Source organism: Cryobacterium sp. TMT1-2-1, assembly GCF_004403955.1.
GTDB lineage: Bacteria > Actinomycetota > Actinomycetes > Actinomycetales > Microbacteriaceae > Cryobacterium > Cryobacterium psychrotolerans.
On record NZ_SOHC01000066.1, the window covers coordinates 1 to 57,671 of the forward strand.

Genomic DNA, 57,671 nt, shown 5'->3' on the forward strand with positions numbered 1-57,671 from the left:
GCCACTCGCTACGACAAACTCGCCCTCACCTACCGCGGAGGAGTCGTCCTCCGCGCCATCACCATCTGGTTACACGAATTAGGAGACACGCCCTAGTCGTCGCACCGACCGCCTTACCGCCCGGTCGATGGCTTCCCGCGCGGAGATCAGCCAGAAGATCATCCAAATCGTTCTGGGTCCATGCGGAAAACCGGTCGAGATTCCGGGCCGTACCCCACCGCGCCAGCATTCTCATCAGGTATGCCCGGTCCATCATTGACGCGAAGGGTGCTGGCTTTGCGGATACGATGATCCCGCTTTCCAGGACGACTGGGTGTGTGGGGCGCCCCTGAACCATCAGCAAATGCCGAGTGGTCACACCGTACTCGCCGGGAATCTTCGCGATATGTAGGACTTTGGAGCCCTGAGACATCCGTGCAAGTTCGCTGAAATCCCAAATAGGATCGGCGAATCTCGATCCCAGTGGCAGGGCCTCGTGCACGTAGTCCACCGACGAGAAAAAATGGCCGTCTTGATTCGCGAGGTCGTTCGCCAGGCTTCTATTCATCGATTCCTCGCTGATCATTGCGTATTCCGAGTTCTACTGGAACGGCTCCCGTTCGACTGGCCGCGTCTCGTACGGCGCTTGCTGGAAACATCGGCAGTATGCGTCGGGTGGATCGGTGTATCGGTTCCCAGACCTGACGCCAAATCGTCGCGTCCGCTGCGTTTTCCGGATCGCTGATTTCGTCGAGGAGGATGAGGGCGGGCAGGTGCTCCTGGGTGATGATGGCGTTGGGACAGGTGAAGCATTGACCACTTTGAGATGAGGGACACGTGTGTCCTGGCGGGGCGTATGGCGAATCGACCGGGTTGCGGCAGGCCGCGAGTGCTCCGTCAAGCTCTCCCCCGAATAGTGACAGTGCTGTGCCGGGATCAAGTATCTCGACGGGGTGTCCGGCACGGATCATTGCTTCAGCGTCGGGCGTGATCACGGTGGGTCCAACGGCGGCGTTGAAATAATCGCTGATCGCTTCGACGACTAGCTTCCCTGCCTCCGCGCGCAGAACGGCGCTATTGGTGTAGTGATCGAACAGCGTGCGGGTGGTGTGCCTTCGCCCGTCGCGCAGATATCGAGTGGGATTCGCTATCTGTTCTCTGCGGAGGACCACCTTGCGTAGTCGCGCGTATTTATGGGGCCGCAATACTGCCGAACCAAGAACGTGCTCTCCGTACCACTTCCCCAGGTTGCCGCTAGCGCTATTCCATGGCAGTTGTTTGACACCGCTGCCTGCTGCGACAATCCACAGGCTTCGCTCGGCTGTGAGCGTCCGAGCGTGGGCAGTGAGAGTCAGGATTGCGGTAAGCGTCCGGTGGGCGGCCCGGTCGAGATTGCGGTCGTATATTTCTTCGTATCGAAGGCCTGAACGATTCTTGGTCAGCGTTACCGCGTAGGACTGCACGGCCTGAATCTCGACGAGTCGGGCGAGCTCTCCGCCATTCTTGCGTGGTTTTCTTGCACGATGCCCGTCGATGGGCGTGCCGATGATGTGGTCGATTGTAATGGATCGGATGACTTCTGGGGGCTCGCCGGTTGCCAGCGACAGGAGCACATGCAGGGCAACCATGACGTCGGGTCTCGGAAGGTAGTCGGGGTCGGTGATGCGGTCGTGGAGAGCCTGGTGGACGAGCCTGTGTGCAGCACTTCGAATGCGCCGCACTTCGTTGTCGGAGTGGTCCGGGTCTCCTTCACGTCGAATGTGAGACAGCCGGGTCTGCCGTCTGACGCGGTCCGCAACCGCTGCATCGAGTGTTCCAGGGTTATCGTCCTCGATTCGACGGAGGAGCGAGAACAGGTAAACGGCGTGGCGATACCGAGTGTCCGTCTGCTCGACGGATTGCCTCGCGAAAAGATCCATCTCCCATGCATTGAGGTGGCGGACTCGCAGGGCGCCAAGGCGAAAGCTCGACAACGTGCCCAAGTCAAACGGTTGCTCGCCCAGGTGACGGCCGAAACCACGAACCGCCTGACACAACTCATTCGTCGCACTTGGGACTTCTCGAGAGATCTCCTTCCAGGCGATTGCCAGCTGAGCCATCAGCGCAGGCGCCACGAAATCGTTCGGATCGATGGTGTGGCGAAATGTCTGGCCGTAGCTCTTCAGTTCAACCGTGATCGGCGCGTTAACGTGGGTCATTGTCGTCCGATTCGGGTGCGTTGAGTGGGGCGCGGCCTCCGGGGCGGCCGATGCTTCGTGCCACGGCTTCTCGCAGCGCTTCGGGGAGGGCGTCGTTGTAGCGTTCGGCTGCGTACAAATAGATGTTGATGGTGGTGCTGATGTCGGCGTGGCCGAGAAGCTGCTGGATCGTTATCTCGGGTGAGGCGAGCAGGTGCCAGGGGTTGTCGTGGGTTTCCCGTCCTTTACGCATGAGGCCGGCGAGCATTCGCACCGCGAAGGTGTGCCGCATGACGTGTGGCGTGACGTCTATGTGGCTGGGCGGCAGGTCCGGGTGATCCAAGTTCGCCAGACGTTGACCCGCCGCCAGAAAGACGTTGTTGATGGTGCGCATCGCCGGGGGAAGTCCGCCTTCGACGACGAATAGGGCGAGCGGGGTGATTGGGCCGTCTGGCTGTATGGAGACGGCGTTTTGGCGTTGCGTGTCGCTCAGACGTTCCGGTTGGCAGCGGAGGCCGTCGATGACGAGCAGGGGTCTGCCGCGGGAGTCCTCCGTCTGGTCGACGATGGGAAGTTCGCCGGCGCGTTTGCTTTTGCGGAGTCGGGCTTGGGCGTTCTCGATGATGGTGTTTCTGTCGGTGGCGCGGTAGAGGTCGACCGTGTCGACGAGTGCGTCGGTGATCCAGATTTCGCGTTCGACGCCGCCTTTGCCGGTGCGCTTGAAGGTGTGTACGCCGGTGGGGTGCATGGTCGTGGCGTCCGGGACTTCGCAGTCGAGTACGAGGCGCGCTTCGGCGCGTCTGAGTCCGGTGGAGACAAGGAACAGACCGGTGAGATAATCGCGCTCCGCATAGCGGGGTCGAAGCTCGGGGTCGGCTGGCTGGTCTCCGCGGAGGCCCGCTTCGAGGAAGAAACGCAGCTGGGCCTCGGTTAGAAATCGCTCTCGCCGGTACGTGTTGACGCGATCGGCGAGCGTGTTCCGTTCCCGCGTGCCCCACCTGGGGATGGGGTTGCTGGGGATCCAGCCCGCTTTGACGGCGTAGTCGAAGAAGTTCGCGATGTTGGAGAGTTCGCCGTTCCAGCTGCCGGGGCTGAGCTGGAGTTTGCGCTTCTCTTTGTAGGCGATGAGGTCTGACCGTTGGGTGGCGGTGAGGTCGACCCGGCCGCGGATCTCTCTGACGAAGAGCAGAAGCCTGCGGAGGGTGGGAGCGTGGGATTGTCGCAGACTGGTGCCGGCGTAGGCACGTTGCCTGGTCGCTTCGAGTAGATAGGCATTGACCCGGCTGACGAAGGTCAGATCCCCGTCGTCGTCGATGAGGTAAGGCGTTCCGTCTGGGATGTCCGCAGTGTTAAGGGCGCGCACGATTTCTGCCCAGCTGAGCTGGCGTCCGTCGGGTAATGGGACGGATTGAGTGTGGCTGTCACGGTTCACGACGGCGATTCAGATGGGACCTCCTTAGTGAGGCCCCACATTAGTGGAGCCCACCGACAGTCCAGCTGCCCACAGAAAAAGAATGAGGCCACCCGATGGGTGGCCTCATTCTGGAATTCAGCAGTGCGTGACAGCCGCCCCATCGGAAGACTCCTCTCGGAGCTCCCAAATGATACGAACAAGCCACGGTGTTCCTAAAGGACACCAGAAATGTCATGAGACACTTCTTCGCTTGCTCCTGTGGAGATGCGGGGAATTGAACCCCGGTCCACTGCTGTGGTCATATGCCTTCTACGGGTGTATCCAGTGAAGTCGTTTTACTCGGCCCCGGAATTTGCCACTGGCATCTATTCCGACGAGCCCAGCCCTCGTTTAAGTCCCTCTACACCCCGCGGCTCAATGTAGAAGCAATCTCTCTAAATGGCGTCAGGATCCGGGTAGAGAGCATTCCCGGTCTGGCGGACTTCGTTAGTGCTTTCGCTTAGGCAGCGAGAGCGAAGTCAGTGCGCTTTGAATTGGCACTTATTGTTTTGCAGAGATCGTTTACGAGATAACCCTGCATCCTCGACCCGCTTCTCACAATTGCGCAAACAATGTCGAAACCGATCATCCCCATGGTTCCCCTGTTCCGTCGGCTGGCCGTCGGCACGGGAGTGGGTGACTGTCACACGCTGTTGAGTTTCCAAATTCGAACCCGGAACCTTTCGGCCCGGATGCGACCTTCACTGTACAACACAAGTGTGTGCGGATCTATTTCCGCTCCCCCGCGGAGAAGTCAGTCGCCCAGGTTCCTGCGGGCGGAAATGGCCCGGTCGGACTCGCGCTTGTCCTGGCGTTCTCGCAGGGCCTGCCGCTTGTCGTATTCCTTCTTGCCCTTGGCGACGGCGATCTCGACCTTCGCCCGGCCATCCTTGAAGTAGATTTTGAGCGGGATGAGGGTGTAGCCGCCCTCTTTCGTCTTGTGGCTGATCTTGATGATCTCCTGCTTGTGCAGGAGGAGCTTGCGCTTGCGCCGGGGCGGGTGGTTCGTCCAACTGCCGCCGGTGTATTCGGGAATGTGCACGGCGTCGAGCCAGGCTTCACCCGACTCGATGAACGCGTAGCCGTCGACGAGCGAGGCCCGGCCCGCGCGCAGCGACTTCACCTCGGTGCCGCTGAGCACCATCCCGGCCTCGAAGGTGTCCTCGATGAGGTAGTCGTGGCGTGCCTTGCGGTTGGTCGCTACGACCTTCTCGCCACTTTCCCTGGGCACGGCTACTCCTCGAATTGTGATGCGTGTGTGCCGGGCAGGACGCCCGGCAGCCCATCAGTCTAGCGCGTGAGCGGGATCAGACCTTGAGGTAACGGGTGATGGCGAAGTTCGCCGAGAACGCGGCCAGTACCGCGCCGACCACAAGCAGGATCGGCAGCACCACCAGCGCATCGTCGATCCCGACGAGCGAGAAGCCCGTCAGCCGTGCGCCCAGGTAGCCCTGCACGAACCAATTCACAATCGCCACGATCGCGCCGCCGGCCAGCAGCGAACCGAGCAGGGCGGCGAAGACGCCCTCCAGGATGAACGGGGTTTGGATGAACCGGTTGGAGGCGCCGACCAGGCGCATGATTCCGAGTTCGCGCCGACGAGAGAAGGCGGAGAGACGGATGGTCGTGGCAATCAGGAGCGCCGCCGCCACCAGCATGAGCGCGGCGATCCCGATCGCCGTGTAGCTGGCCACGTTGAGCACGGAGAAGATCTGGTCCAGGTACTTGCGCTGGTCCGCAACGTTCTCGACACCGGCGACGCCGGAGAGGCTCTCCACCAGAACGTCGGACTGGGCCGGGTCCTTCAGGTTGACCCAGAAGGTCTGGTTGAGCTGGTCGGGCGTGACGTAGTCGGCCACCGGGTTGCCCGCGAACTGCTTCTTGAAGTTCTCGAAGGCCTGTTCGTGGGTCTCGAAATAGTACTTGTCGACGAACGGCGACAGGGTGGGCGACTCGAGCTGCGCCGTGACGGCGTCGATCTGCTCGTCCGTCGCCTCTCCCGCGGTGCAGGTCTCGCCGGGCGAGATGGCCGTGCACATGTAGATGCCGACCTGGGCCTTCTCGTACCAGAAGTTCTTCATCTGGCCGATTTGCATCTGCATGAGGATCGCGGCGCCCACGAAGGTGAGCGAGATGAAGGTCACGAGCACAACGGACACGACCATCGAGGCGTTCCGTCGCAGGCCGTGGGCGGCTTCGGAGAGCACCAGGGCGAGCCTCATCGGGTCGGCCCCACATTCTGCTCGCCGGTCGGATCGGGTTTCTCCCCCGGGGCTCGCAACCCGAGCTTCTCGGCGAGCGTGAGCTGCTCCGGAGCGTCGTGCTGGGTCACCGGCCGCACCGGTCTGGTCATCGCGCCGGTGTCGCCTGCCTCGGCGTCGCCTGCCTGGGCGTCGCCTGCCTCAGCGTCGCCTGCCTCAGCGTCGCCTGACCCGGGCTTCGGATCGACGTGCGGAACGGGCATCCCGGTGTCTCGCGCCGTCGCGGCGATGGTCGCCGGCTCGTGGGCCGCGGCAACGCGGGCGGGATCCGGGCGCGGTACCGCGGCGGGAGGGAAGGTCAGGGGCTGGGACGGGGTGGGCGCGTCGCCCGGGCGCGGCTGCTCCGCCAGGCGGATGGACTCGCGAGGGACCTCCGATGCGGGCACCGCGACGGGGACGGCGACCGCGCCGGCGGCGGGCACGGAAGCAGGGACGGGCGACGTCGCGGCGGTGACCGTCGGGATCGCGGCCGTCGCTCCGTAACCGCCCTGGCGCTCATCGCGCATGATTTCTCCGCCGGCGAGCTCGATCACGCGGCGCTGCATCTGGTCGACAATGCCGGCTTCGTGCGTGGCCATGACCACGGTCGTGCCGCCCGCGTTGATGCTGGCCAGGAGGGCCATGATGCCGGCGCTCGTGGTCGGGTCGAGGTTTCCGGTGGGCTCATCGGCCAGCAGGATCTGGGGCTTGTTCACGATGGCGCGCGCGATCGCGACGCGCTGCTGCTCACCGCCGGAGAGTTCGTGCGGCAGGCGCTGCGCCTTCTCGGCGAGTCCGACCATCTTCAGCGTGTCCGGCACGGCTTCCTGGATGAACCCGCGGGACTTGCCGATGACCTGGAGGCTGAACGCGACGTTCTCGTAGACGGTCTTGTTCGGCAGCAGGCGGAAGTCCTGGAAGACGACGCCGAGGTTGCGGCGGAAGTACGGCACCTTGCGGTTGGAGATCGACCGCAAGTCCTGGCCGAGCACGTGGATGCTGCCGCTGGTGGGCTTCTCTTCCTTGAGCATGAGCCGCAGACAGCTGGACTTACCCGAGCCGGACGCGCCGACGAGGAAGACGAACTCCCCGCGCAGAACCTCCAGGTCGATGGAGTTCAGGGCAGGGCGGGTGGTCCCTGGATACTTCTTGGTGATGTGGTCAAAGCGAATCATGTCCTTGTGAGCCTAAGCACGCATCCGGGATTATGCGACTGCGACATACCTAAGCGGCGACTGCGCTCCCCCACGGGCCCGCCTCAATCCTGCGGAGCCTGCTTGCGCCAGCGGATGCCGGCGGCGATGAAACCGTCGAGGTCGCCGTCGAAAACCTGGCTCGGGTTGTTGACCTCGTAGTTCGTGCGCAGGTCCTTGACCATCTGGTACGGCGCGAGCACGTAGCTGCGCATCTGGTCGCCCCAGCTCGCCGTGATGACTCCCGCGAATTCCTTCTTGGTGGCCGCTTCCTGCTCCCGCTGGATGAGGAGCAACCGCGACTGCAACACCCGCATGGCGGCGGCGCGGTTCTGGATCTGGCTTTTTTCGTTCTGGCAGCTCACGACGGTGCCGGTCGGGAGGTGGGTGATGCGCACCGCGGAGTCGGTCGTGTTCACCGATTGGCCGCCGGGACCGCTCGACCGGAAGACGTCGACGCGGATGTCGTTGTCGGGGATCTCCACCGACTCCGTCTGCTCGATCAGGGGCACGACCTCGACCGCGGCGAACGACGTCTGCCGCTTGCCGGCCGAGTTGAACGGGCTCATCCGCACCAGCCGGTGGGTGCCGGCTTCGACGCTGAGCGTTCCGAACGCGTAGGGCGCGTCCACCTCGAAGGTGGCCGACTTGATGCCGGCTTCCTCGGCGTAGCCCACGTCGAGCACCTTGACCGCGTAGTTGTGCTGCTCGGCCCAGCGCATGTACATCCGCAGCAGCATCTCGGCGAAGTCCGCCGCGTCGACCCCGCCTGCACCGGACCGGATCGTGACCACCGCGGGTCGTTCATCGAACTCGCCGTTCAGCAGCGTGTGCACCTCGAGTTCGCCGAGCACCTTCTGCAGGCCGGCGAGTTCCACGAGGGCCTCGTCGGCCGACTCTTGGTCGTCTTCGCCGTGGGCGAGCTCCACCAGGACTTCCAGGTCGTCGAGCCGCGACTCGATGCTCTCGATCCGCGCGAGTTCGGACTGGCGGTGGCTGAGGGCGCTGGTGACCTCCTGGGCGCGCACGGTGTCGTCCCACAGGTCCGGCTCACCGGCCCGGTCGCTGAGCTCGGCGATGTCGGTGCGCAGCCGATCAACGTCGACCACCGCCCGGATGTCGCCAAACGTGGCCCGCAGTGCGGCGATCTGCTCCGAAATGTCCAGGTCAATCATGTCGGAGCCCAGCCTACCGGGCCTGCCTCGAAGCGTGCTCGGCGCGTGAGCAGCGCTCGCTCAGGCTGGCGTAGCATCGGAGGCGATGAGCAACGCAGAGCGCCCCTTCAGCCTGCGCTCCGTCGCACTCGCGGCCTTCCTGCCGACCCTGCTCTTCTCCATCGGCGAGGGCGCGATCATCCCGCTGATCCCGATCGTGGCGAACAACCTCGGCGCCTCGCTCGCCGTGGCCGGTTTCATCGCCGCGATGGTCATGGTGGGCGAACTCGTCGGCGACATCCCGGCCGGCTGGGTGGTCTCCCGGATCGGCGAACGCAATTCGATGATCTGGGCGTCGATGCTGACGATCATCGCCGTGCTCATCTGCGTGGCCGCCCCCAATCCCCTCGTCCTCGGCGTGGGCATCTTCCTCGTCGGGATCGCCACCGCCGTCTTCGCGCTCGCCCGCCACGCGTTCATGACCAGCTACGTCCCGATCGCCTACCGCGCGCGGGCGCTCTCGACCCTGGGCGGGATCTTCCGCGCCGGGTGGTTCATCGGGCCGTTCATCTCGGCCGGCCTGATCCACCTCACCGGCAGCACGGTGGCGGTGTTCTGGGTCTTCATCGTCTGCTGCCTGGCGGCGGCCGGCATGCTGCTCCTGCTGCCCGACCCGGTCAGCACGTTCGGGCCTCCCGAGGCCGCGGTCGCGGCGGACGGCTCGGTGCACACCGCGGGCGAGGAGCTGGCCGCACAGGAGTCAACCGGCCTCTTCCGGACCATCTGGAACAACCGCGGGGTGCTCGCGCGGCTCGGCACCGGAGCCGGCCTGGTCGGCGGCATGCGGGCCAGCCGCACGGTCATCCTGCCGCTCTGGGCCGTCAGCATCGGGATCAGCGAACCCGACATCGCCCTCATCATCGGCATCGCCGGGGGCATCGACTTCGCCCTGTTCTACGTCAGCGGCCAGGTCATGGATCGGTTCGGACGCATCTGGACCGCCCTCCCGTCGATGATCGGGCTGGGGGTCGGCCACATCATGCTCGCGTTCACCCACGACTTGCCGAGCAACGTCGAGTGGTTCATCGGGGTCGCGATGTTCCTCTCGCTCGCGAACGGGATCGGGAGCGGCATCCTGATGACCCTGGGCGCCGACCTGGCACCGAAGGCCAGGCCGGCCCCGTTCCTGGGGGCCTGGCGGTTCACGGGCGACTTCGGCAGCGCCGCCGCCCCGCTGGCCGTGGCCGGCCTGACTGCCGTCGCCTCCCTGTCGCTGGCGAGCGCCGTGATGGGCGTGTTCGGGCTGTTCGGGGCCGTGCTGCTCGGCCGGTACATCCCGCGGTACCTTCCGCGCCGGGGCCGCCCGAGCGCCTGAGCGTGCGTGGTCGGGCGCCGCGGGGGTGTTGGATGGAGTCATGCCCCTTCACGGAGAATACGAGCCCACGCCGACGACATGGGTGCGCGACCAGGTCGAGCTGTACGAACGGTCCGGCGGCACCGAGGGGACGACCCTGCGCGGGATGCCCGTGATCGTGCTGACCACGCTCGGCGCGAAATCCGGCAAACTGCGCAAGGCAGCGCTCATGCGGGTCGAACACGAGGGCCGCTACGCCGCCGTCGCTTCCCTGGGCGGCAGCCCGAAGAACCCCGTCTGGCACGCCAACGTGCTCGCCCACCCCGTGGTGGAACTCCAGGATGGCGAGCACAAATGGGACATGCTCGCCCGTGAGGTGTCCGGCGCCGAGAAGGCCGAGTGGTGGGCCCGTGCCGTCGCGGCCTTCCCCGACTACGCCGGCTACCAGGAGAAGACCGAGCGGGACATCCCCGTCTTCGTGCTCGAGCCGGTCGCCCCCGAATCGAGCGCCGGAGCGTAGCGGTGGCTCGTCCGCAGCTGCCCAGCCCCCGGATCGACCCGATCACGCTGATCGACCTGACCGAGAACGATGGTGCTCTGCTGCGCCCCGGCGACAGCCGCGACGGCGAACGTTTTGACGGGATCGACCTGGCCGGCCGGGACCTCACCGGGATCACCTTTCGCGAGTGCGAGCTTCGGGCCGTCTCGCTCGATGCCGCGAAACTGCGCGGCGCCTCGCTGTCGGACTGCGTGGCCGCCGACCTGAACGCCGCCGTGTTCAGCGCCCCGCGTTCGACCTGGCGCGACGTTCGGATTGAGCGTTCCCGTTTGGGTTCCGTCGAGGTCTACGAGGCCACCATGCGCTCGGTGCAGATCGACGGTTCGAAGCTCGACTTCGTCAACCTGCGCAACGCCGTTCTCACCGATGTGTTGATCTCCAACTGCATCATCGAGGAACTCGACCTGGGCAGCGCCACCGTGCAACGCCTGGAACTGCGGGGCTGCCGCATCGGCACCCTCGACGTCGGCAACGCCAGGCTGAAAGACGTCGACCTGCGATCGAGCGATTTCGGCGCGATCCACGGCCTCGAAGGCCTCCGCGGTGCCGTGATCGACGACTCCCAGCTCAGCCTGCTGGCTCCCCTGCTCGCGGCGCATCTCGGCATCCGCGTCGAGTAGCCCGGTCGGCGTCCGCGCCCCGTGAGAAGTGCCTTAGGGGATCGCGCCCGCGGTGAGCTCCAGGTCGGACCTGGGCCGCTCGCGCTGGGTCGCGATTGCTGCGCCCGCCGCGACGCAGACGACGAGGATGGCGACCTGCTGCAGGGCTGTGAACGTCTCCCCCAGCACGAGGAAACCGAACACCGCGGCGATGACCGGGCCGAAGCTGGTGATGATCGCGTAGAGGCGCGGGGTAATCCTCCGCAGGATGAAGGTGTCGACCGTATACGGGAAGGCCGACGACAGGGCGCCGACCGCGAGCAGCAGCCCGAGGATCCGCCAGTCCAGGAGTGCCCAGTCGACGGTGATCAGGGCAAGGGGAACCAGCAGGGCCAGGCTGACGATGCTGGCCACCGAGATGCCCTCGAGGCCGGGGAAGGCGGTTGCCACGCGGCGGGTGAGCAGGATGTACGCCGCCCACGAGGCGGCGGCGGTCAGGCCGAACGCGATGCCGAGCGGGTCGAGGGTTCCGTCGGTCCAGGTGAGGAGGAAGACCCCGGCCGCCGCTGCCGCTGCAAAAACGAAGTCGAGGAGCCGCCGTGAGGCGGCCAGCGCGAGCCCGAACGGCCCGAGGAACTCGATGGTGGCCGCGATTCCGAGCCCGAGAATGTCGACGGCCTGGTAGAACGACAGGTTCATCACGGCGAGCACGACGCCGAGCATCAGGGCCGGCCACAGCCGGCGCCAGGTCAGGGTGGCGAGTTTGGGACGGTAGAAGGGCAGGACCGTGCAGGCCATGACGAGCTGCCGGGCCGCGACAACGACCGGCGAGCCCACGACCGGGATCAGGAGCCCGGCGAGGGACGACCCGAAATTGATGCTCACTTCGGTGACGAGCTGTGTGCCGGCACCGATCATCCGGTCGCGCTTCTCAGTCACAGTGCTCCTCGTCGGCACCGAGGGAGGCGCGCTACCGAGATTACCGGTTGGGAGCACCGGACCGGCGCAGCCGGCCCGGCCGAGGAGACGCGGCCTTAGGCGTCGAAGGGAATGAAGCTGTAGTCGCTGGTCAGGTGCTCGTGCTCGCACGCGCCGCAGTAGAGCACGCCGGTGCTCTGCATGGCGGTGACCCGGGGGGAACACTGCACCACCTTCGGGCCGCAGCACGGTGAGATCACCATGAATGAGCCGGCGAGGTCGGGGTCGTGTCCGCTCAGGCCACGCAGGTGGTGCGCGCCCTCGCAGGGCAGTTCAGAGTCAAAGTCGAGCAGGGAAACGGTATCGGAGTCAAGCAAGGAATCCATGGGGCACGGTTCAATCGCGGGAGAGGTTTGTTGGCGCGGAGGGGATCAAGACACCTCGGTGGCGACAGCACCGGATGGGACAACGGCGTCGGCCCCGGGCGATGAAGGCCCGGGAGAACCCGTCGGAATGTCCAGGCGGGCACCTGCCGGACACACGCGAGGAGCTTCCCCAGGAACAGGAAGCTCGTTCGCAAATTTGGATTCTGTGTAACATACACGGCGAACCTGAGGATTTGTACGACGTGACGAAACACGGGCCCCGCGGGGAAGGGAATCCCTAACCGAACACCGAACGGGCAACCGCGGTCACCTCCAGCGGGATGCCCGCCGGAAGGAGCAGGGCGAGCACCGGGGGCCGCCAGTATGCGCTGAGCGAGACCGTCGCGCTCTGCCCGTCGACCGACAGCGCACGGCTCACCCGCAAGCCGTCGAATTCGGCGTGCGGCGCCGATGCAAGGTAGTCCCGGACCGCATCTGCCACATCTGCCGACCGGAGCTCCGGCCTCACCCCCGCCGCGGTGATCCTGACCGCGTCCAGCGGGAAGGCCTCGGCGCCGGCCAGCGCGGCCCCGTCCGCGAGGGTGAAAAGCTTCTTACGCTCGAGGTAGAGGGATGTCGCGGCGGCGACGCCGAGGATCAGCACCAACGAGACGCAGCAGTAGAAGATGGTCAGGATGAGCGTCGACCCGTCCTCGGCCGGGAGGGTGGGGCGCCCGCCGCGACGGGTCATCCCGAGCCCCGGAATCGCGACACGGTCTGGGTGGCCGAGGACTGGACGAGGATACCGGCGGGCCTTCCGAGCGACAGGAGGTCAGGGACGAAGGGCAGGGCCACTACGACGCCGACGGTGACGACGACGCGGCCCTGCCGCGTCAGGCAGGTTCCCGGCGCCGGCGCACACCGGATCCGGACGGCGGCGGATTCGGTCGGGATGCCGTAGTCGGCGAGCCCGAACTCGACCGCGCGCTCTGCGCGGACGGTGGCCTGGGCCTCGTCGGGAGCCTGCACGTAGACGCGGGCGGCCTGCCGGGCTGCGCCCTCGACAGCCAGCGTCCCGGCCTGCACCGCCGACAGGGCCAGCACCAGGTAGACGAGGGGAACGAGCAGGATCAGTCCGGCCGTGATGAACTCCAGCGATGCGGACCCGGCCTCGGGATCAGCGCCGAACCGCGCACCGGGCACACGGCCGGGCCTCGGGCCGGGCCGCCCGGCGCGCCTAGCCGGGCGACTCGACGGCCGCACGGCCGACCACCTCCAGCCCGCGATCGGGCCCGATCAGCCCGAGCAGCGGAAGCGGGGCCACGACCCGCACCTCCGCGCTCCGATGCCCGGCGAACACGCCGTAGCCGGCCTCGACGTGGCGCGCGTACGACGGGCCGAGGGCGGTCGTGATCAGGTCCCTGGTGCGTTCGGCACCCTCGGCCGGACCGCTGTCGGCCAGTGCCGCGAACCGCGCTCCCTCGGCCGCCGCATCCTGAACCGTGTTCCGGATGTGCAGCGCGAGCGCGAGCTGCATCACCGACAGGGTCAGCACGGTGAGCAGCGAGACGACCATCACGAACTCGGCGACCGCGGAACCGGCCTCCGCCGCGATCGCCGGCCGGGCGCGCAACCAGGGTGCGGACACGACACGCGCCTGGTCAGAACCCGGCGACCCGGTTGATCGCCTGCTCGAAGACGCCGCTCAGCGCAGGGCCGGCGAGACCCCAGAGGAGCACGACCAGCCCGGCCGTCATCAGGGTGATCAGCACCCAGCCGGTTACGTTGCAGTGTTGGTTGTGCCTCACTTTGCGTTGTGCAACGTCAAGAGACAAAAAATAGTGCATTGTTAGACGTGCCTCACGTGAACGACAGCAGCCCGTCGCTCGCGAGAAGGATCTTCGCGGCTGGTGTCAGCCCCAATGCCAGATTGCGCCGCCATGAAGCTCTACTTCTTGGACGCTCAGCTCGCTAAGCGACATCTAACAGCTCTTGCGCCTGAGCTAGACGCGGGACGGGTGTTTGACACCCACCGGGCGCTCCGGGAAGGAACGCCTCTGTTTTTCAGCGGAGTCCGACCGGCCCCGATCTGGTTCGAGTACGGTGTTCATCTCGGAAACGGATGGGAAGGCTCCACGCTGCGCCAGTACGCGTATGTGACTCTCCGGCTCGCTAGGTTTCTTGAATTGCTAAGTATTGACCTCACTGCAGTTACAGAGAGTCATCTCGCGAACTATCGCGAGTCTCGAACCACCAACGGACCTCGGCCCATCTCCGCGGTTTCCTGGAAAGTTGAAGCCGTTGCAATCCGCGTGCTATTTACCTATCTCGTTGACGCCCAGGTCATAGACCGTCTTCCCTGGATATCTCACGGGAATCGAGACGTGCTTAGACAACCAGTTCGCACTCAGCCAAACGTCCGCCACCTCTCCGAACGCGAGTGGCATATCTTCTCTAGCGTCGGGCTTCAGGGGCGACTAGCTGACGGCGGAGCAGACATAACTTTTCGCGGACAACTTGCGATGCGGAATGCGATCGGGGCACAGGTTGCCCTCACCACTGGAATGAGATTAAACGAATTTCACAGCCTCCTCCTCTGCGAGATCGGCGCAGATGAGCAGGGCGATTTCGGATCCCATGTCACATTGCAAGCATGCGCGAAGGGGGGCAGGGAAAGGTCGGTCTACATTCCGCCTCGCGTCTTGGCGAGGCTAGGTCTTTACATCGCCACCGAACGCCAAGCGATGTTGGCCGGCTCATCAAGATTGAAAACCAGCTCACGTGCATCACTGTTTGTCGTCGACAGCCAATGTCCTCACGGAACGTGGTTGTCAGGCGAACTCGACGGCGTTCGCATTCGACGGACGGTGAAAGCAATGAAGCCGGCACTTCGTGTTCGCACCTTCAGAGACACGGGAGACGGCCTCGAGCCGATGTCGCTCTTCGTGAACTTCAGCGGCCGAATGCCGTCCAAAGATTCCTGGCATCGAGCATTCCGCGAGGCATCTGCACGGATGTCATTCGTGCTTGGACCGACTCGATCCACTCGTCCAATCACGCCTCATATGCTGCGGCATACCTTCGCAACAACAATGCTGAAAAACTTGGAACAAACGGACGGCACACGCAAAGTTTCACTTGACCCCATCGTGGAGGTGCAACGCATGTTGGGACATGCCAGTCTTGCAACGACGTCCATTTATCTCGGTGCTCAGAATGAACTTTCCGATGAAGTTGAGGCGGCCTTCGCGAGTTGGACCGAAGAGTCGCAAGACTACGGGAGCCTCATCGACCAGTTTCGATTAGAAAAGTTCTCCGGCGATGACTAGTCGCGGGAAGCACTCGAAGCGGTCGGTTTCAGGCCCGGTACGTGGTCGTGTGGCCACCCATTTCTTGGACCCGTGTGATTTTGAGTGCGCCACTCTCGCCGCGGAACTTGGCGACCTTTGGACTGCTCAGATGAAAGCCAGCGGAGTAACCATCAGCACAGCAGGCGGGTACAGGGCGGCCATCGTTCTCTTCTGCAGGTTTGCAGATACACGAGGCGCGCCGAAGAAGGCGTCCATCTACAGGCCCGACGGCGACCTTGTATTCACGCTCTACGAATGGCGGTCTTCGCGTTACACTGCAGCTCAAAGCAAGGCTTACTCGCAAATCGCTGCCCTGATTAGGCGAGCTGTTTCGACGGGCCGAACGACGAACGCATCACTCGCAGCTATGGTGTCCAGCCCCTTCTCGGCAGCGCGACCGGAGGACACTCCGCTCGACGAGTTCTCAAACGCCGAACGGATCCAGCAGATGAGGGCCGCTACACGCGACGCGGCGATCACGGAAATGCGCATCCAACACGGGCAAACGCTATTTCGCGAAAGAGCCTCGTTCCGATCACTGATCAGAACAGCCTTAGGGGGTGCTGGAGCCGAGGAAGTGAAGCGCCAGCTTCGTGCGGACGGAGACCTGATGCGTGTCATAGGTTCAGCGCTGTCCACGAAACAGCTTGGCACTGTTGGGCGGGACTTTGATGGCCCGGCAAGCCGCGTATTGCGAGCGATTGCATCTCTCGTCGCGCCGAGCGAAACAGAGATGATGAGCTTTCAACTCCTACTGATGTGGTCCACAGGTATCGCACCGGAACAAGTCCGCGAAGCAAAGGTGGGGGACCTCGTATTCTCCGACGGCGGATTGGATTGGACGACGTTCAAAGCGCGGTCTCACGTACTCATGCGGCTCAAGTTCACGGGACCCGCGTCCCAGGAAACTTGGGGAACTGCCGGCCTATTCAAACGGGCCATCGCCGTCACGGCTCTCGCGCGCAGCGTGGTCGATGACGATCAAACCCTTTGGATGGTCCACAAGCTCACGCGAGTCAAACTCGTCATTAACCAACAAAACTTTCAGAAGATAAAGCTCGCAGATTGGGCGTTAGCCCACGATGTTCAGCTGTCATTGCCGATCGACCTTCGAAGAATTCGCAAAGCCGTAAAAGGGGTACGTGCCGGAATTAGTGGATCGTCCAAGGCGGCCGCGGGCACGGATCATACGGAGACAACTTTCAATCGTTACTACCTACCTGTCACTACCGTGATTTCATCCTCGGCGCGCACGATTGCGCACGCTCAGGAGCGAGTCTTCGAACAGGCCCTTGCCTCGATCCCCACGCTTATTGCACGCCCTGCGGAGTCGGTGTCGTGCGATGAGTCGACAGAGATCCGTGCGCGTCAACTGGCAGCGCTTGTTGCCGATGAAACTCGGACGCAACGTGCACTAGGCATTAGCGCTTGCGCGGATCCGACCAACGGTCCCAACGCGGCCGCGGGACAACTCTGCATGGAACGCCCTTTCGCCTGTTTGACTTGCGCCAACGCCGTGATCTTCACGGATCATCTGCCGCAGTTGCTTCTCATGTCGGATCACATCGAAGCACGAAGACAGGAACTGTATCCGCCTCGCTTCATCGAGCACTGGGGAGAGCGGCGAGAGAGTCTGAACGCAGTCCTAGATCAGTTCAGCAGTTCCGATAAGGATGTTGCCCGAGGTGCTATTAGAAGCGATGCCGAGCACCTTCATCTTCCGCTTGCCTCGCGAGCGGAACTGGACAAATGAGCACCCTTTCGCACCTGCGGGTCGTCGCGACTGCCGCCTTTCCTGCCAACACCTCTGTCGCCATGGAACACTCGATCCGAAGCGAAACAGAACCGATTCCTGTGTTCGGTGATGACTCAGTTCTGGTGTGGAACCTCAATTGCTTGGGGCGTCCGGCCAATGCCAATGGTGCGTGGGGACGCATCAGCTTTGTAGGCCTAGAGAACACGTGGCTTACATATGCGAAAGAGATTGCGATGATATTACTCAACCCATCGCACCCGCTCCTGCTAAACCGCGGGGTCTTTCTTTCCACTCCCCCACGACAGCCGCGAACCGTTCGTAGCTTTGTGAAGTGCATTGCCGTACTGCAGGACTTAGCCAAGAACAACGGATATCCTGCGAGCCTCACCTGGTGGAGCCGGGACGATTTCATCAACTCGATCCGACACTTACAGCAGGTCCCGCAGCCGAGCCCGCAAGTAGTTGCGAGCGTCGGAAAGATCGCGGCGCTTCTATACATATGCAGATCCGTCTTGAGCGAAGGCGGCATCGCTGAACATCCTTGGCCTAATCCTAAGAACAATCCGCTGCGAGGAACGCAGCGGCGCAAACCGTTGGCAACTCAGCCTGTCTCGCCAGAATTGTTCTATCCGCTCATACAAGCGGCGTGGGCCTATGTCTCTGTGTTTTCTGTAGACATCATCGCTGCCGGTGAGCAGAGGGCGGGCTTCAATGAAAGGCCGCGTCAGCCTGCGAACACGGGAAGCTTGGACAGATCGTTCGACCTATATATGGATCGCGACGACGAGCCAATCCTGCTCAAGAAATCTCTCCATCCGGCCCAGAAGGAACAAGTAGATGTGAACTGGAGACAGCTTTCGGCTCGGATTACCGGAGGCGCAACGTTAGACCTCTTCACGAACGGAAATCAGTCTGGGCGGCGGCGGCGCGTCGTAGTCACCCAAGCACTCCAGGCGGGGCGCATCTCCGTTGTTGGCGGGGTCTTCGACCCGGTACAGGCGCTGCCAGGGCGAAACCAGCCTTGGCGTGACAGCTTTGATTCCCATTCAGCTGGAGTAGAGACCCGAATGCTGCGTGAGGCTTGCTACGTCATCATCGCCTCGATGACGATGATGCGAGATTCGGAAGTGCAAGAGCTGCAGCGCGGTAGTGTTACCACTCACTATGGGGTAGCAGCCCTAAAGTCTCCGCTGATAAAACATGAGCCTCATCGCCCCCTCAAATACTGGTGGATCACCGATCCCGTTCTGAAGGCTGTAGAGGTGCTCGAGAGAACCAGCCCACATGAGACTCACCTCTTCAGCAGTTCCCGCGCGTCTACCGCAAGGTCCAAGGTCGCCGATCAACGTGGGTTCCACGTGACCCTTGCACTTCAGCGATTTCGAAAGCGAATCAACGAGACGGTGCGCAGCACGGGGCTGAGCCCAATCCCCGCAGGTCCAATCACGCCTCATATGCTCCGGCGAACGATGGCGCTCCTCACCGAATACGAGCACGGCGGACAAATCGCCGCGGGGCTGCAGTTAAAGCACTCTCAAGCCACAGGGACCTCCAACGCCTTGACCGCTAGCTACAGTCGCGAGACTGAACGATGGGCAAAGGAACGAGGGGAGGTAAAAGCGCGAACCACGGCTCGGCTCGCGCTCGACGAACTCGCCGTCGGCACCCCAAGAGAAATCAGCGCGCAGGGCCCTGGCGGATCCTCAGTTCAGCGCGTGGTCGAATCGACGCGTCGGTCAGCTGCTCAAGTGGTTGATAAGACCACCAGGGCCAGACTTCTTGCTGCCGAGTTTCCGGACATGCGATTTGGCACAGTCAACCTGTGTCTGGGAGACAAGGGTGTCGCCGCTTGCTTGACAAAGTCGGAGCAGGAGACGAACGCCGACGTCAAACCATCCATGTGCGCACCAGCGGAATGCCCGAATTCGGTGCTGCTGCCATCTCATATAAACGTATGGAAAGCCGAAGAGAAGTCATTGTTGGAGTTGCGTAGTAGTCGCAGGCTGTCTGTTTTGAATCGTGCTCGCATAGACAGCGAATTGCTGTCAATTCGCAAAGCGATCCGCGGCAAACGCTCGACGGAAGACGCCACCCGGTGATTCCTGCCCGCATCACCTCCGAGTCGCGTTTGCGATCTGCGATGCAGCGGCTCTTCAATGGCGAAGCACTCTTCACCGACGGTACCCTCTCCAAGAAGAACCTCTACACAGAGGCACAGGTGAGCCGAGCGACAATGAATAGGGAGAAAGCGGTATTGGCTGAGTGGGACAGCTCCGTAGGTTCGGCCCGCACACCCCGCCCCTCCGACACAACGTCTCCTGAGGTGCAGACCGACAAGGTCGCACTGCGGTATGCCACGATGGCGCTGCGTGAAACGCGAGAACAGCTCTCCGCCGCGATCATGCTGATCGCCTCACTCCATAGGGACAACGATGACCTCAGGCGGAGAGTCCAATCTCGCTCTGCAACTGGGATTGTCCCGTTAAGCCGGAGATCAGATCAGGAGCTTGTGAGCGATGCAAGCGAGACCCCAGAAAACGGCCGCGACGGCGGAACTGGCTGATCCAAAATGCTTACCAAATCTGCTCGCGGAACGGCACCCGCTCGTCTTGTCGACATCACTAAGACTTCAATTGCCCGGGTTTGTGTTCTGTCCATCGCCCATCGAGCGACCAAAATGGTTCGTAGCGGGTCGCGTGGCAAGGGTTGGAAAATTTCTCTCCCCAAAACAATTGCCACAAAGAATCTATTGGTGCTTCTTCCTCCTTTACGAACAGACCCGTCGATGAACTGGCGCTTGTTCGACGACAGAGGTCCTGGCAGCCGTTTCTTTTTCGATTGCGCTGTGTCACGATCGATTGAGGGCTGGCCTGCTTTTTCGGAAGGACTTTGATGACAACGAAGCATCAAATTGGTCAGGTGCGAGCCCGCCTCGGACTACCTATTCGCTCCGACAACGCCCAATCAACGGGCCGGATCGATGAGGCGGTGATTGACTTCACCGACGCGGCTGCAGTCCAGTCAGGTGAAGTCGTCGATGATCCGCCCGCCCAGAGGGCGGGCTCGTGAGAAATGGCATCTCAAGCCTGGACCGCATGAATTTCGCGCCGTGAACCAAGTAGGCATGCATGCCCATGGTGCTGACTTCGGCGAGAACAAGCGCGAACCGCGCGCCAACCATGGCACCGGCCTTACTAAGGAGCAAGAGGATTTCCTAGTCGAGAACGGAATATTCACCCGCGAATCACTTGCCGAAACTAAGGCGGCCATCGGTCGAGGCGAACTTGCCGAATCAGAGCGACGGACACGGCAGGAAGGCATAGACGCGTCAGAAACTGCGACCCAGGTCGCCACACGACTTCACATCGCTCTCCACGAAGTCGACGTCTGGCGCGAGCGAGGCGATCTCTTCGCGTTCGTCGCGGACGGCACGTTGCACTATCCAACCTGGCAATTCACTGACGCTATAGATCGCCCCGTTTTGCCACATCTCGCCAAGTTGACGGCCGCCCTGCCAGACGACATGCATCCGGCCGGCATTCTGGGGTTCTTCTCAACCCCGCAGCGAGGCGCGGGAATGAACGGTCAGCCAATGACGCCTGGGCAGTGGCTAATTCGAGGCGGTGACGTCCAGACTCTCACGGACATTCTCGATAGCTTTCTTATGTCTTGATGAGCAAGAACCAATGAGCCGTTGTCTCGACGGGCTGAAAGGTGGCCCGCTACCGAAGGTGAACGCCTGCGGTAATCGTACTGAGGCCCTTGGACCGACGAGTTTCTCACTGATTCAAGCGCTCATTCCTGGGGGCAGAATGCGGGCGTGAGACCGGAGTCGACGAGATCAGGGTTGATAGGGATATGCAGGGCCGGCTGCTTTGTCTACCGGAGATGCAACCATGAAAGTAATCCGCTGGAAAACGCCATGGCCAGTGATACAGATCTCTGAATCTGAGTGGGTCGTGATGCCTGATCCCCCAGCACGACCTGTCGCCCTCGTGCGGTACCTGGACAAAAAGCACGACAAGAGTTATCGGTCGTCCTGTGGGCGCCGGAGTGGGTCGACAGGCGGCTGTCCGACTACTTCCCCGTCCTTGGAAATGGCCGACCCGGAGCTAATTCTTGATGCCTAGGCTTCACTCGCCCGGGACTTGTCACGGGGTCCTCCGCCCAAGACTCCGGTCTCGTTTGAAATGAGGGAGGCAGCCCTCCGGCGTTTCCTCCCACCGGTAATGTTTAGTTGACACATTCGCAACTGAATACGTCTTTGACGCAGGAGACTAAACCATGCCACCGACCACCAAAGAGGCGCAGCGTGCTGAGCTGCACAAGACCATCTGGCAGATCGCCACTGATCTACGCGGTTCCGTGGACGGCTGGGACTTCAAGAGCTACGTGCTTGGCATGCTGTTCTACCGATTCATCTCAGAGAACCTCGCCGCCTACATCAATAAAGGGGAACACGACACGGGCGATGCGGAATTCGACTATGTCAGGCTTCCGGACGATCAGGCGGAATCAGCCCGCGGCGAGGTAGTTGCCGAAAAGGGTTTTTTCATTGTCCCAAGCGAGCTGTTCTCTAACGTGCGACAGTTGGCAAAGGATGACGAGAACCTAAATGAGACGCTCGAGCGGGTTTTTAGCAACATCGAAGGATCGGCGCTCGGCACTGAGAGCGAGAATGCTCTAAAAGGCCTGTTCTACGACCTAGATGTCAATAGCAACAAACTTGGTGCGACAGTTAGCAAACGCAACGACAAGCTCGTGAAGCTTCTCGATGCGATCGGGAATCTTCCACTCGGTCGGTTCGAAGACAACTCAATCGACGTGTTCGGTGACGCTTATGAGTACCTGATGCAGATGTATGCCGCCAACGCCGGCAAGTCTGGCGGTGAGTATTACACCCCGCAGGAAGTATCCGAGCTCTTAGCCCGCATTGCGGTTCTGGGAAAGACGCAGGTTAACAAGGTCTATGACCCGGCGGTCGGTTCGGGCTCGTTATTGCTCAAGTTCGCGAAGGTGCTCGGCAAGGAAAATGTCCGGCAGGGTTTCTACGGCCAAGAGATCAACCTGACCACCTTCAACCTGGCGCGTATCAACATGTTCTTGCACGAGATCAACTATGCCGACTTCAATCTCGCGCACGGCGATACCCTCACTGATCCCCATCACTGGGATGACGAGCCGTTTGAGGCGATCGTTTCCAACCCTCCGTACTCCATCAATTGGGAGGGTGACGCCAACCCGCTTTTTATCAACGACGAACGGTTCGCGCCCGCGGGTGTTCTGGCACCGAAATCGAAAGCGGACCTCGCCTTCACAATGCACATGTTGAGCTGGCTCGCGGTCAACGGCACGGCCGCCATCGTCGAATTCCCCGGTGTACTTTACCGAGCAGGGGCAGAACAAAAAATTCGGAAGTACCTCGTCGACAATAACTACGTCGATACCGTAATTCAGCTTCCGCCTGATTTGTTCTTCGGCACTCCGATAGCGACGTGCATCCTCGTGCTGAAGAAGTCAAAGGCTGACAACGATGTGTTGTTTCTCGACGCTTCAAAGGAGTTCAAACGAACCGGCAGCAAAAACAAACTCACCCTTGAGCACCAGCAACACGTCCTTCGCGTGGTGGAAGAGCGCCAAAGCGTCCGACACTTTGCACAGCGCGTGTCCAATGGCGCCGTCGCCGCAAACGGCTACAACCTCGGGGTCTCGTCGTACGTGGAAGCCGAGGACACCCGTGAGACCGTCGACATCACGGCGCTGAATGCTGAAATCGCGCAGATCGTAAAGCGTCAGAGCGAACTGCGCACATCGCTTGACAATATTGTTGCCGATTTGGAAGTGGGGGGACATGCGACTACCTGAATTGCTTTCACGAGTCCCTGCCACGACGGCCTCCCAAGTTGAGGGGTTTCTCGGTGGCAACACATTGCGCTGGGGAAAGCACAAGCGGATTCGCGTCGGAAAAGTGTTCCATAACTTCCACTGCCGCCAATGTGGGGACCAACGAACTTTTGTGTCCGGAGACGAGTTGGACTGCCTCGGCCTAGGCGACGAGCAGGTGAGCATCGATGTCACCCTACAATGCCTCGAATGTCAGACGTCGGTCGAAGCGTGGTTCCTCGTCGCCAGCGATGGGCCAATTGCAGGACCGTCGCCGACCGTGAGAGTCGAGCGATACACGGAGCATCTGCGTGATCGGGCCGAACGCGTCGGTGAAGCAGGAGGCCCCTTCTCAGACCTCGTCAGGCGTGCAAACCTCGCCTACGAGAATGACCTAGGTGCGGGTGCCATCATCTACCTCCGCAAAATCTTCGAGACGCTGACTTGGGAGGTTGCGGAGATTGCCGAGATCGAAACGCTGAAGCCGAATGGCAGGCGTCGCTCATTTGCCGAAGTTCTTAGGAAGGTGAACGACAAGCGCAACATCATTCCTCAACGTTTCTCGAGTGACGGCTACAAGCTATTCAGTGAGCTGAGCGAGATTATCCATGGCGAGTCGAGTGAAGAAATAGCCCTTCAAAAGTTCGAGCCATGTCTACGGTTGGTGCTCGGGGTTGTCGAGGAAATATACCGCGACAATGTTTTTGCACAGGCGATCGAGGACCTGGGGTGGAACGTGGACAACATTGACGCAATTGCTGGCGAGGAAGTTGTGTCATGAGTCGAATTGATGAATTAATCGCAGAGCTGACTCCGAGTGGCGTCCCCTATGTTCCATTGTCGAAAGTTGCCGAGTTCTCCACCACTCGCGTCGACGCGTCCGATATTGATGACACCTCCTATGTGGGAGTAGACAATCTCGTCGCGCTCAAGGGCGGGCGCGTGGATTCGAGCTACCCACCGAACACCGCGCGACTGACCGCCTACGAGCCTGGAGATGTCCTGCTCGGCAATATCCGCCCCTATTTGAAAAAGGTGTGGCTTGCATCCAATAGTGGCGGCTGCAGCAGCGACGTCCTCGCTATCCGAATCAAACATGAAGCGCGGCATTCGCTCACTCCCGCCTATGTCTACTATGTCTTGTCCTCCGACGATTTCTTCGTGTACAACACGCAGCACGCGAAGGGTGCGAAAATGCCGCGGGGCGAAAAGGCCGCGATTCTGGGATATCGAATCCCCGTACCGCCGCTGGAGGTTCAGACAGAGGTTGTGAGGGTGCTTGATCAATTCACTCGGCTCGAAACGGACTTGAGAGCGGAGCAGCAGGCGCGTCTGGCACAGTACGAGCATTACCGTGCCGAGTTGATACGCAACATTCCAGGGGAGACCGAGTGGCGCACTCTCGGTGCGGTAGCAAACGTTCGCACTGGGCAAGCACCCCCAGACGGAGTTCCAGCAGAGTCTGGCGAGTACTCCTTTGTGAATGCCGGAACCGCCGAATCGGGTCGCTCGCCTCTGCAGAACACGGATGGCGACGCGGTGACGATCCCATCGCGTGGGCAAGGCGGTGTTGGTGTTGTTGGATACCAAAGAGAGCCGTTCTGGTGCGGACCTCTGTGTTACCGGATTTGGAGCACCAACGAAGTTGTCAGTACTCGTTTTCTATATCACTTCTTGAAATCAATTCAGCCCTCCATTCGCGGCCTCCAGCAGACGGGGGGAACGCCGGCACTGAATCGCAAGGAACTAGTGCTCGTCGCGGTGCCCGTCCCGGCAATCGAGGTTCAGAAGCATATTGTTAATGTGCTGGATCAATTCGATGGGCTGGTCAATGACATCGATGGCGGAATTCCCGCAGAGATTCGAATGCGGCGCAATCAGTACGAGCACTACCGCCATCGTCTACTCCGGTTCAAGGAGCTCGAAGCATGAGCGATTCCCTCGCGCGCAAGTACAATCCGATCGCCGTCTCCGCTGAGAGTACGGTCGTGACAGAGTACGTCGCTGATCCCGCGAGTGCGACGTCGTATCAGTCCGAAGCAGACCTAGAGCGCGAGATGGTGCGTCTGCTGCAGGGCCAGGCGTATGAATACTTGCCGATCAAGAATGAAAGCGGGCTGATTGCGAACCTACGCGCCAAATTGGAGGCACTCAACAATGTGACCTTCACGGATCGCGAGTGGGATCGCTTCTTCGCAACGAAGGTTGCCGGCCAAAACGACGGCATCATCGAGAAAAGTGTCCGGGTCCAAGAAGACCATGTTCAGACCCTCATGCGTGACGACGGATCGACGAAGAACATCACGTTGATTGATAAGAAGGACATACACAACAATCAACTTCAAGTGATCAACCAGTATGGGGTCGAGCAAGGGGAAAGCGGCGGACGGTACGCGAACCGGTACGACGTAACAGTGCTGGTCAACGGGCTCCCAATGGTGCATATAGAACTCAAGCGCCGTGGCGTCGACATCCGTGAGGCGTTCAACCAAATCGACCGATACCAGCGAGATAGCTTCTGGGCCGGCTCTGGCCTGTTCGATTATGTCCAGCTGTTTGTGATCAGCAACGGCACCTTGACGAAGTACTATTCCAATTCGACTCGTTCGAAGCACATCAAAGAAGCATCGAGTAAGCAAGTAAAGGGCAAGAAGTCCAGCAACTCGTTCGAGTTCACTTCTTGGTGGACCGACGCGCAGAATAATCCGATCCAAGAACTGACTGCGTTCACGAAAACCTTCTTCGCCAAGCACTCGCTGCTAAACACCTTGACCCGCTACTGCGTGCTAACTGTAGACCGGGATCTCCTGGTGATGCGTCCGTACCAGATCGTGGCTACTGAGCGAATATTGCAGAAAATCGAGATCTCGACCAATTATCGAAAACTTGGCACGATTGACGCCGGCGGCTACGTCTGGCACACCACGGGGTCGGGCAAGACCCTCACTTCCTTTAAGACGGCGCAGCTGGCATCCAAACTGCCCGATGTCGCAAAGGTCCTCTTTGTTGTTGACCGCAAAGACCTGGACTATCAGACGATGCGCGAGTACGACCGTTTCGAGAAGGGTGCTGCGAACTCGAATGCATCGACCGCTGTGCTGAAGAAGCAGCTTGAGGATCCGAACGCGCGGATCATCATCACAACGATCCAAAAGCTATCGACCTTCGTCAAGTCCTCCAGCCGTCACGAGATCTATTCCGGTCACGTAGTGATCATCTTCGACGAATGCCACCGGTCGCAGTTCGGCGACATGCATACAGACATCACCCGAGCATTCAAGCGCTACAATTTGTTCGGTTTCACTGGAACGCCGATATTTTCCAAGAACGCCAGCAGTGGCGGCAATCCGCAACTCAAGACCACGGAACAGGCTTTTGGGGAAAAACTCCACACATACACGATCGTCGACGCAATCACTGATCAAAACGTTCTGCCGTTCCGAATTGACTACGTTAACACCGTTCAGGTCGGAGCGGTCGTGGACAAGGACGTTTCGGGTATTCAGGCTGAAATGGCCCTTCTCGACGAGCGCCGGCTTAGCAACATTGTGCAATACATCCTCGAGCACTTCGACCAGAAGACAAAGCGCAACGTTGGGGGCTACGAACACTCAATTGTTGCTAACGTCGCCGAGTCGGTGCGGTCGCGTCGGGCCGTCGAAGCCGTCCGAGAGAAGAAGCGTCTCCGCGGCTTCAACGCTCTGTTCGCAACAGCCTCAATCGATGCGGCGCAACGCTATTACCTGACCTTCAAAAGGCTCCAGGGATCACTCACGCCAGATCAGCGACTCAAGATAGGTGTCATCTTCAGCTATGGCGCCAACGAAGCAACGAACGACGGCATCTTGGACGATGAAGCATTCGATACCGACGCGCTTTCCGTCAGTAATCGAGATTTCCTCGAGTCGGCCATTCGTGACTACAACGAGATGTTTGATACGAGCTACGACACAAGTGCCGACAAGTTCCAGAACTATTACAAGGATCTCTCTCAGCGGATGAAGAACCGCGAGATAGACCTCGTCATTGTAGTCAACATGTTCCTGACCGGTTTCGACGCCACCACGATGAACACACTGTTCGTCGACAAGAACCTGCGCTCGCATGGCCTAGTTCAGGCCTACTCGCGCACCAATCGCATCCTGAACTCCGTTAAGACTTATGGCAACATCGTCACGTTCCGCAACCTCGAGGATGAGACGAATGCAGCACTAGAGCTGTTCGGAAATAAGGACGCCCGCGGCGTCGTGCTACTCAAGCCATATTGTGACTACTACAGCGAGTACTCCGAGAAGGTCAATGCGCTGCTCCAGACCTTCCCGCTTGGTTGGCCAATTGTCGGTGAGGCCGCGCAAAAAGAGTTCATCACGCTGTTTGGCTCAATCCTGCGTCTTCAGAACATCCTGACTTCGTTCGATGACTTCGTTGGACAGGATGCGCTTACCGAGCGCCTTCACCAGGACTACCGATCGATCTACTTGGATCTTTACGCCGAGTTCCGAAAAGAACGCGATGGTGACAAAGAAAAGATCAACGACGACGTGGTTTTTGAGATTGAACTGGTCAAGCAGGTAGAAATCAATGTCGACTACATTCTGATTCTCGTAGAGAAGTACCGCGCAGAGTTTGGCAATGGCGAAGACAAAGAAATTCGCGCTCGAATCGCGCGCGCGGTCGATGCGAGCCCAAGCCTGCGTAGTAAACGCGATCTGGTCGAGAGCTTCGTGGACTCGGTTTCCGTGGACGGTACCGCAGACGTGCAATGGCGAGCATTTGTAGAGAAGAAGCGCGAGGCAGAACTCGAGTCGATCATTGGGGAACATAAGCTCAAACCCCTTGAGACCCACTCGTTCATCGACGCGGCGTTCCGTGACGGCCAGTTGCGCACGACCGGGACCGATATCACAAAGGTTTTGCCGCCTGTTTCGCGCTTCAACCTTGAAGCAGGACACAACCAAAAAAAGAAATATGTTATCCAAGCTCTGACGACATTTTTCGAGCGGTTTTTGGGACTTGCCCCCGGTGTTGACGAATAGCCTCATTGGCTGACACGATCTGCGTCTCGCAGCAGTAGCTGTTGGTGGTGGAGGCATTTCATGGGCGCTTCCGCCCCAGACGTTAGGAGCGCCATACTTGAGGCGATCCAGGAGGTGGAAGGCGTGAACACATCACTCAACTCGGCTCCCGCGGAGAGAGACAACAGAATCTATTCGCTTGTCGAGGAGCGCGTGTTAACGCCGACCCAAAACAGGGCCAGTAGTGCCGGGCGAGTTCTAGGTCTCGTCGCAACACTCCACCAAGATTTGGAGTGTGAAGATGGCCAGAAGTGGGCGCAAGAGAAACCTCAACCGCGAAGACGAGTACTGGAAGAGACGCGGATGGGTGAGCTGGAATCCGAACGTGCCTCGGAGCCTACGGGTCGGTCGCGCGTTCCGAGAGCTCTCCCATCTTCACAATATGTCGTGAGAGACTCAATGACGGGAGTAGACGACAAATGACCGAGGATCCCGCACCGACTAATTCCGCCGACGGAATCACTTCGAAGCCTTGGCTCGAAGCGACGACCGATGATGCGCTCGACGACAGAGTGCTGCTGGCGAACGGCTATCAGGGTTCGGAGGGCAAGACCGACAGTCTCGCCATCCGACGTGGTCCCGGTCAGCAGCTTGGCCCGCTTGAGCGCGTCCTGGTCGACATCGATTGACGTGATGACCATGGCGCGTCCTCGGGCTATAGACGATACAAGTCTGGCTTGGATTGCCAGTTACGCGCGTGCTGTGCTCAATTCCGTAGCTGATTAGCCGCGCTGCGATGCGCGCGCGAACCGGATACGGTTTGGTCATGCAACCCGACTTGCTTAGCGCTCCCCCAAACTGTGAGCAGTGCCTAGTCCGGATGCTGGCCGATGGAACAACGATCAGCCCCTTCTGGCGCTGCCCGTCCTGTGATCTAGTGCGCCTGGTCTAACGCCAAACCGACACAGTCGGTACCAGACCATGGCACCGTCGTGCGGCTACGCGCCGCAATCGCAGCACTTCTATCTCCTGTTGCAGGTAGGCCCGCCGACTAGCGACCAAGCCCCCTAAACGGCTCGGAGGACGCTGTGCCTCCCGTGCGGCGCGGACCGAAGGCACACACTGTGTCGAAGAGCACTACCCGCACCACCTTCCTCGGCCTCACCGTCGTCGCATTGCTGCTCACCTTTAGTGCTCCGCACTCGGGATGGCGCCCTCACCTCGGCAGAAGAAGCAGATGGGCATATCACCTTGAAATGAAATTGCGAGGCTGTCTGTCTTCTAGAAGTCGCAGCTTCAACACGTCCACCGCGATACCGAGTTCGAGCCCGACCCAAGCTCGCACAACCATGACGCATTCAGCCCAGGTGTTCATCAAATCGACGTCATCAGCCAGCGCGCGGTTCGCGTGCTTTAACGCGTTGTATGTCTCGACAGTCTGAACAACCCACTTAGTTCCATCGAAGGGGAGGCAGTCGCCCAGGTCAGCGAGAATACGCTCGAACCGTGCTTTCAAATTGACCCTTGCCGCCCTCTTTGGATCCATGCCATCACGGACCATCAGCAGGTACCCCAAAGCTTCCACACCAGGCGCTGTGTGTGCAAGGCGTGTGTGTGGGGTTGCGTTGCGGAGATCAATGCTTGTGATCACTGGGTCGAGGGCTCGGGCGAATTCATCTCGGAGGGCTACCCAACGATCGATGCCTTTGACGCCGAGCTCCTGGTATTGCACCAGGTGCGGCGAATAGTCCTTGGGCGCTGATTTACGCTCGTCGTCCGATACGACGACCTCACGCCACAGGTCCCCATGGGACTCACCGTCAAGGTTAGTCATAGGGTCGTCTTCACGGAGAGCACGTACCGCAACACAGGATTCGGCGCGCCACCTCGAAACGACCAGCAGGTCTCGAATAGCCCTGTGGAGCTGCATGTGCACTTCCCACTCGAGCGGCTCGACGCTACGGGTGGTGCATCTCAAAAGATCGAGGAGTACTCGACGGTCACGCCCTTCCTCGGGGACGACCGCCCAACCCGACCTGAAGTCGAGGGTCATCCCTGAGTGCTCGCCCGCACTAAGGGTCGAAGTCTCGAGAGAACTCAGAATGACCTTACGAGTACCGTCGCTTCTGTCTGGCCGCTCGTCCCAAGAGGTGACGCCCAACCAATCGCGAAGCCCGGAAATTTCCGTCTGCAGCCCGTGAGGGCGATCAAACTCCCTATCTTCGCGGACGTCCATGATGGCCGCTCGGGCCCACAGCGTCCCGCTGCCAGGTCCCAGAGCATTCGCGTGATATCCGCGTGCCCAACAACGGATCAGAAGGACGAACCCATGGGAGTCGCTAAATAACACGCGTTTCGGCACAGGCTTCGACTCGGGCTGGGGTTCCTGGCTGAACCAGAATGTACTCTCGCCCATGAACCAAGCTGCATAAGGGACCTCCGGGCTTGACCACGCAACGGTAACGCCGATGCCGGCCTCGGATCGTTCAAGGATCACCTTGACCTCGGGGGTGTCTTCATAGGTGTCGAAGAAATCGCCTGTACGACGCGTCCCCATTAGCAACTCGTTTGGCACAAACTCCCCCAATTCCTGTTCTCAAACTAGCAGCAGCGGTCTGAACTCATCGAAGCAAATCGGGAACATTTGCGAGCCGGGCTTATCGCGACGATAACTCCGACCCCTGGCAGGATCTCGCCGAATGGACCAGCGCCTGCGATCGTGTCGCGCCGGGTTATATCGACGAAATAATCGGCTCTCCTGTCGTAACCGTGGGTTAAACCCGGCCGGGGAGTGCGGGTTTGTGGCCGCCGAGGCTGAGCATGGCGAGGGCGATGAGGGCGTCGGGTGATTTGAAGCCGAAGGCGATTCGGGTGAGTAGTCGGATCTTGGTATTCATGGATTCGATGCGGCCGTTGGAGAGGCCGTGCTCGATCGATGCAAGGATCGCGGCCCGGTGCTTGACGATGGAGCGTTGGAGTTTCACGAACGATGGGATTCGGCTGCAGCGGGCCCATCCGACCCACTTGTCCAGGGCCTCGGCGGCTTCGTCGCGGGGCAGCTTGAAGACCAGCCGGAGGCCTTCTTTGAGGTAGTAGGCCCGGCCTAGGGCCGGGTTGGTGTGAACGACCCAGGCCAGCTTGATCTGTTGTTTCTCGGTGAGGTTTTCGGGGTTTTTCCAGAGCGCGTAGCGGGAGTTCATCATCAACTTCGCGTGCTCGCTGTGAGGCCGGGCCGGGGCGTCGTGCACGGGCCGGCCAACCGTGCGGGACTCGTTTAGGCGGGCCTGTTTGCGGGCCTCGGTCCAGGCGGCCTTGCGAACTTCATCGAGGGCTTCCGTGGCCCACTTCACGACGTGGAACGGGTCCGCGCAGCGTGCTGCGACGACCGACGCGATCCACGCGGCCCCATCCGCGGAAACATGCGTGATCAGAGCGGATCGTTCCGCGCCGAGCGCATCGAAGAACGTGCCCAGGGTGGCCTTGTCCTGGCCGGGTGCAGCCCAGACCAGACGACCCGAATCGTGGTCCACGACCACAGTCAAGAACTTCCGGCCGCGCTTGAAGGAGATCTCATCGATCCCGATCCGGGTGAGCCCGGCGAAGGGATCATGGAGCTTTTCCGTGTCGGCCCACACCCGGGTGATGATCGCCCCGACCGTGCGCCACGCGATCCGCATCAACTGAGTTGCCGCGGTTTTCGAGGTTTGAGTGGCCAGCCACGCGACATATGAATCGAAGTGGCGGGTGTGGCCGGCCTGGTGCCTGGCCCATGGCACCGCAGCCACGATCACACCGTGCTCCCGGCACGACACCCGCGGGGCATCCGCCTCCAGAAAGACCCGGGTCGAGCCGAAATCCAATCCCCGCCACCGGCGCCGCCCCGCCCCCTCGTCGTAGCGCGGGCAGCGCTTCTGGCAGCTCCCGCACCGGTTCCGCATCGACCTGGTCAGCCGCACCGAAGCGACAAAAACGCCCGTCGAGATGTCGAGATCAACGGCCTCGACCACTGCCTTGTCGACACCAAGCAAAGTCCGCCATATTGTTAGAGACCGCACGCCGTTTTCCTGCCCTTGAGTTTCTTTCCTTTGACAGTCAGAAACCTAGACAGGAAGCGGCGTGCGGCCGTTAAGGCGCTCCGAAACACCCACGGATACAGCAGGGGAGCCAAATAATCGATCAAATGCCCATCGGCGCAGTGACGGGTTGGGGCAGGGCGTTACGGCGTCCGCTAAGGCACGAAAGTCTAGGAGGGCCGACATTGAGCCGCTGGTATCCGGGCTGCGCCCATGTCAGGACCTGTCGGAGATGAGGCGGCGGAGCTACTCAAGGGTATGGCCGGTCTGGCGCCAGGTACGCGGTGACCTCCACCCGATAACGAGCTGGTTGCGAAGGTCCTCCAAGTGCTCCGAGGCCACGAGGTCACGAGGTCACGAGGTCACGAGGTCACGAGGTCACGAGGTCACGAGGTCACGAGGTCACGAGGTCACGAGGTCACGAGGTCACGAGGTCACNTCACGAGGTCACGAGGTCACGAGGTCACGAGGTCACGAGGTCAGAATTGCGTACTTGGCCATCCAATCTCGCACGGTACAGGAATCAGCACCTGTCTCATTTCCGGTCGACAAGTGCATACCCTCGAACCCGCGAACTCTAGACAAAATGTCTCATGAGACACGCCGATGCAACATAAGTCGAGGCACATCCCCGGTCTCGTCCCGCCAGCGGTTCAGGATGCGCATTCTCAGCCCTGTCATGGTCTCCAACTTTCCTGGGTGGGGTTGCTCGGATACGACTTTCAGAAGCCGGCCTGCAGCGCGACAAAGCCGGGGAAGACGGCGAACAGGATGGTCAGCGGAAGGATGAGGAAGACGACCGGAACCAGCATGGCCACTTCCTTCTTTCCGGCCACCTCGAGCAGGTCGCGCTTGGCCTCTTCCCTGGCATCCTGCGCCTGGGCGCGCAGCACCTCGGCCAGCGGCGACCCTCGGTCCAGGGCCCCGGTGACCTGGTCGACGAAACGGGTGAGCGCGGGCACCTGCACCTGGCGGGACAGGGTGTGCAGGGCGGAGGCGAGGGGAACGCCGGCGTGCACGTCGGCCACGACCGTGGCTAGTTCACGGGACAGCTCCCCCGAACTCGTGCCGGACACCCGCCGCAGCGCATCGAGGATCCCCTCGCCCGCCGACAGCGACAGGGTGAGGAACTCGAGGATCGTGGGCAGCTCGCTTTTCATGCGCGACAGCCGCACGGTGGCGGCGCGGCGCAGGAGCTGGTCGCGGACGAGCGCCGCGCACACCCCGGCTATGACCGGGAGCACGACCTGGGCGGCCAGGGGCATCGTGCGGAACGCGGGCACCGCCAGCACGGCCACGGCGCCCCCGGCGAGGGACACGATCGCCCACACGAGTTGGTCGGAGCGGAACCGGTCGACGCTCCAGGCCGAACCCGATTGGCGGAGCCGCCGCTGGGTCGTCTCGGCCCCGCCCAGGAGGGACGAGAGCGCGTCCCTGAGCCGATGGAAGCCCGGCGAGAATAGCGTGCCGAGCACGGGAATCGGATCGACGGAGGTGCGCCCGACGAACGCCCGCGCCTCGGGCGAGAGGTCGAGCAGGTACGGCGCAAGCCTGTTGGCGAGCCGCGGCCGGCTGAGCCTCGGCGCGAGGCTCACCAGCGACCACAGTCCGACGCCGAGTGCGGTTCCGCAGAACACGCCCCAGGCCAGCTGCGCGCTCACCGGAACCACCGCCGTTCCTCGGGGAGCCGCCCGAGCCTGACCATGACGCGGTAGGCCAGGGCGGAGACGACCAGGCCGCCGAGGATCACCATGCCGCCGGCCGGTGTGTTGTACGCAAGGGCAGCCTCAGGGCGCGAGGCGAGCAGTAGGAGCACGATCCACGGCGCGGCGACGCCGAGCCTGGCCGAGTTCACGATCCAGGACTGCCGGGCCTCGACCTCCGACCGGATGGCGGCATCCTGCCGGAGCCAGGCGGCGAGGCTGCGCAACACGATCGTCAGGTCGCTTCCGCCGACGTCCCTCGCCATGCGCAGGGTCTCCAGGATGCGGTCGGCGATGGGGTCGGAGAGGGACGCCTTGAGCTCGTCGATGCAGTGTGCGAAGTTTCCGGTCGCGCGGTACTCGCGCTCGAACGTCGAGAAGGCGATGCGGCCGGCCGCCGGACCGGACTGCGCGAGGCTGCTCACGCTGTCGGGCAGGGCGAGGCCGGACCGGACCGCGGAGACCAGGTGGTCGACCACGTCGGGCCAGACCGTGCGATTGGCCCTCCGGCGAGCGCGGGCGCGCCAGGACACGAGCAGCGAGGGGAACACCATCGCGGCCAGTCCGGCCACGGCGGCGAGCGCCTGTACTCCGAGCATCGCCTGCGCGAGCGCCGCGGAGGCGAGTCCCACGGCCAGTGAAACGGCGATGAAGACCGAGACCGGGACCCCGCCGAACCCGGCTTGCGTGAGGCGGGAGCGCATCCGCGTCTGAACTCCTGCCCGGGCTGCGACCGCGGCTCTCTCGCGTGAGGGCCAGAGGAACGGAGAGGCGACGAGCAGCAGGCCCGCGGCCAGGAGGCACCCCAGTGCGAGCGTCATGCCGCTCCCCGCCGGAGCACGAGCGCCGGGTCGAGGCCCGCCGCGCGGAACTTGGCGAGCTTGGTGGGGAAGCCGCCGGTCGGCTCGAGGGTTCCCGTCAGGGCCAGGAAGACCGGGCTGGCCTCGATCATCGGGCCGGCGAGTTGTCCGCTCGGCGCGATGATCTCGGTGACCCGTCGGCGTCCGTGGCGATCTATCTCGCAATGCACGACGATGTCGATACAGCCGGCCACGGTGGGCAGCACGAACGACGAGTCGATGTTCCGGCCGGCCAGCAGCGGCAGCGTCGAGAGCTTGGCGAGGGCGTCCCTGGCGCTGTTGGCGTGGATCGAGCACATGCCGGGAAGTCCGCTGTTCAGGGCGATCAGCAGGTCGAGGCTCTCGGCCTCGCGCACCTCGCCGACCACGAGCCGGTCGGGTCGCATCCGGAGGGACTCCTTGATCAGCCGCCGCAGGGTGATCTCGCCCGTCCCCTCGAGGCTCGGCTGACGGCACTGCATGGCCACGACGTCCCGCGCCGAGAGGTCCAGCTCGAAGGTTTCCTCCACCGTCACGATCCGTTCGCCGGGCCTCGTGGACGACAGCAGGGCGTTCAGCATCGTGGTCTTGCCCGTCTGCGTGGCACCCGAGACCAGGATGTTCTGCCCGGCGAGCACGCACATCCGCAGGAACTCGGCCGCCTGCTGGGTGAGCGAGCCCAGCCCGACGAGCTGGTTCAGGTCGCGGATGCGCCGGGTGAACTTGCGGATGTTGACCGCCCAGTGCTTCCGGGTGATGTCCGGGATGACCACGTGCAGCCTCGACCCGTCGGGCAGGGAGGCATCAACGAAAGGCGAGGAGAGGTCCACGCGGCGGCCGGAGGCCTGCAGCATCCGCTCGACCAGGTCGCGCACCTCCCGCTCGGTGAGCACCATGCCGGTGAGCTCGGAGACACCGTCGCGGGCGATGAAAACTTGGCTGGGTCCGTTGATCCAGATCTCCTCGATCCCGGGGTCGTCGAGGAACGGTTGCAGGGCGCCGAAGCCGGTCAGGGAGGCGACGACCTCCCTCGCCGCCTGGCGTTCGTCGGCGATCAGCGGCAGCGAACCGCCGAGGGCGCGCTCGCTGTAGCGCTGCAGTTCGTCGCGGACGTACTGTTCGGCGAGGCTGCCGTCGGAGGCGAGGTCCACGCCCTCCCTGCGCACGCGCATCCGTACCTGCTCGGTGATGATGCGCACGGCCTCGCTCATCCCTGCATGATGCTCCACCCCGGCAATGGCCGTTGAACTTATCCACAGCCCGGCCCTGGCGCAGTCTGCATTCGGGTCGTTTCACGTTGAGTTGCGGAAAAAGTACCTTCAATTTCCCAACGAAGGGTGTTTCTCCGCAACTCAGCAGGGACAGCTGGGAGGGGACAGCGGGGAGCGGGGGCGGGAGCGGGAGCGGGGGCGGGAGCGGGAGCGGGAGCGGGGGCGGGAGCGGGGGCGGGAGCGGGGGCGGGGGCGGGGGCGGGGAGAGGCCAGCGGGGAGAGGCAGGGGGGCGCGGGAAGCTAGCGGGCGGACCAGCCGCCGTCCATCGTGTAGCTGGAGCCCGTGACCATGGCCGCGTCCTCGGAAGCCAGCCAGGCGACGATCGAGGCGACCTCCTCCGGCTCGACCAGGCGCTTGATGGCGCTCTCGGTGAGCATGATCCGGCTCAGCACGTCGGCTTCGGGGATGCCGTGCACCGCGGCCTGCTCGGCCAGCTGCTTCTCGACCAGGGGCGTGCGCACGTACCCCGGGCTGACGCAGTTGCTGGTCACGCCGTGCTCGCCGCCTTCCAGGGCCGTCACCTTGGACAGCCCCTCCAGGCCGTGCTTGGCCGAGACATAGGCGCTCTTGAACGGCGAGGCCCGGATGCCGTGCACCGAGGTGATGTTGATGATGCGGCCGAACCCGTTCTCGTACATTTTCGGTAGCGCAGCGCGGATGAGGAGGAAGGGTGCCTCGAGCATCAGGGTGATGATGCGACGGAAGTCGACCGGGTCGAAGTCCTGGATCGGGTTGATCCGCTGGATCCCGGCGTTGTTCACCAGGATGTCCACACCGTCGACGGCCTCGGCCAGGATGTCGTCGGTGAGCGACGCGGTGTCGAGAAGGTCGACGGTCCAGCTGGAGCCGCCGAGCTCGTCGGCGAGCGCCGCGGCGCCGGCCCCATCGATGTCCGCGACGACGACGTGCGCGCCGCGTTCAGCGAGAGACCGGGCCACAGCCGCACCAATGCCACTCGCGCCCCCGGTGACCAGGGCGCGTTTGCCCGTCAGCGGCCCGGTCCGCGCCCAGGTCTCGGTGTCGGCCGAGGCCCGGGGCGCGTGCGCGAGTGCTTGAGTCATCTGTGTTCCTTCGTTGAGCCGGTTATCTGCCGTGGCGGTTAGCGGAGGACCGGGGCCGGCTCCAGCCCGTGCTTGCGGGCGTCGACAGCGTCGATCTCGCGCAGCGATGCTCCCTTGGTTTCCTTGAGCGTGAGCACGGCGACCACGGTGATCGCGCAGGCGATCGCCAGGTAGATCGCGACCGGCACCCAGGAGCCGTACTCCTTGAGCAGGGCGACGGCGATGATCGGCGCCATCGAACCGGCCAGGATCGAGGTCACCTGGTAGCCGAGTGACACACCGGAGTAGCGCATCCGGGTCGGGAAGAGCTCGGCCATGATCGCCGGCTGGCCCGCGTACATCAGGGCGTGGAAGCAGAGGCCGAGGGTGATCGCCAGGACGATCAGCACCGGGTTCTTCGTGTCGAACATCGGGAAGGCGAACAGCGCCCAGCTCGCGCCGAGGAGGGCACCGGCCAGGTACACCGGCTTGCGCCCGAACTTGTCGGACAGGCGCCCGACCTGCGGGATCACGAGGAAGTGCACGAGGTGGGCCAGGAGCAGCGCGAACAGAAGCTGGCTGGTGTCGTAGGCGTGCACCGTGACGAGGTAGACGATCGAGAAGCTCACGATGATGTAGTACAGGATGTTCTCGGCGAAGCGCAGGCCCATGGCGCTGAGGATGCCGCGCGGGTACTTACGGATGACTTCCTTGACTCCGTAGCTGATGGCCTGCTCGGCTTCCACCTGGGCGCGTGCCTCGAGGAAGATCGGGGCCTCGTTGACGTGGGTGCGGATGTAGTAGCCGATGACCACGATGATGGCCGAGAGCCAGAACGCGATGCGCCAGCCCCAGCTCATGAACTGTTCAGCGGGCAGGAGCCAGGACGTGGCCAGCAGCACGAGCGTGGCGAGCAGGTTGCCCACCGGCACTGCGGCCTGCGGCCAGCTGGACCAGAAGCCCCGCGACGCGTTCGGGCTGTGCTCGGCGACGAGCAGCACGGCGCCGCCCCACTCACCGCCGACGGCGAAGCCCTGGATGAAGCGGAGGGCGATCAGCAGCGCCGGAGCCCAGTAGCCGATCGTGTCGAAGCCGGGCAGGCAGCCCATCAGGAAGGTCGCGACACCGACGAGGATGATCGTCACCTGCAGGGTGTGCTTGCGGCCCAGCCTGTCGCCGATCTGCCCGAAGACGATGCCACCCAGCGGACGGGCGATGAACCCTACCGCGTAGGTCAGGAAGGCGGCGAGGATGCCGTCCAACTCGCTGCCGGCGTTCGGGAAGAAGACCGTGCCGAAGACGAGGCTGGCGGCGGTCGCATAGAGGAAGAACTCGTACCATTCGACGACCGTGCCCACCATGGAGGCGGCAACGATCCTCTTCAGGCCCGACTTTTCCGAGTTTTTGCCGCCGGCCGATGAGGTTCCTCCGGAACCTGCCTCGACGCGCTGATTGACGCTCATGTCTGTCTCCTTCAGTGTCGCCTCTGACACCTGGTGGGTTTGTCCGGTCCCGTGTGTGCAGCACACACGGCTCCCCCGAGTATTCCTGCAGTCGGGCCGTGCCTCAATGACCACTTCGCCAGACGCCATGTGCATAATTGCAGATATGACCCTCCTGCCCGCGCCGACGCCGCAGTCGCTGCCGAACGCCGACGACCTCCTGATCCTGCTCGCCGTCGCGCGAACCGGCCGGTTCACGACGGCGGCCGACAGCCTGGACCTGAACCACACGACCGTTTCGCGCCGGATCGCGGCGCTGGAGAAGGTGCTCGGCGGCCGCGTGCTGTCGCGAACCGTCGGCGGCTGGGAGCTGACCGACCTGGGCACACGGGCCGCCCAGGCAGCGGAAGGCGTCGAATCGGCCATCGCCCTGCTCGGCGGAGAACCCGAGCGGCCGAACCAACTCACCGGCGTCGTGCGGATGTCGGCCACCGACGGCTTCAGCGCCTACATCGCCGCCCCGGCCGTCGCCGCCCTGCAGCGCCGGCATCCCTCACTCCGGGTGGAGATCGTCACGGTCACCCGGCGCGCTCTGCAGCACCGCTCCGGCCTCGACATCGAAATCGTCGTGGGCGAGCCGCAGGTGCACCGCGCCGAAGCATTCCGCCTCGGTCACTACATGCTCGGGATGTACGCCTCCCGGAGCTACCTCGCCGAATACGGCGCACCGACCACGGTTGCCGGGCTGACGGAACATCCGCTCGTCTATTTCGTGGATTCGATGCTGCAGGTCGACGACCTGGATGCCCCGCGCCGACTGGTGCCCACGATGCGGGACTCGCTCAGCTCGACGAACGTGTTCGTGCACGTGGAGGCCACCCGGGCCGGCGCGGGCATCGGGTTCCTGCCCTGCTTCATGGCGGACCGCCACCCCGACCTGGTGCGCCTGCTCCCGGACGACTTCCAGGAACGCCTTCCCTACTGGATGGTGCTGCGACCCGATTCCCTGCGGCAGCCGGCCGTCGCCGCGGTCGTGGACGCGCTGCGCGCGCAGACAGCCGCGTACGAGCAGCCCCTGCTCGGCCGCCCGCGTCCGGCCGAGGCGACGGCTCCTGGCCTGCACGGCTCAGTAGACTAGGACGGCACTCGCGGGAGTGGTGAAATTGGCAGACACGCAGGATTTAGGTTCCTGTGCTTTCGAGCGTGGGGGTTCAAGTCCCCTCTCCCGCACCGGAGCCGAGTCGGCTGTTGCGAGCATTCTGCGCAATTCACCCCGGCGGATTCCCTCGAATTAACCTTCCGTTCAGGACCGAAGGATTGATCGCCCGGATACCGGGGAAGTTTCCCGAGGATAGGCGGTAGCCTGTGACAGCACCCGCGCCTCGCTGCCGCCCGGCCACTTGCCGCCGCCGACTGGAGTTCCCTCGTGATCCACACCGCACTGATCCCCTGGCTCGACCCGGAGCTCCTCATCGACGGGTTCGGCGCCTGGGCACTGCTCGGAGTGTGCGCGATCGTCTTCGCCGAGACGGGTCTGCTCGTCGGTTTTCTCTTCCCCGGCGACACCCTGCTCGTCATCACCGGACTCCTCACCTATGCCGGCGTGATCCGGATCGACATCTGGTGGGTCGCGCTGGCGATCGGCCTGGCCGCGTTCCTCGGCGGCGAGGCAGGCTACTTCATCGGCCGTCGCTTCGGCCCCCGCGTCTTCGAGCGCAAGGAATCGGGGCTGTTCAGCATCAAGAACGTCGAACGCACGAACGCCTTCTTCCTGCGCTTCGGTGGCGTCGCCGTGATCGTCGCCCGCTTCGTTCCCATCGTGCGAACCTTCGCCCCGGTCGCTGCCGGAGTCGGCCGCATGGACCAGCGCAAGTACACGCTCTACAACCTGATCGGCGCCCTCCTCTGGGGCACCGGACTCACCTACTTCGGGTTCTTCCTCGGCTACATCCCGCCGGTTGCCGACTTCGTACGCGAGTACATCGACCTGATCCTGATCGGCGCCGTCGCCATCACCCTCATCCCGACGGTCTTCCACTACGTCCAGTCCGCGCTGAAGGCCCGCCGCGAGATCCGCGAGCGTGAGGTCCTGCCGACGACGGAGAGCCTCGTGCTTGATCCCGACGCTTTCGACACCGAGCACGACGGCAAGCACGAGGCCTGAAGCGCCGCCCCACACGCCGAACTGTGAGTTTGGCACCTTCGCGGTCCCCGGGAAGGGGCCAAACTCACAGTTCGGCGAAGGGGGTTCGGCGAGGGGGGCTCGGCTCAGTCGTGGGCGTGGGAGTCGTGGCCGGTACGGCCGGCCGGTTCCAGCTGGAACGTAGAGTGATCCACGTCGAAGTGGTGCGACAGGCAGTCGGACAGCTCATCGAGCAGCGCACCGGTCCCGCCCGATTGCAGGACCACCGGGTCGACGACCACGTGGGCGCTGAAGACGTGCGCCCCGGAGGTGATCGCCCACACGTGCACGTCGTGCACGGCGACGACGCCGGCCGTCTCCAGGATATGCTTCCGGATCTCCGCGACATCCGTGTCTTTGGGCACCGACTCGCTGAAGACCCGCACCACGTCACGGAGCAGGGACCAGGCCCGCGGCAGGATCATTGCTGCGATGAGCAGCGAGGCGATCGAGTCGGCCTGCTGGAACCCGGTGGTGAGGATCACCCCGGCCGCGATGATGACCGCGACCGAGCCGAGCGTGTCGCCGAGCACCTCGAGGTACGCACCGCGCATGTTGATCGAGTGTGCCGCCGCCGGGCGAAGCAGCAGCAGGGCGCCCACGTTGGCTACCAGCCCGATGACGGCGACGATGAGCATGGGCGTCCCGCTCACCTCGGCCTGGTCGGCGGAGATCAGCCGGGACACCGCGCCGATGACGACGCCGACGGCCACGGCCACCAGGATCAACCCGTTGATGAGCGCTCCGAAGACCTCGGCGCGCTGGTAGCCGTAGGTCTGCCGGTCGGTGGCCGGGCGTGCGGCGACCACGGTGGCCGCGAGCGCGATCAGGAGGCCTGCGAGGTCGGAGAACATGTGTCCGGCATCCGCAAGCAGCGCCAGCGACCCGGTCAGCCAGGCGCCGATCGCCTCGACGATCAGCACACAGGCGACGATGCCGATGGCGATCGTCAGCCGGGTGCGATTGCCGGCAGCCGCCGGGGAATGATCGTGAGCCATTAGGGCGAGAGCAGTGTCTCAAGTACCGGGATGAGGTGCTCGAACGCCCGCGCACGGTGGCTCTGTTCGTTCTTCACGTTGGGCGTCAGTTCGGCCGCGGAGATCGCGTAGCCGTCGGGCAGGAAGATCGGGTCATAGCCGAAACCGCCGCTGCCGGACGGTTCGTGCAGGATGTGCCCCGCCCACTCCCCCGTCACGTGCCACTCGGTCTCGTCGGGGAGCGCGAGCGCCGCGACGCAGGTGAAGTGGGCGCCGCGATGCTCGTCCGGGATGTCCGCCAGCTGCCAGAGCAGCAGGCGCAGGTTCTCGCCGGCGTCTTTGCTCGGCCCCGCCCAGCGCGCCGAGAAGATGCCCGGCGAGCCTCCGAGCACGTCGACGCAGATGCCGGAGTCGTCCGCGATGGCCGGCAGCCCGGTGTGCGCTGCGGCCGTGCGGGCCTTGATCAGCGCGTTCTCGGCGAAGGTGGCCCCCGACTCGACCGGCTCGGGACCGTCGTAGGCGAGCACCTCGACCCCGGGGAGCTTCGGCTCGAGGATGCGACGCAGCTCTTCCACCTTGTGCTGGTTGTGGGTGGCGAGAACGATCCGCACGGCTCAGCGTCCCAGGGCGGTGGTCTGGAACTCGGTCAGGGTCACCGTGCCGGCGAGGGCGAGGTCGAGCAGCGAGTCGAGTTCGCTGCGGTCGAAGGGCGCGGCTTCCGCGGTTCCCTGCACCTCGACGAAGAGACCCCGGCCGGTGACGACCACGTTCATGTCCGTCTCGGCGCGGACATCCTCCACGTAGGCCAGGTCGAGCATCGGCTCACCCTTGACGATCCCGACCGAGACGGCGGAAACGCTGTCGAGCAGCGGCACGGCCTTCTGGCCGATGAACCTCTTCTCCCGGCCCCACTCGAGGGCGTCGGCCAGGGCAACGTACGCGCCCGTGATCGCTGCCGTGCGGGTGCCGCCGTCCGCCTGCAGCACGTCGCAGTCGATCACGATGGTGTTCTCGCCCAGGGCCTTCATGTCGACGACTGCGCGCAGGCTCCTCCCGATCAGCCGGCTGATCTCGTGGGTCCGCCCGCCGATCTTGCCCTTGACCGATTCGCGGTCCATCCGGGAGTTGGTCGAACGCGGGAGCATGGAGTATTCGGCGGTCACCCAGCCCTTGCCCTTGCCGGCCATCCAGCGGGGCACGCCGTTGGTGAAGGAGGCCGTGCAGAGCACCTTGGTGCGCCCGTAGGAGATCAGCGCCGAACCTTCGGCCTGGTCGCTCCAGCCGCGTTCGATCGTGACCTCGCGAAGCTGGTCGGTGGTGCGTCCGTCGGCGCGCAGGGTGTCGCTCACGAGTTCTCCTTGGGGGTAGCTTGATTCTGAAAAGCGGCGAACTCGGCAAGTTCACTGAGGCTGATGGAGCCGGTCTCGATGAGGTCGACCCTGGAGATCTCCGGGCCGATCAGGCGGTGGGCCAGGGCGAGGAACTCCTCGGCGCTGTCACCGGTCGCCTCGTACCGATAGGTGGGCGGGCCAGGCGCATCGCGCTCCAGGCCCTGGCTCACGAGGGTCCGGTACACATCGTTCGCCGTCTCGGTGTCGCTGGAGACCAGGGTCACGGCGTCGCCCATCACATAGGAGATCGCGCCGCGCAGGAACGGATAGTGGGTGCAGCCCAGCACGAGGGTGTCGACGCCGGAGTCTCGGAGCGGCGCCAGGTATTCCTCGGCAACCGCGAGCACCTCGTCGCCGGTCGTCACGCCGGCCTCGACGAACTCGACGAATCGCGGGCAGGCCTGGGTGAACAGACGGATGTCGGTGGCGGCGGCGAACGCATCCTCGTAGGCGAGGGAGTTGACGGTGCCCACCGTGCCGATCACCCCGACCCGTTTGTTGCGCGTCGTGCCGACCGCCCGTCGGACGGCCGGCTGGATGACCTCGATCACCGGCACGCTGTACCGTTCACGGGCATCCCGCAGCATGGCCGCGGAAGCGGTGTTGCAGGCGATCACGAGCATCTTGACGTCCTGGGCCACGAGGTCGTCGAGCACGTTGAGGGCGAACTGGCGCACATCCGCTATCTTCTTCGGTCCGTAGGGAGAATGCGCCGTGTCGCCGATATAGAGGAGCGATTCGCCCGGAAGCTGGTCCTTGATCGCCCGGGCGACAGACAGGCCGCCCACGCCGGAGTCGAAAATTCCAATCGGTGCATCCGTCACGTCAAACAACCTTAGTGGCGTGGGCTCCGGCCGGGCTGTGTCCGCCCGGCCGAGGCCGATAGGCTGTGCCGCGTGATCGAGTCCCCAGCATTCCGCACCGACCGCTACGAACTCACGATGGTGGACGCCGCCATTCAGAGCGGCACCGCCGATCGAGAATGCATGTTCGAGACGTTCGCGCGGCGCCTGCCGAACGGACGTCGGTACGGCATCGTCGCCGGCACCGGCCGGTTGCTCGAGCTCATCCGCGATTTCCGGTTCACGGATGCCGAACTCGACTGGCTGCGGGAGCATGACGTCGTGCGCGCGCCCACCCTCGACTGGCTGGCCGACTACTCGTTCAGCGGCAACGTCTGGGGGTACCAGGAGGGCGAAGCCTACTTCCCGGGCTCGCCGCTGCTCGTGGTGGACGGCACCTTCGCGGAAGCCGTCATCCTGGAGACGCTCGTCCTGAGCACTCTCAACTACGACACGTCGGTCGCCAGCGCGGCCGCCCGGATGGTCTCCGTGAGCCTCGGGCGTCCGATCGCCGAGATGGGCTCCCGGCGCGCCAACGAACACGCGGCGGTCGCCGCTGCCCGCGCCGCGTACATCGCCGGCTTCGCGTCGACCAGCAACCTCGAGGCCGGGCGCACCTGGGGCATCCCGACCATGGGCACGGCGGCGCATTCCTTCACCCTGCTCCACGACACCGAGGAAGACGCTTTCCGCGCCCAGGTCGACGCCTTCGGGAGCGCCACAACCCTGCTCGTGGACACGTATGACATCTCCCGCGGCATCGAACTGGCCGTGCGGGTGGCCGGCACCGGGCTGGGCGCCATCCGCATCGACTCCGGGGACCTGCCGACCGTGGCGGCCGCCGCCCGCGCGCAACTCGACTCGCTCGGCGCCGTGAACACGACGATCACCGTCACCAGCGACCTCGACGAATACGCGATAGCCGCCCTCTCCGGTTCCCCGGTCGACGCGTTCGGCGTGGGCACGTCCGTTGTCACCGGATCGGGAGCGCCGGCGGCGGGAATGGTCTACAAGCTCGTCGCCCGGCGGGATGACGCCGGACCGTGGATGTCCGTGGCCAAGACCTCGATCGGCAAGGTGTCGGTGGGGGGACGCAAGAACGCCGTGCGCCTGCTCGACGGGGGCGGCACCGCGCGCGAGGAGGTCATCCTGGTCGGTGCCGAGCCGTCCGGCGACGTCGACGACGCCCAGCGCGAGGGCGTGGAACGGGGGCTGCTCGTGCCGTTCATCACCGATGGCGAGGTCGACGAACGGTACGTGGGAGCCTCGGGCACGCAGCGGGCCAGGGCGCACAACGCCTCCGTGATGCAGGAACTGCCGATCGAGGCGTTCCGGCTGGGGCGCGGCGAGGCCGTCATCCCCACCTCGTACCGGTAGCCGGGTGCGGCGTTACTTGGCCTTCATCTTTTCGTAGATGGCCTTGCAGGTCGGGCAGACCGGGAACTTCTCCGGGTCGCGCCCCGGCAGCCACTTCTTGCCGCACAGCGCGCGCACCGGCTTGCCGGTCATGGCCGATTCAAGGATCTTGTCCTTGGGCACGTAGTGCGAGAAGCGCTCGTGGTCGCCCGGTTCAATCTGTTCCTGCTTGATGAGCTCCTCGAGCTCACGATCCAGCGTCGACGTTCCGCCGCCGGGCTGGCCTGGTTCTGCGATGCTCGCGCGAAAGTCAGTCATGCGCCCAGTCTAAAACAGCCGCGAGGCTGTGGCCATGCGTGCGGCGTCGGGTCAGGCACGAAGCGCCGAGGCGAGGATCTCGGGACCACGGCGTTCGAAGGTGCGCGCGCCCAGCCAGACACCCGCGACGAGGGCGCTGACACCGATGCCGAGGCCCCAGAACAGGGCCGGCAGATGCCAGACGGGATCGGAGAAGATTCCCAGCAGACCCATGATGATCGCCGGCAGCGACAGCAAGATCGCGCCGATGAAGGTGAGCGACTGGATCAACGCAGCCGTGGTATCCGACGATTGCGGCTGGGAGAACGGGCTGTCGCCCGGCTTCGTGGCCGGGTACGGGAAGCGGGCGGAGGTGAAGCTGGAGAACCCGAGGCCCGACAGCAGGATGCTGGTGCTCACGCCGAGCATCGACGGGAGCACGCTCCAATCGCCGTGCAGGAAGATGCTGATGGCGGATCCGAATCCGATCAGCGGAATACCGACGAGGAGCACCGGGATGAGCCGGCCGACCCGGTCGGCGGTTCCCCGGGTGCCCGACACCACGTGCAGCCAGACGGCGGTGCTGTCGAAGGCGACGTCGTTGTGCGTCGCCCAGCCCAGGAACACGCACATCAGCGGCACCGGCAGGAGGGCCAGGTATTCGCCGGGGACTCCGGCGATCGACAGCGGTATGACGGCCAGCACGGGCACGACGGGGATCATCACCAGCGAGACCCAGTAGCGGGAGTCACGACCCCAGTAGGTGAGGCTGCGCGCGGCAATCGCCCCGACGGAGTTCGGCGGCAGGCGATCGAACCAGCCGAGTCCACCGTAGTTCCTGACCTGCGCCTCGCGTCCGGGTGTGACGAGCATCTTCGCCACCAGCGCCTGCCAGGCAAGCCAGAGCAGATAGACCACGGCAGCGGCAATGAGCAGCTTGAGGAACGCGGCGCCCCACTGCCCCGTCGCGGCATCTCCCGGCACCGACCAGCCGGCTCCCAGGGGCGTCCAGCCGAGGATGCCGCCGAGGCCGCCGAGCACCGCGACGCCGTCCCGACCCCAGTCGACATTGAGCAGGAGGATGACCAGGGGCGAGATCATGACGAGGAGGAGCACTCCGACGATTCCGGTGAACTCCCGCGACCGTCGTGTGGCCAGCAGGAATGCCGCGATCGACGTGCTCACTCTGGCGGCCAGGGTGCAGGTCGCCAGCAGCAGCGCAGCGGCGACCAGCGCGAGCAGCGTCTCCATCACTCCGCGGGACCAGGTCACCACCGTGCCGAGCAGCACGATCGTGAGCACGATCGCCGGCACCCCGAGGAGCGCGGACACCGCCAGGCCCAGCGACAGCCGGCGATTCGGGATGCCGAGCACGGCGAACGCGCGCGGGTCCATGCTGTCGTCCACACCGAAGACCAGCGGCACCAGGAAGAAACCGAGCACGACCAGGGACCCGGCGACGATCATCCCGTCGCGCACCAGGGCCGCATCGCCCACAGAACGCAGGCCCACCAGCACGACGACAATTCCCACCGCCAGGGCCAGCCCGTAGAGGAGGCCCACCGCGATCCCCACGACCTGCCAGGGACTACGCCGGAAGAGATTGGCGAGCAGCCGGAGTTTCAGTCCGAGAAACTGTGCAACCATTCCATGCCTTCCACAACCTTGCGCCCACCGGCCAGCTCGACGAATCGCTCCTCGAGCGTCTTCGCACCGCGAACCTGGGCGATGGTGCCGGCGGCGAGCACCTTTCCGTGCACAATGATCGCGACATGGTCGCAGACCCGCTGGATCAGGTCCATGCCGTGGCTGGAGATCACGACGGTGCCGCCGCTGGCCACGTATTTCTGCAGGATTTCGGTGACGTTGACCGCCGAGACCGGATCGACTGACTCGAACGGTTCATCGAGAACGAGCACGCGGGGAGAGTGGATCATGGCGCAGGCAAGCGCGATCTTCTTCGTCATGCCGGCGGAGTAGTCGGCGACCAGCCGGTTGAGCGCGTCTTCGAGGCCGAAGGCGGCCGCGAGGTCCGCGGACCGCAGCCGCACGGTCTCGGCGTCGAGTCCGCGAAGGATCCCGGAGTAGTACAGAAGCTGGGCCCCGGTGAGCCGGTCGAAGAGGCGCAGTCGGTCGGGCAGCACTCCGATGATCCGCTTGGCCTGGACCGGGTTTTTCCACACGTCGACGCCGTTCACGCGGATGGATCCCGAGTCCGGGCGGAGCATGCCGGTGATCATCGACAAGGTCGTCGTCTTGCCGGCGCCGTTCGGACCAACGATGCCGTAGAACGAGCCGGCTCGCACCTCGAGGCTGATGTCGGACACCGCAACGTTCTGCCCGAAGCGTTTGACCAGGCCGGATGCGTCAATCACGACCGGCGCTGCTTCCAGTGCGGATGCTGCTGCCGGCGCGGCCACCGGCTTGCGCGCGGCGCTGGGCTTCTGGCTGCGAGCGGGGGCGGGACGGCCTGCGGCCGGGAGTGTCCTGGCCCGCTCGACGTCCGGGGCGGACACGGCCGGCGCAGCCTCGACCGGCACCGACACGGAAGGGGGCGCGGCGGACTCGGCGACAGTGCGTCCGCCGTCGGATACGAGCGCGGCGGCGGTTGCGGCGGCTGACGTCGCCGCGGCCGTCGTCGTCGCAGACTTCGCCGCCGCAGACTTGGCGGCTGCCGACCTGGCGGCGGTCGACTTGGCGGCGGTCGACTTGGCGGCGGCGGACCTGGCGGCGGCGGATTTGGCGGCCGTCGACTTTGCCGCGGCCGACCTGGCGGCTGTCGATTTGGCGGCCGTGGAGCGCGCCGCGCCGGTCTGTGCTGCCGCGTCCGACTTCGCCGCGGCGGTCCTGGCCGCACTCGTCCGGGCGGCGGTCTGCGCAACGGTCGACTTCGCCGCCGGTGGCTTGGCAGCAGGCGGCTTGGCAGCGGCCGGGCGGGTCGCTTTCGGTGCTGCCGGGCGACTCCCGGAGGTGGACGTCGAGGCGGACGTCTCGGTGGACGTCTGGCTACCGCTCACGGCGCCGCTGGCGGGCTTCCGAACCGGAGGCTTGCGCACGGTTTTCGCCTTGTCGACGAGGGGCGCGGTCGCCGCGGCATCCGTCGACGGCCGGTTCCCGAGGGACGACTCAACGGCCGCCGCGCGGGAGGCGGAGGCCGTCTCTTCGGGCTCAGAGTCGGGCGTCAGGGGAGTCACCTCGCTAACCTACCAAGGACCGTCTGGACACGTGCGATCGATCCGAAATCAGTTCCGCCAACCTGTGAAAATCCTCCACGAACCACCACAAAACCGACACACGGGCCGGGGCGGGGTTCCCTCCGCGAGGGGCGACGCGGTACACTGACGTTGGCATAATGGTGTGTCTTAACGTGAACTTATGGGTGAACCGCAGGCAAACTTTCGACTTGAGAGTGCTGTGCCGCGGTCATCCACACCCCTTTTTGAGGAGATAATCGTGACCACCCAGGTAGTCATTCTTGCAGCAGGCATGGGCAGCCGCCTCGGCCGCTCGCTGCCCAAGCCCCTGACCGAACTCAGCGACGGCCGCACGATCATGCAGCAGCAGTTCGACAACATCGCGCACGCTTTTGGCTCCAGGGCCAAGGTCACGATCGTTGTCGGATACAAGCTCGAGCACATCATCGAAGCGTTCCCGCAGGCATCCTTCGTGTACAACGAGCAGTACGACCAGACGAACACGTCGAAGAGCCTCATGCGCGCCTTGCAGGCATCCGCGCCCGGCGGCGTGCTGTGGATGAACGGCGACGTCGTCTTCGACCCGGCCATCCTCGACCGCGCGGCAGCCATGATGGCCCGCGACCAGTCGTTCGTCATGGTCAACACCGACAAGGTCTCTGACGAGGAAGTCAAGTACACGACGAGCGCCGAGGGATACATCAAGGAGCTCTCCAAGACCGTGAAGAACGGTCTGGGCGAGGCCGTCGGCATCAACTACATTTCCGCCAAGGACAAGGCGATGCTTCTTCGCCACCTCGCCAAAGTCGGCGACCAGGACTACTTCGAACGCGGAATCGAGCTGGCGATCGAGAAGAACCGACTCCTCGTCGAGCCCGTCGACATCTCCGACTTCTACGCCGTCGAGGTCGACTTCGCCGAAGACCTGGAGCGCGCAAACCTCTTCGTTTAGTCAACCGCGGCACGAGATCTGAAATAGGACGGGTGCAACCGGGCGAACAGCCCGGCTGCACCCGTCTTTCACGTCTTCCGTTCGGGGGCCGGGGCGGGCGCCCCTACGATAGACCGCGTGAGTAGTTACGCCGAAGTGCGCCCCGAGCAACGCACCCCGTTCGCGCGATACCGCCATTCGCTCTGGCTGCTCACCCAGCGTGACCTGCGGGTGCGCTACTCCACCTCGGTGCTTGGCTACTTCTGGTCCATACTCGACCCGCTCGTGATGGCCGGCATCTACTGGTTCGTCTTCACCCAGGTCTTCGACCGCACGGTCGGCAATGATCCGTACATCGTCTTCCTGCTCGCCGCGCTCCTGCCGTGGATGTGGTTCAACGGGGCGATCTCCGACTGCACGAGAGCGTTCCTGCGCGAGGCGAAGCTCATCCGTTCCACACGGATACCGCGCACGATCTGGGTCAACCGACTCGTGCTGTCCAAGGGCATCGAGTTCCTGGCATCCGTTCCGGTGCTGGTGATCTTCGCGGTGGCCTACGGCGCCCCCGTGACCCAGGGCATATTCCTCTTTCCGCTCGCCATCCTGATCCAGACGGTGCTCACGGCCGGAATCGGGCTCATGGTCGCGCCACTGGTCGTGTTCTTCCGCGACCTCGAACGCGCCATCAAGCTCGTGCTGCGCTTCCTCTTCTACGCGTCCCCGATCATCTACGCCACGAGCGACCTTCCGTCCGGGCTGCAGACCTGGGCCGCCTTCAACCCGCTCAGCGGACTGTTCAGCCTCTACCGCGCCACGTTCTTCCCGGAACAGGTCGACTGGTTCGTGGTCGGCGTGAGCGCCGTGATGTCGCTGATCTTCCTCGCCCTCGGCCTGTTCGTCTTTGCACGCACGGAGCGCGCCGTATTGAAGGAGATCTAGTGGCGGCCCCCGTGATCGCACTGACCGATGTCGGAATCCGGTTCCGCCGGAATCGGCGCGGACGTCGAAACTTCAAGGATCTCTTCGCCGGCCGGAAGCGCCGCAGCCGCCCGGGCGAGTTCTGGGCGCTGCGCCATGTCTCGTTCACGGTGCAGCGCGGGGAAGCGATCGGTGTCGTCGGCCGGAACGGCCAGGGCAAGTCGACGCTGCTCAAACTCGTCACCGGCGTCGTGCTGCCCGACGAGGGCACCGTGCACGTCGTCGAGGGCGTGGCTCCGCTGATCGAGATCACCGGTGGATTCGTGGACGACCTCAGCGTGCGCGACAACGTCTACCTGACCGCCGGTCTTCACGGCATGACCCGCAAGCAGATCGACTCGCGCTTCGATGACATCATCGAGTTCGCGGAGATCGCGGACTTCATCGACACCCCCTACAAGCACCTCTCGAGCGGGATGAAGGTACGCATCGCCTTCGCTGTCATCTCACGCCTCGAGGAGCCCATCCTGCTGGTCGACGAGGTGCTCGCCGTCGGAGACAAGGCGTTCCGCGAGAAGTGTTACCGGCGCATCGAGGAGCTGCTCGCCGGCGGACGCACGCTCTTCTTCGTCTCGCACAACGAACGCGACCTGCGCCGGTTTTGCACACGCGGTCTCTACCTCGACAAGGGCGACCTCGTTCTCGACGCGTCCATCACTGAGGTGCTCGCCCGCTACAACGCCGACTACGGCATCAAACCAGCCTGACCTCGCCCCGCGGTCCGGCCGGGGTGCGGCGCGCAGCCCGGCCCGGCGTCTCCTCCACAGGGGCCGCCCCCACCGCCTTGCCATCGCATCCGCCGGCCGGCGCCGCGGGACGCGCCGGCACGTCGGATGCCGCCGCTACCGTGACCGCCATGACAGCCAACGACAAACAACGGGTGCGACGCCTCTCCTCGACTCCCCTGCCCATGGCCTACCGCGTGCCCTGGCGCGTGGACCGCCGCCACGCCCCCACCTACCTCCTGGTCAACGCCGGGCCCGAGCCACTCTGGGGCGTGTCCGCGAGCATCGTCGGCGCGGCCGTTATGGGCGCCTCCGCGCCGCGGCGACTGCTCCCCGGCGAGGCTCTCCCCGTCACGGTTCGCGGCCGCGAGATCGCACGGGACACCGTGCTTGTCGTGCGCTGGTTCCGGCCGTGCGGTGACGAGTACCTGTGGCGGGTGAGCTTCTAGCCGCGTCCCCGGCGCGCCCGGGCTTCCTGCTCGCGCCGGAAGTCCAGGGCCGTGTAGCTGTCGCGAGTGGGCGGCAATTGCTCGTCCGTGAGCCCGACGAGCAACTCGCTCGGCTCCAAACCGAGAACGACGGCCAGCCGGATGAGGGTGTGAAAGGTCGGGTTTCCGTGGCCGCGGTCGATGCGCGCGTAGTTGGACACGTTCAGCCCGGCGAGGTGAGCCACCGTCTCCTGGTTCAGAGAGAGGGCGAGCCGCCGTTCGCGGAGCCGGAGCCCCAGGATCCGGGACGCTTCAGATTTCGGCTCAGGCATCCCTCATGTTTAGTTGCACGGTTTCTTAGGCACCAGATTGTCTAGGCGCAGGGCTTTTATGCGTGACGAGTCCCGACAGGCTCGACCACCGGAGGGGTCCCGACCACCGGGGGCGCATGCGTAAACTCGAGGGACGACCATGGAGGGATGCGCAATGGCCAGGAAAGCGAAACCGATCATTTCGGAAACGGGCGGGACGCCCATGGGCGGGCAACTGCCGTCCGGGGTCGCCAAGGGGTTCGACCGCCTGATGGCGATCCATCGCCCGGCGGTGCTCGCTCACATCCGTGACATCCGTCGCCGCAACCCCGGCGCGACCCCCGATCAACTCATCGTGATCCTCGAGCGGCGCTACCTGACAGCGGTCACGACCGGGGGCGCCGCCGTTGGCGCAACCGCCGTCATCCCGGGAGTCGGTACCGGCATCACACTGGCCCTCTCCGGCGTGGAGACGGCCGGGTTCCTCGAAGCGACGGCCCTCTTCGCGCAGTCGGTCAGCGAGGTGCATAACATCGCCATCGAGGACCCGGACCGCGCTCGCGCGCTGGTGATGACCATGATGCTCGGCCGTGAAGGTTCGGATCTCGTACGCCAGCTCGCCGGGCAGTTCTCCGGAGGCGGAACCGCCAGGACCGCGTACTGGGGGGAATTGGTCACCACCAGCATGCCGCGCGCGATCCTCGGGCCGCTCACCGACCGACTGAAGAGCGCGTTCATCAGGCAGTTCGCGGCCAAGGGCGGCGCAAGCCTGATTGGCAAGGCAGTTCCGTTCGGGATCGGCGCCGTCATCGGCGGGGTCGGCAACCGCATCCTGGGCCGGAAGGTCGTGCTGTCCTCCCGCCTGGCCTTCGGGCAGCCCCCTCAGCACTACCGCCAGGAGCTTGACCCTCGTGTGCGCGAGATCACGGTCGGTGCCGGCCGGATGGCCCAGCTCGGCCAGGGCGCGCGCTCGGCGCTGCCGCGGGCCCTGCAGCGGCGGAAGCCTGTCCCGCACGCGGACCTCATGCCCGAACCGCCCGCCGGACCGGTGGTCCCGATTCCGCCGGCCGGCGGCTGAGGCGGCCGGGGCGGCCGGGGCGGCTGGCGCGGCTGAAACGACTGTGGCGGCTGACTAGGCCGCGTCGCTGCCCTCGGTGTCTTCGCTGGCGCCTTCGCTGGCCTCTTCGCTGTTGCCGTCGCTGCCCTCGAGCATTCCTCGCTCGTCGACGACTTCCGGTTCGCCCGCGTGCAGCGCGGCGAACCGCTCCCACTCGTCCATCAGGTGCTGCACCGCGGCGTGGAACCGGGCCGTGGCCGCTCCCGGCGTGGTGTCGCCGAAATATCGCTGCACCCACACAGCAAGGCGCGCCTCGGCCGTCGGGTCGTGCGTCAGCCGATCCACGTCAGCCACGACGTCGGCGGCGTCGGCGGAGTGCAGCCACTCGCAGTCGGACAGGTAGCCGCTCGTGTCGATTTGCGCGACCGGGTTCAGCGGCCGGGTCACCATGAGCGGCTTGCCCGTGGCGAGCCGGTCGTAGACCATCGCTGAGATGTCGACGATGGCGACATCGGCCGCCGAGAGCTGCCAGCCCAGGTCTGCCCCGGTGTCGTAGATGTGCTGGGCCGAGGAGTCGCGGGCATTGGCCGCCTCGATCGACGCGATGATCTGCTTGTTCGCCGCCGCGTAGACGGAATCGATGACGCCGCTGCGGGGGTGCGGGCGGTAGATGACGCGGTGCCGTCCGGTGCCGAGCAGCGCCGACACGAGGGCGACGCCGTGCGTCGCGATGGAGCCGTAGGCGGCCGCGGGGCGGTCGCCTTCCCATGTCGGGGCGTAGAGCACCACCTGGCGCTCATCCGGCGCGTAGGGCAGCTCACCGGTGAAGTAGTCGGCCTGGGGCCGCCCGATCTTGATCGCCCGCTTATCGAAGTCGTAGTCCCACAGCACCTTGTTCAGCCGCGCAAGCGCGGCATCGCCGGCCACGAACGAGTAGTCGTACGCCTTGAACTGGTTGGTGACCATGTACATTTTGTCGCTCTCACCGTGATTGATGAAAACGTGCCAGCGACGCCCGTAGCGCATCATCTGGAAGTTCCTGGCGTTCTGGTTGACGTAGAAGACGATGCGGATGTCCTGGTCCGCGATCACGTCCTCGAGGTCGGAAACCTTGCGCACGTGGGCGACGGGGAGGGGCGATTCCTCCAGGAGCGTGAGGGTGCCGCCGCCGGTACGGCTCAACACGAGCACCGGCCAGGTCGCGGCCAGCCTGGCGAGCGGCTTGTACCACTGGCGCATCTGGTACATGTTGACCGGGCCGTCGGCGAAGTACACGGCGATCTTGAAGTGGTTCGCCGGTAATTCCACACCGGCCTCGCGTCGTTCCCGCAGCAAACGCGACACCTTGCGGGACGAAACGGCGTCCTTGACCAGCTTGAACGCAAGCTTGATGTCTTTTTTGATACCCACGTTTCCAGCCTACCCAGCCTGCGGCGGCGAAGAGTCAGACGACAGGAGGGCGCCCGGCCAGCGTCATGCGCCAGAGCGTGCGGGCGGACAGGGGACGGTGCTCCCCCGGGTCGGTCGCCCATCCTTCACGCCAGCCCTCGAACCATGCGGTCAGGGCCGGCCTGTTGCGTGCCCAGCGCAGCACCTGGATGGCGGTCCACGACCCGACGTAAATCGGGATGAAGAACGCCGGCAGGTTCCGGCGCGCCAGCCACACCCGGTTGCGAGCGTTGAGCCGGTAGTACTCGGCGTGCCTGGTGGGGTGCATCACGGGGTGATTCGCCTCAAGGTCGCCGGCGTACCAGACGCGCAGACCCTGGTCCCAGACCCGCCAGGCCAGTTCGATGCCCTCGTGGGCGTAGAAGAATGGTTCTGCCCAGCCGCCGGTCGCGTCGAAGACGGCGCGCGGCATCAGCACGGCGCCCTCCCAGACGGAGAACACGTTGCTTGAGTGGGTTGCCTGGCCCTTGAGGATGCGCGGGATCCACCGCCGGGGTGAGCCGGGGTCCCCGGGGTCGACGACCCGGGGCTGCAGCAGGCCGATGCTCGGGTCCGCACGGAGTTTGTCGATCGCGTCGATCAGGAAGTTCGGGTCGGGAATGCTGGCATCGTCGTCGAGGAAGAAGAGGAACTCGCCGCTGACCTGCGAAACCCCGCGGTTGCGGCCGGCCGGGATGCCGAGGTTCGTCGGCAGCCCGAGGGAGGTGACCTCCTTGGGCAGGCCGGTCGGCTGCCAGCCGTTGCCGACGCAGACGATGTCGAGGTGCACCCCCTGCTGGGCCAGCAGGCTGCGGATGCCGCGATCCAGGTCATCCGGCCGCGTTCCCTGCGTAAGCACGACGACACCGACGGTGGGTGTCGAGTTCGGGGCTGGAGTGTTCCGGCTAGGAGCGGACACGCTTGGAGGCCATGATTGCGACGAAGTGGCCGATGAGCGCCAGGAAGGCAAGCGGGACCAGGGCGATCAGCACGGCGCGGTCGACCAGCGGCTGGCCGGCGAAGAGGCCCACGAGGGCGGCGACGAAGATCAGCATGGTCAGCTCGACCGAGTGGTACAGCCGGTGGAAGGGCAGGAAGCGGGCCAGGCGACGGAGTTTCACGAGGGTGCCGGAGGTGGGCGCCTTCTCCCCGTGTGTGTCGGCGAGCCTCGTCAGGCCGGCGTTGGCCCGGGCGACGTGGACCATGTCGTTGAGCGCTTTGTTCAACACGATGATGAGCGCCAGCAGGACTCCGAGGGTCGTCCAGAGGAAATCCGCCGGGGCCTCGAACGGGTACGCGGCCGCACGGATGCCGAGGGCAATCGGGATCAGCGCCTCGGTGCTGTAGTGGCCGACCTTGTCGAGGAAGACGCCGGCGGGCGAAGACGTCTTGCGCCAGCGGGCGACCTCGCCGTCGCTGCAGTCGATGAGCATCTGCAGCTGTCCGAGAACGAGGGCGAGGAGGGCCCCCCAGATTCCGGGGATGAGGAGCGCGGCCGCGGTCGACCAGCCGACCAGGATCATCAGGCCGGTCACGCCGTTGGCCGAGATAGGAGTCTTCAGCAGCATCCACGTGACATACGGAGAGAGGTCGCGCAGGTAGAGCGAGGCCGTCCAGTGTTCGGCGTTGGCACGCAGTCGAACCTCGGGCGGTTGCGCAACGGCGCGGAGCTCGGCGATGGAGGAGGGCCGTGCCGCCGCCGGGGTGCCTGGCGTCATAGTTACCTTCCCGCGTGTGCGGTGATGTTGCTCGTGAGTTTGAGGTAGCCGAGCACGAAGCCGACGCCCCAGCAGAAGTGGATGCACGGCAAGACTACGAGAAACCAGAGGGCAGCACGAAACCCGTCGGGGCGCGTCACCGCGATCGTAGCCGCCAGCACGAAGACGAGGTAGACGGTGGGCATCACGAAACCGAGCAGCATCCACGGTGCCGTGCCCGCAATGAGCTGCACGAGCCCGGCGATTCCGAGCAGCAGCCCGATGGTCACACCGACGACCATGACGGGTGGCACGAAGTAGCGGAGGCCGTTGGACTCGGGGAAGCGCCGTGCGAGCTCTCCGCGCCACAGCCCGGTCGACAGCATCTGGCGGGCCAGGCGGGACAGGCTGGGTCGGGGGCGGTAGAGCACCTTGAGCCGGGGAGTGAACCACACCGAGCCGCCGGATTCGCGTAGGCGCCGGTTGAGTTCCCAGTCCTGGCCGCGCTTGATGCTCTCGTCGAACAGGCCGACGCTGAGGATGCTTTCGCGTCGGAAACAGCCGAGGTAGACGGTGTCCGCCTCGCCCTCTTTGCCGCCGACGTGGAACGGTGTGCCGCCCAGGCCCACGCGCGTGCCGTAGGCGCGGGCGACGGCTTTCTGGAAGGCGGTGACTCCCTGGGCGTCCATGATGCCGCCCACGTTGGCCGCGCCGGTGCGCTCGAGGGTCTCCACGGCGATGCGTGCGTAGTCAGGGGGCAGCACGGAGTGCGCGTCGACACGGATCACGACCGGGTAGTGCGATGCGCGGATCGCGGTGTTGAGGCCCGCCGGGGTTGATCCGACCTCGTTCGTGACCACCTGGATGCGCGGGTCGATCGCCGCCATCTCTTCGACGAGCTCGGTGGTCCCATCGATGCTCGGGCCGAGGGCCAGGGTGACTTCGAACGGCCCCTGATAGTCCTGCTGGAGGAGGCTGTCGACGGCGGCGCGCACATGCGAGGCCTCGTTCAGCACGGGCATCACATAGGACACGCCGACGAGCAGTTCGTCTGCGTTCTTGGGCACCGGGCTGGCCGTCTTTCCGTTTGTGGGGCGGGTCGCTAGAGCCTATCAGGCACCGTATTTCACCCGGGGATGTGCGGACGCGACTGCGCCGCCGGTGTTGAGCCGGCGGCGCAGTCGCGTGGGAAGGAGCGATCGGTCAGCTGGTGAGCTCACCAACCGTGACGGACACGGTGACCGCCTTGCCGTCGCGCACGTAGGTGAGCTTGGCATCGGCACCCGCGGCGAGGGCGCGCACCTGGGCGGTCAGGTCGTTGGCATCGGTGATCGGCACCCCGTTGAAGTTGGTGACGACGTCACCCGACTCCAGGCCGGCCTTTTCGGCTGCGCCTCCGGAGGAGATCTCCTTGATGAGCGCGCCGACGGTCGCACTGTCGGCGTCGCTGCTCGCACTCGTGACCGAGGCGCCGAGCAACCCGTGGGTTGCCTTGCCGTCGGCGATGAGCTCG

Annotated in this window: 52 protein-coding genes, 1 tRNA gene and 1 other RNA gene (1 of these 54 running past the window's edge); 21 read left to right on the top strand and 33 right to left on the bottom strand. The window is 64.2% G+C overall.

Features of this window, described 5'->3' with window-relative positions; all coding sequences use genetic code 11:
- Positions 1–539: 539 nt before the first annotated feature.
- The 7 genes from E3T33_RS11990 to prfB form a co-directional block, all read right to left on the bottom strand.
- Positions 540–2,177: a hypothetical protein gene (locus tag E3T33_RS11990; RefSeq protein WP_134575358.1), complete on the bottom strand. Its 1,638-nt coding sequence runs from the start codon at positions 2,175–2,177 to the stop codon at positions 540–542.
- Positions 2,164–3,588, bottom strand: coding sequence for a site-specific integrase (locus E3T33_RS11995; RefSeq protein ID WP_166784485.1), 1,425 nt, complete (start codon positions 3,586–3,588; stop codon positions 2,164–2,166). Before E3T33_RS11995 ends, E3T33_RS11990 begins: the two co-directional genes overlap by 14 nt.
- Before the next feature lie 238 nt (positions 3,589–3,826).
- Positions 3,827–4,202, bottom strand: a transfer-messenger RNA (tmRNA) gene (gene ssrA, locus E3T33_RS12000).
- A 161-nt stretch (positions 4,203–4,363) separates the two neighbouring features.
- Entirely contained in the window at positions 4,364–4,840 is a 477-nt protein-coding gene (gene smpB / locus E3T33_RS12005) for an SsrA-binding protein SmpB (RefSeq protein WP_092325198.1), read from the bottom strand.
- 76 nt (positions 4,841–4,916) lie between these two features.
- A complete protein-coding gene (gene ftsX / locus E3T33_RS12010) occupies positions 4,917–5,831 on the bottom strand; it encodes a permease-like cell division protein FtsX (protein ID WP_092325197.1) in 915 nt (304 codons plus the stop codon).
- Positions 5,828–7,024 carry a cell division ATP-binding protein FtsE gene (gene ftsE, locus E3T33_RS12015; protein WP_134575361.1) on the bottom strand — a complete coding sequence of 399 codons (1,197 nt, stop codon included), beginning with the start codon at positions 7,022–7,024 and terminating at the stop codon, positions 5,828–5,830. Before ftsE ends, ftsX begins: the two co-directional genes overlap by 4 nt.
- A gap of 83 nt (positions 7,025–7,107) precedes the next feature.
- On the bottom strand, positions 7,108–8,217 hold the full coding sequence (prfB, locus tag E3T33_RS12020) for a peptide chain release factor 2 (protein WP_134575363.1): 1,110 nt from the start codon (positions 8,215–8,217) through the stop codon (positions 7,108–7,110).
- Positions 8,218–8,302: 85 nt separating this feature from the next.
- Here prfB and E3T33_RS12025 point away from each other — a divergent pair, with 85 nt between their 5' ends.
- From E3T33_RS12025 to E3T33_RS12035, 3 genes are read left to right on the top strand one after another with little or no spacing between them, the layout of a single operon-like run.
- Positions 8,303–9,571 carry an MFS transporter gene (locus E3T33_RS12025; RefSeq protein WP_092325192.1) on the top strand — a complete coding sequence of 423 codons (1,269 nt, stop codon included), beginning with the start codon at positions 8,303–8,305 and terminating at the stop codon, positions 9,569–9,571.
- A 40-nt stretch (positions 9,572–9,611) separates the two neighbouring features.
- Complete coding sequence (locus E3T33_RS12030; protein WP_092325190.1) at positions 9,612–10,070, top strand: nitroreductase family deazaflavin-dependent oxidoreductase; 459 nt, start codon at positions 9,612–9,614, stop codon at positions 10,068–10,070.
- A 2-nt stretch (positions 10,071–10,072) separates the two neighbouring features.
- Positions 10,073–10,729: a pentapeptide repeat-containing protein gene (locus E3T33_RS12035; protein WP_092325188.1), complete on the top strand. Its 657-nt coding sequence runs from the start codon at positions 10,073–10,075 to the stop codon at positions 10,727–10,729.
- A gap of 33 nt (positions 10,730–10,762) precedes the next feature.
- Here the strand turns inward: E3T33_RS12035 and E3T33_RS12040 are convergent, their stop codons facing one another.
- The 6 genes from E3T33_RS12040 to E3T33_RS12065 all read right to left on the bottom strand — a co-directional run bounded on the left by E3T33_RS12040 (position 10,763) and on the right by E3T33_RS12065 (position 13,838).
- On the bottom strand, positions 10,763–11,647 hold the full coding sequence (locus tag E3T33_RS12040; protein ID WP_241982931.1) for an EamA family transporter: 885 nt from the start codon (positions 11,645–11,647) through the stop codon (positions 10,763–10,765).
- 95 nt (positions 11,648–11,742) lie between these two features.
- Entirely contained in the window at positions 11,743–12,003 is a 261-nt protein-coding gene (locus tag E3T33_RS12045) for a hypothetical protein (protein WP_134575365.1), read from the bottom strand.
- A 286-nt stretch (positions 12,004–12,289) separates the two neighbouring features.
- Positions 12,290–12,742 (bottom strand): pilus assembly protein TadG-related protein, encoded by a 453-nt coding sequence (locus tag E3T33_RS12050; protein ID WP_092325182.1) that lies wholly within the window; start codon positions 12,740–12,742, stop codon positions 12,290–12,292.
- Positions 12,739–13,194: a hypothetical protein gene (locus tag E3T33_RS12055; protein WP_092325180.1), complete on the bottom strand. Its 456-nt coding sequence runs from the start codon at positions 13,192–13,194 to the stop codon at positions 12,739–12,741. The genes E3T33_RS12050 and E3T33_RS12055 overlap by 4 nt, the downstream gene beginning before the upstream one ends.
- 34 nt (positions 13,195–13,228) lie before the next feature.
- Positions 13,229–13,639, bottom strand: coding sequence for a TadE/TadG family type IV pilus assembly protein (locus E3T33_RS12060; RefSeq protein WP_277870640.1), 411 nt, complete (start codon positions 13,637–13,639; stop codon positions 13,229–13,231).
- Positions 13,640–13,652: 13 nt separating this feature from the next.
- The gene (locus E3T33_RS12065; RefSeq protein WP_134575367.1) at positions 13,653–13,838 is read right to left on the bottom strand and encodes a hypothetical protein; all 186 of its coding nucleotides are present in this window, start codon (positions 13,836–13,838) and stop codon (positions 13,653–13,655) included.
- 93 nt (positions 13,839–13,931) lie between these two features.
- Here E3T33_RS12065 and E3T33_RS12070 point away from each other — a divergent pair, with 93 nt between their 5' ends.
- The 9 genes from E3T33_RS12070 to E3T33_RS12110 all read left to right on the top strand — a co-directional run bounded on the left by E3T33_RS12070 (position 13,932) and on the right by E3T33_RS12110 (position 28,684).
- Complete coding sequence (locus E3T33_RS12070) at positions 13,932–15,320, top strand: site-specific integrase (protein ID WP_166784486.1); 1,389 nt, start codon at positions 13,932–13,934, stop codon at positions 15,318–15,320.
- 130 nt (positions 15,321–15,450) lie between these two features.
- Positions 15,451–17,094 (top strand): hypothetical protein, encoded by a 1,644-nt coding sequence (locus E3T33_RS12075; protein ID WP_134575371.1) that lies wholly within the window; start codon positions 15,451–15,453, stop codon positions 17,092–17,094.
- On the top strand, positions 17,091–19,196 hold the full coding sequence (locus E3T33_RS12080; RefSeq protein ID WP_134575373.1) for a tyrosine-type recombinase/integrase: 2,106 nt from the start codon (positions 17,091–17,093) through the stop codon (positions 19,194–19,196). Before E3T33_RS12075 ends, E3T33_RS12080 begins: the two co-directional genes overlap by 4 nt.
- 893 nt (positions 19,197–20,089) lie before the next feature.
- Positions 20,090–20,770 (top strand): hypothetical protein, encoded by a 681-nt coding sequence (locus tag E3T33_RS12085; RefSeq protein WP_134575375.1) that lies wholly within the window; start codon positions 20,090–20,092, stop codon positions 20,768–20,770.
- Positions 20,771–21,381: 611 nt separating this feature from the next.
- Positions 21,382–22,962, top strand: a complete 1,581-nt coding sequence (locus E3T33_RS12090) for a type I restriction-modification system subunit M (RefSeq protein WP_134575376.1) — start codon at positions 21,382–21,384, stop codon at positions 22,960–22,962.
- Positions 22,963–23,158: 196 nt separating this feature from the next.
- The gene (locus tag E3T33_RS12095) at positions 23,159–23,761 is read left to right on the top strand and encodes a hypothetical protein (protein WP_134575378.1); all 603 of its coding nucleotides are present in this window, start codon (positions 23,159–23,161) and stop codon (positions 23,759–23,761) included.
- Positions 23,758–24,912 (top strand): restriction endonuclease subunit S, encoded by a 1,155-nt coding sequence (locus tag E3T33_RS12100; protein WP_134575380.1) that lies wholly within the window; start codon positions 23,758–23,760, stop codon positions 24,910–24,912. The genes E3T33_RS12095 and E3T33_RS12100 overlap by 4 nt, the downstream gene beginning before the upstream one ends.
- Positions 24,909–28,016 carry a type I restriction endonuclease subunit R gene (locus E3T33_RS12105; protein WP_134575382.1) on the top strand — a complete coding sequence of 1,036 codons (3,108 nt, stop codon included), beginning with the start codon at positions 24,909–24,911 and terminating at the stop codon, positions 28,014–28,016. The genes E3T33_RS12100 and E3T33_RS12105 overlap by 4 nt, the downstream gene beginning before the upstream one ends.
- Positions 28,017–28,474: 458 nt before the next feature.
- Positions 28,475–28,684, top strand: coding sequence for a hypothetical protein (locus E3T33_RS12110; protein ID WP_134575384.1), 210 nt, complete (start codon positions 28,475–28,477; stop codon positions 28,682–28,684).
- 557 nt (positions 28,685–29,241) lie between these two features.
- On the opposite strand, the gene E3T33_RS12115 is transcribed toward E3T33_RS12110, so the two are convergent.
- The 7 genes from E3T33_RS12115 to E3T33_RS12155 form a co-directional block, all read right to left on the bottom strand.
- The gene (locus E3T33_RS12115; protein ID WP_347233208.1) at positions 29,242–30,552 is read right to left on the bottom strand and encodes a HEPN domain-containing protein; all 1,311 of its coding nucleotides are present in this window, start codon (positions 30,550–30,552) and stop codon (positions 29,242–29,244) included.
- A gap of 217 nt (positions 30,553–30,769) precedes the next feature.
- Positions 30,770–32,050, bottom strand: coding sequence for an ISL3 family transposase (locus tag E3T33_RS12120; protein WP_134575388.1), 1,281 nt, complete (start codon positions 32,048–32,050; stop codon positions 30,770–30,772).
- A gap of 740 nt (positions 32,051–32,790) precedes the next feature.
- A complete protein-coding gene (locus tag E3T33_RS12130; RefSeq protein WP_134474530.1) occupies positions 32,791–33,729 on the bottom strand; it encodes a type II secretion system F family protein in 939 nt (312 codons plus the stop codon).
- Entirely contained in the window at positions 33,726–34,592 is an 867-nt protein-coding gene (locus tag E3T33_RS12135; protein ID WP_092325178.1) for a type II secretion system F family protein, read from the bottom strand. The genes E3T33_RS12130 and E3T33_RS12135 overlap by 4 nt, the downstream gene beginning before the upstream one ends.
- Positions 34,589–35,821: an ATPase, T2SS/T4P/T4SS family gene (locus tag E3T33_RS12140; RefSeq protein WP_134575392.1), complete on the bottom strand. Its 1,233-nt coding sequence runs from the start codon at positions 35,819–35,821 to the stop codon at positions 34,589–34,591. The genes E3T33_RS12135 and E3T33_RS12140 overlap by 4 nt, the downstream gene beginning before the upstream one ends.
- A 300-nt stretch (positions 35,822–36,121) precedes the next feature.
- On the bottom strand, positions 36,122–36,943 hold the full coding sequence (locus E3T33_RS12150; RefSeq protein ID WP_134575394.1) for a 3-hydroxybutyrate dehydrogenase: 822 nt from the start codon (positions 36,941–36,943) through the stop codon (positions 36,122–36,124).
- 38 nt (positions 36,944–36,981) lie between these two features.
- The gene (locus E3T33_RS12155; protein ID WP_134575396.1) at positions 36,982–38,385 is read right to left on the bottom strand and encodes an MFS transporter; all 1,404 of its coding nucleotides are present in this window, start codon (positions 38,383–38,385) and stop codon (positions 36,982–36,984) included.
- A 145-nt stretch (positions 38,386–38,530) separates the two neighbouring features.
- On the opposite strand from E3T33_RS12155, the gene E3T33_RS12160 reads away from it, so the two are divergent.
- The 3 genes from E3T33_RS12160 to E3T33_RS12170 all read left to right on the top strand — a co-directional run bounded on the left by E3T33_RS12160 (position 38,531) and on the right by E3T33_RS12170 (position 40,528).
- A complete protein-coding gene (locus E3T33_RS12160; protein ID WP_174843287.1) occupies positions 38,531–39,502 on the top strand; it encodes a LysR family transcriptional regulator in 972 nt (323 codons plus the stop codon).
- A gap of 10 nt (positions 39,503–39,512) precedes the next feature.
- A tRNA-Leu gene (locus E3T33_RS12165) sits at positions 39,513–39,594 on the top strand.
- A gap of 196 nt (positions 39,595–39,790) precedes the next feature.
- On the top strand, positions 39,791–40,528 hold the full coding sequence (locus tag E3T33_RS12170; RefSeq protein WP_092324188.1) for a VTT domain-containing protein: 738 nt from the start codon (positions 39,791–39,793) through the stop codon (positions 40,526–40,528).
- A 104-nt stretch (positions 40,529–40,632) separates the two neighbouring features.
- Here E3T33_RS12170 and E3T33_RS12175 read toward each other — a convergent pair whose 3' ends face one another.
- The 4 genes from E3T33_RS12175 to murI are packed head-to-tail and all read right to left on the bottom strand — an operon-like array spanning position 40,633 to position 43,738.
- Positions 40,633–41,544: a cation diffusion facilitator family transporter gene (locus tag E3T33_RS12175; RefSeq protein WP_134575398.1), complete on the bottom strand. Its 912-nt coding sequence runs from the start codon at positions 41,542–41,544 to the stop codon at positions 40,633–40,635.
- A complete protein-coding gene (rdgB, locus tag E3T33_RS12180; protein ID WP_092324185.1) occupies positions 41,544–42,134 on the bottom strand; it encodes an RdgB/HAM1 family non-canonical purine NTP pyrophosphatase in 591 nt (196 codons plus the stop codon). The genes E3T33_RS12175 and rdgB overlap by 1 nt, the downstream gene beginning before the upstream one ends.
- A 3-nt stretch (positions 42,135–42,137) precedes the next feature.
- Positions 42,138–42,872 (bottom strand): ribonuclease PH, encoded by a 735-nt coding sequence (rph, locus tag E3T33_RS12185; protein ID WP_092324184.1) that lies wholly within the window; start codon positions 42,870–42,872, stop codon positions 42,138–42,140.
- Positions 42,869–43,738, bottom strand: coding sequence for a glutamate racemase (murI, locus tag E3T33_RS12190; protein WP_092324182.1), 870 nt, complete (start codon positions 43,736–43,738; stop codon positions 42,869–42,871). Before murI ends, rph begins: the two co-directional genes overlap by 4 nt.
- Positions 43,739–43,810: 72 nt before the next feature.
- Between murI and E3T33_RS12195 the strand changes: the two genes are divergently transcribed.
- Entirely contained in the window at positions 43,811–45,133 is a 1,323-nt protein-coding gene (locus tag E3T33_RS12195; protein ID WP_092324180.1) for a nicotinate phosphoribosyltransferase, read from the top strand.
- 12 nt (positions 45,134–45,145) lie between these two features.
- Here E3T33_RS12195 and E3T33_RS12200 read toward each other — a convergent pair whose 3' ends face one another.
- Genes E3T33_RS12200 through E3T33_RS12210 form a run of 3 tightly spaced genes read right to left on the bottom strand, consistent with a single transcriptional unit; the run spans position 45,146 to position 47,829 of the window.
- Positions 45,146–45,430 carry a DUF3039 domain-containing protein gene (locus tag E3T33_RS12200; RefSeq protein WP_092324178.1) on the bottom strand — a complete coding sequence of 95 codons (285 nt, stop codon included), beginning with the start codon at positions 45,428–45,430 and terminating at the stop codon, positions 45,146–45,148.
- A gap of 51 nt (positions 45,431–45,481) precedes the next feature.
- Positions 45,482–47,056 (bottom strand): hypothetical protein, encoded by a 1,575-nt coding sequence (locus E3T33_RS12205; RefSeq protein WP_092324177.1) that lies wholly within the window; start codon positions 47,054–47,056, stop codon positions 45,482–45,484.
- Entirely contained in the window at positions 47,032–47,829 is a 798-nt protein-coding gene (locus tag E3T33_RS12210; protein ID WP_338419129.1) for an ABC transporter ATP-binding protein, read from the bottom strand. The genes E3T33_RS12205 and E3T33_RS12210 overlap by 25 nt, the downstream gene beginning before the upstream one ends.
- Before the next feature lie 1,033 nt (positions 47,830–48,862).
- Here E3T33_RS12210 and E3T33_RS12215 point away from each other — a divergent pair.
- The 4 genes from E3T33_RS12215 to E3T33_RS12230 all read left to right on the top strand — a co-directional run bounded on the left by E3T33_RS12215 (position 48,863) and on the right by E3T33_RS12230 (position 51,686).
- Positions 48,863–49,555 (top strand): phosphocholine cytidylyltransferase family protein, encoded by a 693-nt coding sequence (locus E3T33_RS12215; protein ID WP_092324172.1) that lies wholly within the window; start codon positions 48,863–48,865, stop codon positions 49,553–49,555.
- A 117-nt stretch (positions 49,556–49,672) separates the two neighbouring features.
- Positions 49,673–50,473 carry an ABC transporter permease gene (locus E3T33_RS12220; protein WP_241982932.1) on the top strand — a complete coding sequence of 267 codons (801 nt, stop codon included), beginning with the start codon at positions 49,673–49,675 and terminating at the stop codon, positions 50,471–50,473.
- Complete coding sequence (locus tag E3T33_RS12225; RefSeq protein ID WP_092324169.1) at positions 50,473–51,219, top strand: ABC transporter ATP-binding protein; 747 nt, start codon at positions 50,473–50,475, stop codon at positions 51,217–51,219. Before E3T33_RS12220 ends, E3T33_RS12225 begins: the two co-directional genes overlap by 1 nt.
- A 149-nt stretch (positions 51,220–51,368) precedes the next feature.
- Complete coding sequence (locus E3T33_RS12230) at positions 51,369–51,686, top strand: hypothetical protein (protein ID WP_134575400.1); 318 nt, start codon at positions 51,369–51,371, stop codon at positions 51,684–51,686.
- Here E3T33_RS12230 and E3T33_RS12235 read toward each other — a convergent pair.
- Positions 51,683–51,997 carry a helix-turn-helix transcriptional regulator gene (locus E3T33_RS12235; protein ID WP_092324165.1) on the bottom strand — a complete coding sequence of 105 codons (315 nt, stop codon included), beginning with the start codon at positions 51,995–51,997 and terminating at the stop codon, positions 51,683–51,685. The two genes, E3T33_RS12230 and E3T33_RS12235, sit on opposite strands and share 4 nt — an antisense overlap.
- A 202-nt stretch (positions 51,998–52,199) precedes the next feature.
- Between E3T33_RS12235 and E3T33_RS12240 the strand changes: the two genes are divergently transcribed.
- A complete protein-coding gene (locus E3T33_RS12240) occupies positions 52,200–53,054 on the top strand; it encodes a hypothetical protein (protein ID WP_092324163.1) in 855 nt (284 codons plus the stop codon).
- 54 nt (positions 53,055–53,108) lie between these two features.
- Here E3T33_RS12240 and E3T33_RS12245 read toward each other — a convergent pair whose 3' ends face one another.
- The 5 genes from E3T33_RS12245 to E3T33_RS12265 form a co-directional block, all read right to left on the bottom strand.
- Complete coding sequence (locus E3T33_RS12245) at positions 53,109–54,443, bottom strand: hypothetical protein (protein ID WP_134575403.1); 1,335 nt, start codon at positions 54,441–54,443, stop codon at positions 53,109–53,111.
- A gap of 34 nt (positions 54,444–54,477) precedes the next feature.
- On the bottom strand, positions 54,478–55,380 hold the full coding sequence (locus tag E3T33_RS12250; protein ID WP_134575405.1) for a glycosyltransferase family 2 protein: 903 nt from the start codon (positions 55,378–55,380) through the stop codon (positions 54,478–54,480).
- Complete coding sequence (locus tag E3T33_RS12255) at positions 55,367–56,179, bottom strand: CDP-alcohol phosphatidyltransferase family protein (protein ID WP_134575407.1); 813 nt, start codon at positions 56,177–56,179, stop codon at positions 55,367–55,369. The genes E3T33_RS12250 and E3T33_RS12255 overlap by 14 nt, the downstream gene beginning before the upstream one ends.
- A gap of 2 nt (positions 56,180–56,181) precedes the next feature.
- Positions 56,182–57,180 carry a glycosyltransferase family 2 protein gene (locus E3T33_RS12260; RefSeq protein ID WP_092324197.1) on the bottom strand — a complete coding sequence of 333 codons (999 nt, stop codon included), beginning with the start codon at positions 57,178–57,180 and terminating at the stop codon, positions 56,182–56,184.
- 181 nt (positions 57,181–57,361) lie between these two features.
- On the bottom strand, positions 57,362–57,671 hold the 3' portion of the coding sequence (locus E3T33_RS12265; RefSeq protein ID WP_134575409.1) for a trypsin-like peptidase domain-containing protein. It continues 1,283 nt past the right edge of the window; 310 of the gene's 1,593 nt are visible here — the last part of the coding sequence; the start codon falls outside the window, past its right edge; it ends in the stop codon at positions 57,362–57,364.

Coding starts and splice junctions, on each gene's coding strand:
- E3T33_RS11990 (WP_134575358.1), bottom strand. CDS start 2,177: ATGACCCACGTTAACGCGCCGATCACGGTTGAACTGAAGAGCTACGGC.
- ftsX (WP_092325197.1), bottom strand. CDS start 5,831: ATGAGGCTCGCCCTGGTGCTCTCCGAAGCCGCCCACGGCCTGCGACGG.
- ftsE (WP_134575361.1), bottom strand. CDS start 7,024: ATGATTCGCTTTGACCACATCACCAAGAAGTATCCAGGGACCACCCGC.
- prfB (WP_134575363.1), bottom strand. CDS start 8,217: ATGATTGACCTGGACATTTCGGAGCAGATCGCCGCACTGCGGGCCACG.
- E3T33_RS12025 (WP_092325192.1), top strand. CDS start 8,303: ATGAGCAACGCAGAGCGCCCCTTCAGCCTGCGCTCCGTCGCACTCGCG.
- E3T33_RS12030 (WP_092325190.1), top strand. CDS start 9,612: ATGCCCCTTCACGGAGAATACGAGCCCACGCCGACGACATGGGTGCGC.
- E3T33_RS12050 (WP_092325182.1), bottom strand. CDS start 12,742: ATGACCCGTCGCGGCGGGCGCCCCACCCTCCCGGCCGAGGACGGGTCG.
- E3T33_RS12065 (WP_134575367.1), bottom strand. CDS start 13,838: ATGCACTATTTTTTGTCTCTTGACGTTGCACAACGCAAAGTGAGGCAC.
- E3T33_RS12070 (WP_166784486.1), top strand. CDS start 13,932: ATGAAGCTCTACTTCTTGGACGCTCAGCTCGCTAAGCGACATCTAACA.
- E3T33_RS12075 (WP_134575371.1), top strand. CDS start 15,451: ATGAAAGCCAGCGGAGTAACCATCAGCACAGCAGGCGGGTACAGGGCG.
- E3T33_RS12080 (WP_134575373.1), top strand. CDS start 17,091: ATGAGCACCCTTTCGCACCTGCGGGTCGTCGCGACTGCCGCCTTTCCT.
- E3T33_RS12090 (WP_134575376.1), top strand. CDS start 21,382: ATGCCACCGACCACCAAAGAGGCGCAGCGTGCTGAGCTGCACAAGACC.
- E3T33_RS12100 (WP_134575380.1), top strand. CDS start 23,758: ATGAGTCGAATTGATGAATTAATCGCAGAGCTGACTCCGAGTGGCGTC.
- E3T33_RS12105 (WP_134575382.1), top strand. CDS start 24,909: ATGAGCGATTCCCTCGCGCGCAAGTACAATCCGATCGCCGTCTCCGCT.
- E3T33_RS12110 (WP_134575384.1), top strand. CDS start 28,475: ATGACCGAGGATCCCGCACCGACTAATTCCGCCGACGGAATCACTTCG.
- E3T33_RS12115 (WP_347233208.1), bottom strand. CDS start 30,552: ATGGGGACGCGTCGTACAGGCGATTTCTTCGACACCTATGAAGACACC.
- E3T33_RS12135 (WP_092325178.1), bottom strand. CDS start 34,592: ATGACGCTCGCACTGGGGTGCCTCCTGGCCGCGGGCCTGCTGCTCGTC.
- E3T33_RS12140 (WP_134575392.1), bottom strand. CDS start 35,821: ATGAGCGAGGCCGTGCGCATCATCACCGAGCAGGTACGGATGCGCGTG.
- E3T33_RS12150 (WP_134575394.1), bottom strand. CDS start 36,943: ATGACTCAAGCACTCGCGCACGCGCCCCGGGCCTCGGCCGACACCGAG.
- E3T33_RS12155 (WP_134575396.1), bottom strand. CDS start 38,385: ATGAGCGTCAATCAGCGCGTCGAGGCAGGTTCCGGAGGAACCTCATCG.
- E3T33_RS12160 (WP_174843287.1), top strand. CDS start 38,531: ATGACCCTCCTGCCCGCGCCGACGCCGCAGTCGCTGCCGAACGCCGAC.
- E3T33_RS12175 (WP_134575398.1), bottom strand. CDS start 41,544: ATGGCTCACGATCATTCCCCGGCGGCTGCCGGCAATCGCACCCGGCTG.
- E3T33_RS12200 (WP_092324178.1), bottom strand. CDS start 45,430: ATGACTGACTTTCGCGCGAGCATCGCAGAACCAGGCCAGCCCGGCGGC.
- E3T33_RS12205 (WP_092324177.1), bottom strand. CDS start 47,056: ATGGTTGCACAGTTTCTCGGACTGAAACTCCGGCTGCTCGCCAATCTC.
- E3T33_RS12230 (WP_134575400.1), top strand. CDS start 51,369: ATGACAGCCAACGACAAACAACGGGTGCGACGCCTCTCCTCGACTCCC.
- E3T33_RS12235 (WP_092324165.1), bottom strand. CDS start 51,997: ATGCCTGAGCCGAAATCTGAAGCGTCCCGGATCCTGGGGCTCCGGCTC.
- E3T33_RS12240 (WP_092324163.1), top strand. CDS start 52,200: ATGGGCGGGCAACTGCCGTCCGGGGTCGCCAAGGGGTTCGACCGCCTG.
- E3T33_RS12255 (WP_134575407.1), bottom strand. CDS start 56,179: ATGACGCCAGGCACCCCGGCGGCGGCACGGCCCTCCTCCATCGCCGAG.
- E3T33_RS12260 (WP_092324197.1), bottom strand. CDS start 57,180: ATGCCCGTGCTGAACGAGGCCTCGCATGTGCGCGCCGCCGTCGACAGC.